We start from the raw sequence: 56071 nt of genomic DNA, 5'->3' as shown, positions 1-56071 counted from the left end.
TCCACCAGCACCAGCGCCACCCGCTGCTCCTCGGGGAGCGTGGCCAGCGCCGAGGCCAGCGCCAGGCGCAGGTCGGTGGTGGCGATGTCGTCGGTCGCGGCCGGCCGCGCGCTCTCGGTCTCCACCTCGGGCAGCGGCACCGTGGGCCGGCTGTTGCGCCGCCGGATCCGGTCCAGGCAGGCGTTCACCACCACCCGGTGCAGCCAGGTCGTGACCGCGGAGTCGCCGCGGAACGAGCCGGCCGCCCGATAGGCCGAGAGCATCGCGTCCTGCAGCGCGTCGGCGGCCTCCTCGGGGTCGCCGAGGGTGCGCAGCGCGACCGACCAGAGCCGGTCGCGGTGCCGCCGGAACAGCTCCCCGAAGGCCTCGCCGTCGCCGGCGGCGTGCCGGGCCAGCAGGTCCCGGTCGTCCAGGACGCCGAGGTCGACGCGTGGTGCGGCCATGGCGGGGTCAGGAGCCGCCGTTGAACTTCACCTCGGCGATGCCGTCACCGAAGCAGGTTCCCTTGCCGCCGCAATGGGTGTCGCCCCACTGCGGGACCTGGGTGAACCACACCAGGACGAAGCGGGTCTTCATCGGCGAGGACGGGGTGAGGGTGAACGTCGCCGGGGCGGCGTCCTGGGAGCCGGTCTGGGTGAAGCCGTCCGGGGTGGAGTCGCCCTTGCTGCCGTCCTTCACCGCCGGGAAGTCGGTGACCGATTCCGCGGCGGCGAACATCTGGACGGTGGCGCCCGGTGCGGTCAGCGTGACGTCGACCGACTTCACGGTCTGGACCGAGCCCAGGTCGAAGATCACGCCGGAGCCGTGTCGGAATATCTTCGCGTCCTGGTAGGACGCGGAGTTCCAGGCGGTGCTCGGGTTGCCGTCGTAGGCGTTGCCGACCGTCGCGTCCGCGTTGTCTCCCGGCTTGCTCGTGTAGGCCATGGCCTTGGAGACCGGCAGACCGGCGCCGGGCGCGGCGGAGGCGCTGGCGCTCTCGGAAGTCGAGACGTGCGTCGACGAGCCGGTGGCGCCCCCGGCGTTCGGGCCGCCCTTGCCCTTGCTGCCGCTGAACATCGAGTAGGCCAGCAGCGAGATCGCCGCCACCACGGCCACCACCCCGATGATGATCATCATGGAGCTGCTCCGGCCGCCGGAGCCGCCGGAGGAGCGCGAGCCGCGGGGCGGGCGGTCGTCGTCGTAGGCCGGCCGGCGGGTGCCGCCGTGCGCGCCGTGGCCGCCCTGGCCGCCGTGCGCGACCGGGCGCTGGGGCGCGGTCTGGTAGCTCGGCGCCGCCGGGGGCATCGTGGGCAGGGCGGCGGTCTGGGCCTGCCGGAGGGCGGGGGCGGCCGGCATGACCGTGGTCTGCTGGTGGCGCAGCGGGGCGGTCTGCGGGGTCGAGGGCAGCGGCGCCTCGTAGCGCGGGCGCGGCAGCTGGGCCAGGGCGTCGGCGACCTCGGTCGGGGTCTGGAACGCCGGGCCGGCGGTCTCGTCGCCGAGGATCCGCAGCACCACCTCGTCGAGCTGCGGGGTGACCTCCGGGCGCAGTTCGCTCGGGGGCAGCGGCTGGGGCTGCGGACGCTTGCCGGTGAGCAGCGCGTAGGCCAGCTCGCCGATGGCGGTCAGGTCGGTGCCCAGCGGGTCCCGGGAGACCGTGCCGGTCAGCGCCGCGGCCAGGCACAGGTCGAGGATCTTCACCTCGCCGGTGTCGGTGCGCAGCACGGTCTTCGGGGACAGCCGCAGGTGCGCCAGGCCCTGGTCGTGCGCCTCGGTCATGGCCCGGGCCAGCTCGGTGGTGATCCGCACCGCCTCGTGGATCGGCACCGGTCCGCCGGACAGCACCTCGCCGAGGGTGTGGCCGTCGTGCAGCCACTCGGTGATGACGTAGTAGAGCCCGTCGTCCGGGACTGCGTCGAGGACCTGCACGAAGTGGTTGTCGGCCATCGCCGCCGCGGCCCGCGCGGCGGCCATGAAGGCCTCGGCGCGGGGCTGGTCCGAGCGCAGCAGGTGGATCCGGCTGGGGCGGTTCAGCTTCTCGTCGGCGGCGAGCCAGGTGACGGCCGGGCCGGTGGTGTGCAGGACGCGCTCCAGGCGGTACCGGCCGTCGAGCCGGTCGCCCACGGAAACGCCGAGCGACCGGATCAGCGCCTCGGCGTCCGCGCCGACGCCGCCGTCCGGATCGGTGGTCTGGTCCGCGGCTGCCACATGACTCCCTGGTCCGTGCATGCTCTGTGGCATGGTCTGGTCATCCCCGCCTCATGCTATTAGGTTTCGTGCCGTCCCCGTGGTGCGTTGCCCGACCCTCATCTGTGCAGACGGTCCAGACTCCCGGTCGGTTGCCCGGGCGTCGGTCTCGAATCGGCCAACACTTCCCAACGATTCAGGCGGCTAGCGCCCCAACTTGGCGCGTACCGAACCGAGGAGCTGCTCGACCTCCTCCACGCGCATCAGGCGGGAGCACACCAGGAACAGGGTTCCGAGTATGGTCCCTCCGGCCAGGAGCGCGGCGGTCGAGCCCAGCCAACTCTGACCGACCATACGGTTCACGTACAAAGCGACGATGAAGGCCGCTCCGGCCGCCACCGCCGAGGCCGCGATCAGGCGCACGTAGGTCTGGGTGATGCGCTTGCCGTCCAGGCCGTGCAGCCGGCGCTTCAGCTTCTGCGCGGTGATCGCCAGGCCGATGCAGTAGGACACGCCGTACACGAAGCACATCGCGACCACCGCCCAGCGCTCCTTGTCCGAGCCGCGCAGGCTGTAGAACACCGCCGAGCTCAGCGCCACGTTCGCCGCCGAGATCCAGATGTTGATCGTGAACGGGCTCTTGGTGTCCTCGAACGCGTAGAAGCCGCGCAGCATCAGGAACTGCGCCGAGAACGGGATCAGGCCCAGTCCGAAGGCGGACAGCATGTAGCCGATGATGTGCGCGTTGTCGATGTTCATCCCGCCGTGCTTGAACAGCACCACGGCGATCTGCGGGCCCAGGACCAGGAACGCGAACGCCGCCGGGACGATCGCGACGCCGGTGACCCGCAGGCCGTAGGAGATGTCGTCGCGCACCGAGGCCAGGTCGTTGTCCACCGCGGCCCGGCTCATCCGGGGCAGCAGCGCGGTGATCACCGAGACCGTGATCAGCGCCTGCGGCAGGCCCCAGATCATGTAGGCGTTGTTGTACGCCGCCACGCCCCAGTGCTCGTACCCGGCGTTGCCGACGTCCGAGGCGTAGCGCATCACGACGGCCAGGCCGACCTGGTTCACCAGCACGAACAGCAGCGTCCACTTGGCCAGCGTGATGGCGTGGCCCAGGCCCGCGCCGCGCCAGTCGAAGCGCAGCGTCAGCCGGATCCCGGCGGCCTTCAGGTACGGCAGCAGGGTCAGCGCCTGCACCGCGATGCCCAGGGTCACGCCCAGGCCCAGCAGCCGGACGTCGGACGCCGGGATGGTGGAGGCCGTCAGGTCCTTGTCGTGGTTGAGGTACCAGTAGGCGCTGGTGGAGGCGATGACGACCACGTTGGTCAGCACCGGGGTCCACATCATCGGCCCGAACTTGCCCTTGGCGTTCAGGATCTGGCCCAGCACCACGAACAGGCCCAGGAAGAAGATCTGCGGCATGAACATCCGGCCCAGGTCGATGGCCAGCTGCCGGTTCACGCCCTTGAAGTTGGAGAACAGGTCCACCAGCTGCGGGGTGAACAGCTCGGTGAGCACGGTCAGGGTCAGCACCCCGGTCAGGATCAGGGTGAGCAGCCGGCTGGCGTAGGCCGTGCCGCCGTCCCGGTCCCGGTGCATCGAGCGCACCAGCTGCGGCACGAACACCGCGTTCAGCGCGCCGCCGATGATCAGGATGTAGAGCATGTTCGGCAGGTTCAGGCCGATGGTGTAGGCGTTGCCGATGCCGGCCGTGCCGATCGCGGCGACCAGCAGGAACTGCCGCACCAGGCCGGTGGTGCGGGAGGCCAGCGTGCCCAGCGCCATCAGCCGCGAGGCGCGGCCCACGCTGGGTTCGGCCGGCGCCTGCGCCGGACGCGGCTCGGTGACCGTGCGGTCCCGGGTGCCCAGCTCCCCCGCGACGCCGTCGCGGGTGCCGGGCCCGGAGCCGGCCGGGCCGCCGGGGCGGCGGGTGGCCGGACCCTGCACGCGGCCGCGGCGTGGTGGTATGAGCGCTTCGAGGTTGCTCGGGTTCGCGCGCCGCGGGGCGACGGTGAGCGAGGGGATCGGCGAGAGGTCCCAGCGCGTGGCGCTGACCGCGTCCTCGTACTCGTCGCGCCAGTCACGCTCGTGCGGCGCCTCGGCGGCCTCGGGCGCGTACGGCTCCTGGGGCGGCGCCTGCCAGGACGGCGATTCGCCGCCCCGCTGGTCGCCGTTGCGGCCCGGGACCTCGTCGCGGAACAGCGCGCGGTGGTCGTCGACCGGACGGCGTCCGTGACTCGGGGGCTGCTGGCCGCCGGGCTGGGCGCGCCGGGGGTCGTGGAACTGCTCCGGGGGAGCCTGGTGCGGATCGGGGCTCCGGCCGGGCGACGGGGCGCCGGGGCCGCCGGGCGCTCCGGCGAACTGGCCGTGGCGCGGATCAGGATGCTGTCCGTGGGACGGGGGGGCGCCGGCGCCGGGACGCTGCTCACCGTAGGGCGGCTGGCCCGGCTGGTGGCTCGGCGGCTGGCCAGGCTGCTGGCCGGACTGCGGCCGGGCACCGTGCCGGGGGTCGACGAACTGCTCGCGGCGGCGCGGATCCTGCTGCCCGGCGTACTGTTCCCGGACGCCGGGGTTCCCGGCGCCCTGCTGCCCGCCGCGCGGATCGAAGGAGGGCATGCCCTGCTGCGGCTGCTGAAAACTCTGAGGATGTTGCTGCGCGGGATGGCCCTGGCCGGCGCGCGGGTCGCCGCCCAGCGGGCGGCCGGTCTGCGGATCGAAACGGGGCTCGGGGGCCGGGGTCCACGGTTGCTGCGGCTGCTGGTGCGGCGGCTGCGGCGGCGGGTTGTGACGAGGATCACCGCCGTCGGGGCGCGCGGGGCCGCCCTGCGGAGCCCGGCGGGGGCGCGGTTCCGCGTCCTCGAGCGGCTGTTCCGGACGCCACAGATCGCCGCCGTCGCTCGTCATATCTCCAGCGCTCCCCGCGTCCGTGGGTCCGTCGTCCGATCAGTGTCGGTGTTTCAACTTGCCATTGTGTCCTGTGCGGAGGCGTGTTGGGCGCGCTTGGCGCGGTAAACGCGCAATCCGATCAACGCGACCAGCAGCACCCCCGACCCGATCATCAGACCGAGGGCGATGATGCCGATGCGGCTGACCTTCACCGGGATGATCACCTGACCCACGGGACCGAGGTGGCCCTTCTCCGGCTTGAGCTCCGTGAACAGACCACTTGGATAGTACGTGCAGCCCGAACTGAAGTCCGAACACGTGTAGAGGGTGGCGACCAGCTCGATCTTCTGACCGTTGCCCTCACCCTCGACATGGATGCGGACGGTCGCGGACTGGCCACGGGCCACGGTCTGCAGACCCTGGTTCTCGGCGACCTTGAGCTGCATGCTCTGTTTGGAGTGCGCCTGCAGGTAGATGTGGATCGCCGAGTTCGTGTTGTTGACGATGGTGACGGGCACCGACCCGGACTTCCCGGACAGGGTCAGCGTCTGTTGCTGCCCGCCGATCGCCACCAGGCCGTGTTCCTTGACGACGGTGTTGTAGACGGTCGAGGAGAAGCCTGTGTCGCCGTCGTGGTCGCGCCACCAGGTGGCCACCGGTCGGTAGGGGACCGCGCTGTCACTGTCGTGGCTGCCGTCCATGACCGAGTGCAGCGCCCGGTACAGCTTCGCGCTGTCCGAGGTGGAGGTCACCACCGGCGCCGGCAGGTTCGGCGTGTCGGTCTTGGCGGCCAGCAGGGGCGCGGGGGCCGGGGCCGGCTTGCCCTCCAGCGCCTTGTCGAGGCTGTCCAGGCCCACCCACTGGTCGTTCGCACCCAGCTTCTCCGTCGCGGAGATGGCCGAGGCCAGCGGCGCCGTCGGCGTGAAGTCCCGCGGCGGCGCCACCACCAGCACCCGGTCCGTGTAGTCCGCGGCCAGCAGGGCGGTCTGTGCCAGCCACTGCTGTCCGGCCAGCACGCCGGGCTTGTTCAGCGAGGGCTGCCCGGGCGTCGTCGCCTCGTCGTTGAAGACGCCTGACAGATACGTGTCGTAGGCGACGGTGTCGGGGCTCTGCGGCAGGGAGACGTGCGCCGACTTCCAGGACGACACCACATTCGAGGCCAGCAGCGTCACCTGGCCGGGCACGTTCGCGGCCTGCACGGCCTTCAGCGTCGTGGCGTCCGCCTGGCCGCCGGCGGGCCACAGGAGGGTCTGCGGGCGGTGGCAGGCCCCGGTGGTGGCGGGCGCGTGCAGCTTCAGGGCGTCGCCGAGCAGGTCCCGGCCGGGCTTGGTGCGGGACAGCGTGGTCAGGTCGGGGTCGGCGTAGGGCAGGTTCCAGCAGTTCTGGGCCTGCAGCGAGAACAGGTCGTGCGCGGCGTCGTACCAGTCCTTGGCCTCGCCGGCGTCGGCCCCCGGGGTCTTCGCGCCCCCGTCGGCGGCGACGAAGTAGCCGCCGGCCAGCTGGTTCGCGGTGTACAGCACGTCGGGGTCGAGCACCCAGTTGACCGTGAACTGCTGGCCGAGCTGCAGGATCTGGTCCAGCCGCCCGCCGGGCCGGAACTGCTGCGCGGCCTGCGGGTCGGAGACGATCGGCGCGGCCGCGTTGTCCGGCGTCTTCTGCCCGGTCAGTCCGGGCTGACCGACCACCGGCCAGAGCAGGGCGACCCGGGCCTTCTTGGTGCCGCTCTCCGAAAGCGGCTTCCACACCACGTAGGTGCGCTGGCCGCCGAGGAAGTCGCCGTCGGTGTCCCGGACGTCGACGTCGATCGCGTAGACGCCGGGCCGGGGGTTCTTGGTGCCGAACAGCTCGGCCTCGCTCGGGGTGAGCTTCCAGTCGACGGTGGCACCGGGCGCGACCTCTTGGGACTTCGGTGCGGTCTTGCCCTGGACCAGGTAGCCGTTACCGGTGGCCGAGCCCATCTCCGAGCGCGCCTCGACGAGCGAGCGCCGCAGCTCGACCACCACTTTCACGCTCGTGGACTTGGTGTTCTGCAGCCGCCCCGAGAAGGTCATCTGCTTCGCCGTGTCGGTGAAGTCCGGAATCTGGGGCAGGACCGAGTCGATGCCCACCAGCACCGACGGCTTGGCCGGCGCGTCGTCGGCGCGCGCGCTGTCCAGCAGCAGGCCTCCGGCACCCAGGAACAGCACGAGGGCTAGGAGCGCGCGGCAGGCTCGGCTGGTCACCCGACGAATGGTAGTCGGGCCCGGCGCGGCGCCCCGACACGTAAACTTCGACACCATGCACACCGACCAGCAGCGACGCCCGGAACCGCATCTTGACCAGGCACAGCGGGCCGCGGTAACAGAACTGCTACGAGTCGTGCCCGTGGTCGGCGAGCTGGCCGGGCGCTTCGCGGCGGCCGGGCACACCTTGGCGCTGGTGGGCGGTCCGGTGCGGGACGCGCTGCTGGGCCGGCTCAGCGACGACTTGGACTTCACCACCGACGCGCGCCCCGAGCAGGTGCTGAAGCTGGTGCAGGGCTGGGCCGAGGCGGTGTGGGACGTCGGCATCGCCTTCGGGACGGTCGGCGCCCAGAAGGACGGCGCGAAGCTGGAGATCACCACCTTCCGGTCCGAGGCCTACGACCGCGACTCGCGCAAGCCCGAGGTGGCCTACGGCGACTCGATCGAGGACGACCTGTTCCGCCGCGACTTCACGGTGAACGCCATGGCGGTGCGGCTGAGCGCCGACCTCGCCGACTTCGAGTTCGTCGACCCGTACGGCGGTCTGCGAGACCTCGACGAAGGGGTGTTGCGCACTCCGGGCACCCCGGAGATGTCGTTCTCCGACGACCCGCTGCGCATGATGCGGGCCGCGCGTTTCGCCGCGCAGCTGGGCCTGGACGTCGCCCCGGAGGTGCGGCGGGCGATGACGGAGATGGCCGAGCGGCTGTCCATCGTCAGCGCCGAGCGGGTGCAGGTCGAGCTGTCGAAGCTGGTGACGGCGCCCCGGCCGCGGTTGGGCCTGACGCTCATGGTCGACACCGGCCTGGCCGACCATGTGCTGCCCGAACTCCCCAAGCTGCGCCTGGAGATCGACGAGCACCACCGCCACAAGGACGTCTACGAGCACACGCTGATCGTGCTGGAGCAGGCGATCGCCCTGGAGACCGACGGCCCGGACCTGATCCTGCGGCTGGCGGCGCTGCTGCACGACATCGGCAAGCCCAAGACCCGCCGCTTCGAACCCGGCGGCGGCGTGTCCTTCCACCACCACGAGGTCGTGGGCGCGCACATGACGGCGGCGCGGCTGCGCAAGCTGAAGTACAGCAAGGAGATCATCGAGGACACCGCGCGGCTGGTGGAGCTGCACCTGCGGTTCCACGGCTACGGCGAGGCGGAGTGGACCGACAGCGCGGTGCGCCGCTACGTCCGCGACGCCGGGCCCCTGCTGGAGCGCCTGCACAAGCTGACCCGCTCGGACTGCACGACCCGCAACCGGCGCCGCGCCCTGATGCTCGAGCACGCCTACGACGACCTGGAGCGCCGCATCGCCGAGCTGCGCGAGCAGGAGGAGCTCGACGCGATCCGCCCGGACCTGGACGGCAACGAGATCATGGCCACCCTCGGCATCAAGCCGGGGCCGGAGGTCGGCGCCGCGTACAAGTTCCTGCTGGAGCTGCGCATGGAGCGCGGCCCGCTGGATCACGATACGGCGGTGGCCGAGCTCCGGTCCTGGTGGGCGGGGCGCGAAGCCGCGCAGAACCAGGCGTAGGCGAAGCCGCCGCCGAGGTACACGGCGACGGTTCCGAACAGCAGCGTGACGGACTTCCCCGAAGCGGGCAGTGTCGCGGCGGCCACTGTCGCCGCCGCGACGAAGGCCCCGTTGAAGAGCATGTCGTAGAGCGAGAAGACTCGTCCTCTATAACCGTCCTCCACATAGCGCTGCACGGTGGTGTCGGTGCAGATCTTCTGCCCCTGGGCGAAGAACCCGGCGATCAGCGCGCCGGCCAGCAGGGGGAGGACCCGGAACCAGGCGGCCGAGGCTGCGAGCGCGGCCCCCGAACCGACCATGCAGACCGTGATCCAGGTCGGCAGACCGACGCGGCGCAGGATGACGGGGGTGGCGACCGCGGACAGGAAGAAGCCCGCGCCGGAGACCGCGACCGCGAGTCCGAAGCCGCGCAGTCCGGCGTTGGTGTCGTGGGAGTCGTTGAAGGTGTTGCGGAACAACAGGAGGACCATGATGGTCGTCAGGCCGTAGCAGAACCGGTTGGCGGTGATCGCCATCAGGGCGGCGGCCGCGGGCTTGCGTTCCCTGAGATGCTCCAGGCCCTCCCAGAGGCCGCGGGCCACGATTTTCACCTCGCTCCAGGTGGAGGTCTCGGGACGTTCGTCGGGGCCGAGGGAATCCCGCGGCATGGTGCGGGCTACGAGGGAAGCCGTCGTATAGAGGAGGGCGGCGACGGCGAGGATGAGCGCGTTCGCACCGTCCCCGGCGCCGACGAGGGCGCGGACCAGGACGCCGACCGAACCGCCGAGGGTCGCGGCGAGTGTTCCGGCGGTGGGGGACACGGCGTTGGCGACGACGAGCCGGTCGTTGTCCACAGCCTGTGGAAGAGCTGCCGACAGTCCGGCGAGGATGAAGCGGTTGCAGCTGAGGACCGCCAACGCGGAGGCGTAGAACAGCAGTCCGCCGTCGTCGGCGAGGACCTGGGTCGCCACGACCAGCACGACGGCGGCGCGCAGCAGGTTCGCGTACAGCAGCACCTGGCGGCGGCGCCAGCGGTCGAGGAACACACCGGCGAAGGGGCCGATGACGGTGAACGGGATCAGCAGCAGGGCGAAGGCCTCGGCCACGTCGGCGGCCGTCGCCTCCTTCTCCGGCGAGAACACGACGAAGGCCGCGAGGGCCACCTGGAACACGCCGTCGCCGAACTGGCCGACCAGGCGCGTCCCGAACAGCCGCCGGAAGAGCCCGGACCGCAGCAACTCCCGGAGATCGCTCATCTTCGCAGCGTAGTGCCAGGACGGCCGGGCCGGCCCGCAGCGACCGGCGCGTCAGGCGCGGTCGGCGGGACTATTTGGCACTGCCGAGGCACAGGGTCTTGGTGCGGTTCTTGTCGACCACGGACATGATCACGTTGGGATAGGCGTCACAGCCGTTGCTGTCGCCGTCGCCCAGGACCGCGGCCACCTTGAACGCCGCGTCGCCGGAGTCGCAGCCGACCTTCTTGAAGCTGCCCTTCGCCGGGGCCGTGATGCAGTCGCCGGCCTTGGCCGTCGAGGGGCCGGGGCGGTTGGCGAACCAGAGCGCGCCGCCGAGCAGCGCGACGACGACGATGGCCACGGTGATCGAGGCCGAACGGCCCCTCACTCGTCGAGGTCCAGCACGCGCGCGTGCAGAACCGTGCGCTGCTGGAGTGCGGCACGCACCGCCCGGTGCAGGCCGTCCTCCAGGTAGTAGCCGCCCTGCCAGTGCACGACGTGGGCGAACAGGTCGCCGTAGAAGGTGGAGTCCTGGGACAGCAGCGCGTCCAGGTCCAGGTGGCGCTTGGTGGTGATGAGCTGGTCCAGGCGGATCTGGCGCGGGGCGACCTCGGCCCACTCCTTGAAGGAGCGTCCGTGGTCGGGGTATGGCCGCCCTTCGCCGATGCGCTTGAAGATCACGGCACCAGGGTAACCGGCGCGCCCGGGGAAGACGGTCGCTGGTCGGCAAAGAGGACACAAAATCGTGACCGTATGGGGCCGGACCGTGATCTGGACGCCGCCGGGCCCGCCCGGAAAGATCTTGGGCGTCGCTACGAACCCGGCCGGCGAACGTATGAGTCGACAGGGATGTGAGATTCTCCCGCCCGTCACCCACCACCCGTTATGGAGACGCTACGCGTCAGAGAGCTAATACCGGGAGCCGTGCGGCGGACCATCCCGACCCCCGGGAGGAGTTCCGCGAGTTCGCGGTGGCGAGCCAGGGCCACCTGCGGCGCTCGGCCTACCTGCTCTGCGGTGACTGGCACTTCGCAGAGGACCTCGTCCAGATGGCATTCGACCGGATCTACCGGCACTGGCACCGCGTCCGTTCGGCGGACAACCCCGGCGCCTACAGCCGACAGGTGGTCTACCGCTGCTACCTGGACTCCAGGAAGAAGCACCTCGACGTGCTGCCCCTGGAACACCTCCCCGAACCGGCGTCGCCGGCGGATCCGACCGACACGCGCCTCGCGGTCCTGGCCGCGCTCGGCCTCCTTCCCCCGCGTACCCGTGCCGTCGTGGTGCTGCGGTACTGGGAGGACCTGAGCGTGGAACAGACCGCGGGGATCCTCGGCATCTCCGAGGGCACCGTGAAGAGCATGTCCAGCCGCGGGCTGGCGCTCTTGCGGGAGCGGCTGGCCGACTTCGCCGAGCTGCCCGGCCGACCGTGAACAGAAGTGAGGAAGCGACTGGTGGAGACATGATCATCGAAGAGCACGAAGACGGCGCGGTGCGCGGTCTGCTCGGCACGGCGTTCGGCGCCGCCGAGCCGCCGTTGCGCGACCTCGCGAGCGGGTCCATCGCCCGCGGGGACGCCGCCCGCCGCCGGAACCGGTGGTACGCGACAGGGGGCGCCGTGCTGAGCGTGGTGGCGGCGGTCGGGACGTTCGCGGCGGTGGCGGGGTCCGGTGGGGTGGCGGGGAAGCCGGCGCCGGCCGCGGCGACGACGGCGAAGCCCACCCCGACGAAGCCGAAGCCGAGCGCTTCGGACAAACAGCAGCCGCACGGGGCGCTGGTGGACGCCACCGTGAAGTCCCAGGACATCAGGACGCGACTGCCCGGACTCCTGCAGCCGATGCTGCCCGCCGGAGTCACCATCCAGCTGGCGCCGTCGGACTACACGCCTCTGAGCCAGGACGACTTCCTGCTGACCGGGCCCAGCGGAACGACGGTGATGACCGCGTCGGGCGGCAGACTGGAGTGGTCGCCCGGCGAGGACCGGAAGCTCGGCTGTCTCCAGAAGGGCAGCTGCGACGTCCACAAGGTCGCCGGCGGCACCGTCTATGTGAATGCCGACAACTACACCGCCTCCGATCAGATGGGCGACACCAAAGGCGCGCTGAAGCCGGGCAGCGAGAAGATGATCGTGGGCCAGGACGTCTGGATGACGTTCGTCCCCGACGACCGGAACGCGCAGTACCTCCAGATCCGCGAGGCCACGACCGTCGCCGCGATGCCCTACGCGGACAAGGCGCCGGCCGGATGGACGGGGACGTGGCCGCCCTCGCTGGTGGGCTTCGGGACGAAGAACGGCGCCGATCCCCACGGTGTCCAGCTGTCCGCCGACGACTTCGCCGCGCTGGCCCGTCACGCCGGGATCGACGAGGTCGAGACGTTGCTCGATCCGAGGACGACTCCTTCTGCGGACGCCGTGAAGGCCCAGGACGACCGCAACGCGAAGATCGAGGGACTGCTCGCACAGGTGCTGCCGGCCGGGGTGAAGGCCACCCTCACCAGGACCGTCGTGGGGTCGGACCTCATCCTCACCGGACCGTCCGGTCAGCGGAACCTGCTCCGGATCGCGACGTTGCAGCGGAACCTGTCCCCCTTCTCGGGGTCTATGGGGTGCGGGGCGATGGCCGTCTGCCAGCGGCGGACCGTGCCCGGCGGGCAGGTCCTCATGTGGGGGCAGGTACCGACGGACTCGAAGCTGCATCCGTTGTCCGACAAGCCGAACAGCTTCGACTACTGGTACCTGCCGGACGACACCTCCCAGCCCGCGGTGCAGTTCTCCCTCACGACGAACTACATGTCGCAGACCGTCGAGGATGTTCAGCTCACGACCGACCAGTTCGCGGCGGCGGCGGCGAACCCCCACCTGTCCGACATCGCCGACCAGGTCGTGGCGCTGCTGAAGCAGTAGCCGCGGTCGCGGAGGCGAAGGGTCCTGGACCGGTGCCGGTCCAGGACCCGCCCGCGATACCCTCCGCGCCTGATCGATGCGGCACTGGCTGTGGCGCTCGCCGGTGGCCGTATAGGGGAAATCCGCTTTACCGAGCCGATCGAGCGGGGTTAGCTCGATCTCATGCGCCCCGCGACCGAAGACGAGATCCGCGCCAGCTTCGCCAACTGCTCTCAGGGCGAGGCCAAGCGGCTCCCGATGCCCCGCGACCTGCCTGCCGTCTCCTGGCCGGACCTGGACTTCCTCGGATGGCGCGACCTCGGTGCCCCCGACCGCGCCTACCTGGTGGTACCGCGTGGCGCCGATCTGGTCGGCATCACTCTCCGCACCGCCACCACTCGCAAGGACTTCCTGCGGCGCAACCTGTGCTCGCTGTGTTTCACCACACATCAGGGCGGCGGGGTTGCCCTGATGACGGGGCGCAAAGCCGGCGACGCCGGTCGCCAGGGCAACTCCGCCGGCCTGTATCTCTGCACGGACCTTTCCTGCTCGCTCTACATCCGCGGCGTGAAATCCCCCGCAACCGGTGGCCGTATGGAGGAGACGTTGACCGTCGACCAGCAGGTCGAGCGGATGATGGGCAAGCTGGAGGACTTCCTCGGGCGCCTCGCGGTCTGAGCGTCAGGTCGGCCGAGAGTCGGGCCGCCTGAGCGTCGGGCCGCCTGAGAGTCGGGCTGGCCGAGCGTCGGGCCGGCCGAGCTCGGGCCGGCCGAGCGTCAGGCCGCCTGGCCGACCGAGCCGGTCGGCAGGCCGAGCCCGGCACGGACGGCTTGCATGTCCACCAGGTCGAAGGCGTCGTGGGCCTGGGCGGCGTCGTCGCCGAAAGCCGCGGTGTCCTCGTCCTCCGCGGCCCGGATCCAGAGCTGGGCCGCGTGCAGGTGCTTGGCGGCGAGGGCGTTGACGGCCGCCTGCATGGCGTCCGGCCACGGTTCCGCCGTCAGCGCGGCGGCCTCGTTCTGTGCCGCGGCGGCGATGTTGCTCGCGCGCAGTTGCAGGGTGGTCAGGGGCGCCGTCTGTGGTGTCGCGCTCAGCTGGCTGACGGCGTCGTCCAGCGGCCGGGTGGCCTTGAGGTAGCGCTGCTGGTCGGCGGTGTAGCTCGCCAGGTCGCGATACACCGACCGGGTCATCGTGGCGGCGGGGAACTGGACGAAGCACATCACCTTCTGCGTGTGCGCCCAAGCCTCCTCGTTCGGGTAGATGAACTGGACGTGGCTGCCGCCTGGCAGGGACTCCACGTCGGGGACGTACGTGCCGAGCACCGTGAGACACCGGGAGGTGCTTTCTGTGCGCAGGGCGTCCACGCCGGGGAAAGCGCTCTCGTCAGCGGTGAAGGACCCGACGGCCTCGCTGTCGTGGGGCGAAGTACACGGGACGACCGTGAGAGCCCTGAGGCCGCCGTCGGTGGAGCCGATCATGCCCGCCGGAACGGTGAAGCAGTCCTTCGGATGCAGATCGAAGACCGACACCGTGCCCTTGCCGACGACGGTGCCGTCCGCGCCCCGACGAGCGGGATCCGGCGTGGTGATGACGGCGACCGTGATCAGCGTGGCGAACAGGGCGATCCACAGACCCGACAGGACGATTCCGGTGATCGCCATGCCCTTGCCGCGCTGTCCGGACCCCTTGATCGTCGAGAGCGCGACGAGGCCGAGGATCAGCCCGACGATCGGCGTGACGAAGAAGAACCCACAGATGCCCAGCACGAGCGCGGCGACCGCCATCCCGTTGGTACCGGTGGGCGGCTGCGCAGGGATGCCATAGCCGTAGCCGTACTGCGGGTAGCCGTAGCCGGGGTACTGCTGCGGCGGAGGAGTGGACGCGAACGGGGCGGCCGGATCCACCGGAGCGAAGGGCGCGGCCGGATCCACCGGAGCGAAGGGCGTGCCGTCGGCGCCGGTCCCGGCCGGACGTGACGCTTCGCCAGTCTCGGGACCTATCTCGGATTCCATCCCCGTTCCTCTCCTCGCCGGTCACCCGCGGACCGGCTCGGGGAGCATACCTGCGCCGGAGACGAAACAAGCTCCGAGCAGCGATTCTGCTGCTCGGAGCTCGTCCGATAAGCGGAGGATACGAGATTTGAACTCGTGAGGGGTTGCCCCCAACACGCTTTCCAAGCGTGCGCCCTAGGCCTCTAGGCGAATCCTCCGCCGAGAAGCATACCCGACGCGCGGGGTACTCCCGCACTCCTATATGCTTGTCCCCGGACTCCCATGCGGCGTCACCACACTCAACTCCCCCAGGGCTTGACGGCAGCAAGGGTCGGTGTGCTCTGGCGGGTGCATGGGAGTTCCTTTTTTGTCCGGATGTCGGTGGTAGCCGATACCTTGGCTACGTGTCTCTCGCGCTCTATCGCCGCTATCGGCCCGAGACCTTCGAGGAGGTCGTCGGCCAGGAGCACGTCACCCTGCCCTTGCAGCAGGCTCTCCGGAACGGTCGGGTGAACCACGCTTATCTGTTCAGTGGGCCGCGGGGGTGCGGCAAGACCACCAGCGCGCGGATCCTCGCGCGGTGCCTGAACTGTGAGCAAGGTCCCACGCCGACGCCGTGCGGGGCGTGCCGGTCGTGCGTGGAGCTGGCCAACGGGGGGCCGGGGTCGATCGACGTGATCGAGATCGACGCCGCGTCGCACGGCGGGGTGGACGACGCGCGGGATCTGCGGGAGCGGGCGTTCTTCGCGCCGGCCGCGTCGCGGTTCAAGATCTACATCATCGACGAGGCGCACATGGTGACCTCGGCCGGCTTCAACGCGCTGCTGAAGGTGGTGGAGGAGCCGCCGCCGCACCTGAAGTTCATCTTCGCCACGACCGAGCCCGAGAAGGTGATCGGGACCATCCGGTCGCGGACCCACCACTACCCGTTCCGGCTGATTCCGCCGGCCGTGCTGCGCGAACACCTGGCGGACATCACCGGCCGTGAGGGCATCAAGGTGGAGCCGGAGGTGCTGCCGCTGGTGGTGCGGGCCGGTGCCGGCTCGGCGCGGGACGCCATGTCGGTGCTGGACCAGCTGCTGGCCGGGGCCGACGAGTCCGGGGTCACCTACGCCATGGCCACCGGGCTGCTCGGCTACACCGACGCCGCGCTGCTGGACCAGCTCGTCGACGCCTTCGCCGGGCACGACGGCGCGGCCGTGTTCCGCATGGTCGACCAGGTGGTGGAGAGCGGCCACGACCCCCGGCGGTTCCTGGCCGACCTGTTGGAGCGCTTCCGCGATCTGGTGATCCTGAACGCGGTCACGGACGCCGCCGCCGCCCGCGCGCTGATCGACGTCCCGGACGACCAGTTCGAGCGGATGAGTAGCCAGGCCCGCGCGTTCGGGGCGGCCGAGCTGTCGCGCGCGGCGGACCTGGTGAACACCGGCCTGACCGAGATGCGCGGCGCCACCGCGCCCCGGCTGCTGCTGGAGCTGGTGTGCGCGCGGGTGCTGCTGCCCGGCGCCGACTCGGGCGAGCAGGGGCTGGCGGCCCGTCTGGACCGCCTGGAGCGGCGCGGTGTGGTGATGGGTGCCGGGGCGCCGGCTCCGATGGCGCCGATGAGCGCCGCGGGCGGTGGCGGGCCGCGGGTGGTCGAGGACGAGTTCGACGAGGCGCCGCCGATGGCGCGGCGGGCGCCGATGCCGGCGCAGGTTCAGGCTCCGGCTCAGTCTGCTCAGGCCCCGGCCCACGCTCAGGCCCAAGCTCAGCCCCCGGCGCAGGCGCCGGGCGGTTCGCTCGGAACGCCGCCGTGGGAAGGGCAGCAGACCGGCGCACCGGCCCAGGAGGCCCAGGCGGGCCAGCCCCGGAACGGATCGGGCGGTTCGCTCGGCGCACCGCCGTGGGCCCAGGACTCAGGCCCGGCGGGCGACCCGGCGCAGGCGCGCGGTTCCGCCGGCGGACCGGCCGGCCCCGACGCGGGGGGCGCGCTCGGAGCTCCGCCGTGGGCGCAGAACGACCCGTCCTCCGCTGGCGGCGGTCCGGGCCCGGCCGCGGCCGAAGCTCCGCCGTGGGCCGCCGAGGAACCGGCCCCCGTCGCGGCACCGCCGGCTCCGGAGCCCGCGAACCGGCCTTCACAGCCCGCTCCCGCCGCGCCCTCCCGCGCCGCCGGGGGCGTCGACATCCGCGGTATGTGGCCGGACCTCCTCGAAGAGGTCAAGCGCCGTGACGGCCGCGTCAGCTGGATGCTGCTCAGCCAGAACGCGCAGGTGCTCGGCGTCGACGGCGACCGCCTGCAGGTGGCCTTCGTCAACGCCGGCGCGCGCGACCGGTTCGTCGGCCGGGGGACCTCCGAGACCCTGCGCCAGGCGGCGCACGACCTGTTCGGGTTCTCGTGGCAGGTGGACGCCATCGTCGACCCGTCGCAGAACCCTGGTACGGCGGTCGCGCCGGGCGTCTCCATGACGCCGCCGCCCCCGGCGCAGATGCCGCCACCGCCGAGCGCGTATCAGGCCCCGCAGGCGGCGCCGCCGTCGGCGCGCGAGCCCGAGCCCGCGCCGCAAGCCGCTCAGAGCGCTCCGCCCGCGCCGCCGTCCCAGCAGGCCCAGCCCTCGCAGCCTGCGCAGCAGACACAGACGCAGCCGGCGCCGCAGCCGCCGGCCCAGCGCCCGGCGCCCCAGGCGCCGCCGGCGCCGCCGCCGCCCGCGGCCCCGGCGGTCCGCCCCGAGGACGACGTCGTCTCCGACGACGACGAAGTCCTCGCCGAGGACAACGCGACCGCGCATGAACTCGTGATCCGCGAGCTCGGCGCGCAACGGCTCGACGCCGAGGAATAGCGCGGACCCGGAACCCCCTGCGGCCTCCCGGCCGTTCTCGACGCCGACCGTTCCCGGCCGGGACCCGCGGTATTGGCCGCCCCAGTCCCGGAGCGCGTATGGTCGAGTACGACTTCACATAGCGGCACGAATAGCGGCACGAACAGGAGCGCGCACAGTGGCTTTCCCGGACGCGACCGGCCCCGGCGGCGGCATGCCCGACCTCGGCGGCATGGACCTGCAGGGCATGCTCGGCCAGGCCATGCAGATGCAGCAGCGCATGATGGAGGCGCAGCAGGAGCTGGAGAACACCATCGTCAGCGGCAGCGCCGGCGGCGGGCTCGTGACCGCGAAGGTGACCGGCACCGGCGACCTGGTCGGCCTGGACATCAAGCCCGAGGCGGCCGATCCGGAGGACACCGAGACGCTGGCCGACCTGGTGATCGCCGCGGTGCGGGACGCCCGCGCGGCCGCCGACCGGCTGGCCGCCGACAAGATGGGCCCGCTGGCCGGCGGCGGCATGCCCGACCTGGGCGACCTCGGCAACCTGTTCGGCTAGGGCGGGTCGGGGCAGAGGGCATGTACGAGGGTGTGGTCCAGGACCTGATCGATGAGCTCGGGCACCTGCCGAACATCGGGCCCAAGTCGGCGCAGCGCATCGCCTTCCACCTGCTGCAGGCCGATCCGGCCGACGTCCGGCGGCTGGCCGACGTCCTGGTCCGCGCCAAGGAGCAGGTGCGGTTCTGTGTGATCTGCGGCAACGTGGCCGAGGCCGAGCAGTGCCGGATCTGCCGCGATCCGCGCCGCGACCCGGCCAGCATCTGCGTGGTCGAGGAGTCCAAGGACGTCGTCGCCATCGAGAAGACCCGGGAGTTCCGGGGCCGCTACCACGTGCTGGGCGGCGCGATCTCGCCGATCGACGGGGTGGGGCCGGACGACCTGCGGGTCCGCGAACTGCTCAAACGCCTGGCCGACGGCACCGTGACCGAGGTGATCCTGGCCACCGACCCGAACCTGGAGGGGGAGGCCACCGCCACGTACCTGGCGCGGCTGATCAAGCCCATGGGACTGAGGGTGACCCGGCTGGCATCGGGCCTGCCGGTGGGTGGGGATCTGGAATACGCCGACGAGGTCACCCTCGGCCGGGCGTTCGAGGGGAGAAGGCAGCTCGATGTCTGAACCGATGACCTCCGAGGACCTGTCGGACTTCGCGATCGAGATCCACGACCAGGTCACGTCGTTCTTGCTGTCGGTGCGTGCGGTGGCCCGCGGCGACGCCCCCGAGAGCAGCGTGCCGATCCTGCTGCTGGAGACCTCGCAGCTGCTGCTGGCCGGCGGCCGGCTGGGCGCGATCCGGGACGTGGTCCCGGACGAGCGCTTCGAGACCGACGCCGGGCCCGACCCGGACCTGGACGAGCTGCGCGAGAAGCTGGCCGGGCTGCTCAAGCCGGTGAACACCTACAAGGAGGTGTTCGACCCGCTGGCGCCCAAGTCCGAGATCGAGACCCGGCGCATCTCCGACGACCTGGCGCTGGTCTGCGCCGACCTGGCGCACGGCCTGGCGCACTACAAGGCGGACCGGGTCACCGAGGCGCTGTGGTGGTGGCAGTTCTCCTACCTGTCCAGCTGGGGTCCGGCGGCCTCGGCGGTGCAGCGGGCGCTGCTGTCCGTGGTGGCCCGCTCCCGGCTCGGTGCCGCGACGGTCTGACCTGGGCGGGCGGCGGATCCCACATGGTGAGAGCCCAGGGTCGTCTCAGCGCCTCTGATTAGACTCGAACGCGGCGGGCCGCGCTCAAGCGGCCCACCGCCGTGCCCCAAGCCGCACCAGAGGAGACACCGCGTGGGCCTCATCGTCCAGAAGTACGGGGGCAGCTCCGTTGCCGACGCCGAGAGCATCAAGCGGGTCGCCAAACGCATCATGGAGACCCGGCGGGCCGGGCACGAGGTGTGCGTGGTGGTGTCGGCCATGGGCGACACCACCGACGAGCTGATCGACCTGGCCAAGCAGGTCTCGCCGATCCTGGAGGGCCGCGAGTACGACATGCTGCTCACGGCCGGCGAGCGGATCTCGATGTCGCTGGTGGCCATGGCCATCAACTCGATGGGCGGCGACGCGCGCAGCTTCACCGGCTCGCAGGCCGGCGTGATCACCGACCAGTCCTTCAACAAGGCCCGGATCACCTCGGTCACGCCGGGCCGGATCCGCACCGCGCTGGACGAGGGCGCGATCGCCATCGTCGCCGGCTTCCAGGGCGTGTCGGAGACCACCAAGGACATCACCACGCTGGGCCGCGGCGGCTCGGACACCACCGCGGTGGCGCTGGCCGCCGCCCTGGGCGCCGACGTCTGCGAGATCTACACCGACGTGGACGGCGTCTTCTCGGCCGATCCGCGGCTGGTGCCCCGAGCCCGCAAACTGCACCGGGTGCAGTACGAGGAGATGCTGGAGCTGGCCGCCTCGGGCGCCAAGATCCTGCACCTGCGCAGCGTCGAGTACGCTCGCCGGTTCAACGTCCCGATCCATGTCCGTTCTTCGTTCTCGCAGCACGAGGGCACCTGGATCCGCGCAGCAGCAGAAGGAGAAGCCGTGGAGCAGGCCATCATCGCCGGGGTCGCGCACGACACCAGCGAGGCGAAGGTCACGGTGGTCGGCGTCCCGGACAAGCCGGGCGTGGCCGCGCAGATCTTCCGCACCATCGCCGACGCCGAGCTGAACATCGACATGGTGGTGCAGAACATCTCGGCGGCGGCCACCGGCCGCACCGACATCTCCTTCACCCTGCCGGTCGGCGACGGCCGCAAGGCGATCACCGCGCTGCAGAAGGTGCAGGACGCCATCGGCTTCGAGTCGCTGCTGTTCGACGACCAGATCGCCAAGGTCTCCCTCGTCGGCGCCGGCATGAAGTCGCACCCCGGCGTCACCGCGGTGTTCTTCGAGGCGCTGTCCAACGTCGGGGTGAACGCCGAAATGATCTCGACCTCGGAGATCCGCATCTCCGTGGTCTGCCGCGCCGACGTCGTCAAGGACGCCGTCGCCGCCCTGCACACCGCTTTCGGCCTCGACGCCGAGAGCACCGAAGCCGTGGTTTACGGAGGCACCGGCCGATGACCAGTAAGAAGCCCACCCTCGCCGTCGTCGGGGCCACCGGCGCGGTCGGCACCGTCATGCTGGACCTGCTGTCCACGCGTGAGGACGTCTGGGGCGAGATCCGCCTGATCGCCTCGGCCCGCAGCGCCGGCCGCAAGCTGGTGTGCCGAGGGCGGGAGATCGAGGTCGTCGCGCTGTCCGAGGAGGCCTTCGACGGCGTCGACGTCGCGATGTTCGACGTGCCGGACGAGGTCTCGGCCCAGTGGGCGCCGATCGCGGCGGCCAAGGGCGCGGTCGCGGTGGACAACTCCGGCGCCTTCCGGATGGACCCGGACGTGCCGCTGGTGGTGCCGGAGGTGAACGCCGCCGCGGCCCGCAACCGCCCCAAGGGCATCATCGCCAACCCGAACTGCACCACGCTGACGATGGTCGTGGTGCTCGGCGCGCTGCACCAACGCTACGGTCTGAGCTCGCTGGTGGCCTCCTCCTACCAGGCCGCCTCCGGCGCCGGCCAGCCCGGCATCGACACGCTGCGCGCCCAGGTGGCGAAGGTGGCCGGCACCAACCTCGGCACGCACCCGGGCGACCTGCGCGGGGTGGTCGGCGACCTCGGCCCGTTCCCGGCGCCGCTGGCGCTGAACGTGGTGCCGTGGGCCGGCTCGCTCAAGGACGACGGCTGGTCCTCGGAGGAACTGAAGATCCGCAACGAGTCGCGCAAGATCCTGGGCCTGCCGAACCTGCCGGTCTCGGCGACCTGTGTGCGGGTCCCGGTCGTCACCACGCACTCGGTGGCGGTGCACGCCACCTTCGAGAACGAGGTCACGGTCGCCGGCGCGCACGAGATACTGCGGGCCGCGCCGGGCGTCGTCGTGCTCGACGACCCGGCGGCCGGGGAGTTCCCGACCCCGGCGGACGTGGTCGGCACCGACCCCACCTGGGTCGGGCGGATCCGGCGCTCGATGGACGATCCGCGGTCGCTGGAGCTGTTCGTGTGCGGTGACAACCTGCGCAAGGGCGCCGCGCTGAACACCGCGCAGATCGCCGAGGTGGTCGCGGCCGAGCTCACCGGGAAGATCTGAGAAAGACCCTGAGATAGGCCAAGAGGTCTGCACGGCTCGGGACCATACGGTACGAATAGACGCATGCGCCTGTCGGAGCACCCTCGTAGGGAGTACAACTCTACGGGGGTGTTCCGTGTCTAACCTTCGTGACCGCCGGAGTCCTGGAGCTGCCGCCACCACCGCGCACAGGGGTGGCGGTGACCGCTGACCACGGGGCCGGCGACGTCAGTGTGGACCTGCTCACCCAGACGTACCGCGATCACTACTCCTCCCTGCTGAAGCTGGCCGCGCTGCTGCTGGATGACGCGGCCTCCTGCGAGGACGTGGTGCAGGAGGCGTTCATCCGGGTGCACAGCGCGCGGACCCGGGTCCGGGAGCCGGAGAAGCTGCTGGCCTATCTGCGCCAGACCGTGGTGAACCTCTCGCGCTCCACCCTCCGCAGGAGGCTGATCGGGCTGCGGCTGGCGCCCAAGCCGATGCCGGACATGGCCAGCGCCGAGGAGGGCGCGTACGAGCTCCTGGAGAAGGACGCCCTGATCCAGGCGCTGCGGGGGATCCAGCGGCGCCAGCGCGAGGTGCTGGTGCTGCGCTATTTCGCCGATCTGACCGAGGCGCAGGTGGCGACTCTGCTGGGGATCTCGATCGGGTCGGTCAAGGCATACGGGTCTCGGGGGATCGAGGCCCTTCGGGTACGGATGGAGGCGTTCCGGTGAGCGCGCCGCACGAGGATGACAGGGTGCCGGGGCCGCCGGGCGGCGCTCGTGACGCCGACGGCGGGTCCGGCGGGCTCGACCGCGAGTCCGGCGAGTCCGGCGAGTCCGGCGAGTCCGGCGAGTTCGGCGAGTTCGGCGGGCTCGGCGGGCTCAGCGGGCTCGACGGCGACGCCGTCGACGCGCTCGGCGCGGTACTGCGGGAACGCATGCGGCAGGCGGTGGCGGGGCTGGAGCCCCCGCCGGGGACCCTCGAGTTGCTGCGCCGAGCGGTGCCGGCCCGGCGCCGGCGGCGGAACGTCGCACTGGCCACGACCGCGGTGACGCTGCTCACGGTCGGCACCGGGGCCGCGCTGGCCGCCCGCGGTTCGCTGTCCTCCCCCGAGCCGACCCGGGCGGGCGGTGCCGACGTCGGCACCGTGCTGAGCACCGGCTCGAACGGCGTGCCCGGCGGCGGTTCGGGGCACGGCCCGGGGCCGGTGGGCGGCGGCCAGGTGCTGGGCGATCCGCCGTCGGTGCTCACCAGCGCGGCCTCCTCGGCGACCGCGCCGTCGCAGACCTCGAAGGCACCGCCGCCGTCGAGCGCGCCGGCCACGCCCGCGTCCGGCGCCCCGGCGCCGTCGACGTGTCAGGACTCTTCCGTGCTCACCGTGGCCGGGACGCAGAGCGCGCCGAGCGGTGGCGTCACCTACGAGACCGTGATCGGGACGGTGAAGGCGGCGTGCACGCTGGCTGGGACGCCGACGCTGATGGTGTCGGACGCCGGCGGCGGTACGGGCCGCGTGCCCCAGTACCGGCCCGACCCGGCCGTGGCGCCGCGGCTGGCGGGTACCCCGGCCGGCCAGACCCTGACGCTACAGCCGGGGGACCGGTTCGAGTTCCAGTTCGCGTGGGTGCCCGCGGTGTGCCCGACCCAGCCGCCGCCGACATCCGCGGCGAGTTCGGCGACGGGTCCCGCGGGGAGTCCGACGGTTCCGCCGACGACTCCAGCGTCGCCCGGAGGCGGGACTTCGGGCCCGACCGGCTCGAGCGCGCCGACCCCGACCCAGCCGACGCCGACCGGCGGCGCCCCGTCGTCGCCCGCGAGCCAGACCTCTTATACAGTGGCGTTCGCGGTGTCCGGGAAGCAGGCACAGCAGACCGCGAGCTTCACCGCGGCGTGTGGCGCGGCTCTTTACGTCACCGACTACTTCCAGCCGGACGGACAGTCCGTGAAACACGGCGGGCTCGCTCCCACGGCGACGGTCTCCTCGGCGCGCTAACGGGATCTTTACGCAGTGGCTGTGAGCCTCGCTGCATGAAGCTCACCAAGAAGAGCGGTGGCGTGGTCGCCGCCGTCGTCATGGCCGGCGGTCTGACCGCCGCGAGCGCGACTTCCGCCTTCGCCGACGCCCCGGCGCACTCCTCGAAGAGCGTTCCGGCGGCCAAGACCCACAAGGGACTCCACCACCGGCTGGGGATGCACGGCGAGCGGACTGTGAAGGGCAAGGACGGCAAGACGGTCGTCCACGAGTGGCAGGCTGGGGTGGTGACCGCGGTCAGCGGCGACACCGTGACGGTCAAGAGCACCGACGGGTTCACGCTGACGTGGACCCTCGACTCCACCACGAAGGTCCACGCCGGTACGCAGGGCGCCAAGGCCAAGGTCGGCGACAAGGTCCTCGTGGAGGGAGTGAAGTCCGGCTCCGCCAACCAGGCGCGCGTTCTCATCGACCGCACGGACAAGCACGCGAAGAAGGCCCCGGGTGGCAAGCACCGCAAGCCGACGGCGCCGCACGGCCACGACAGGAAGACTTCGGCGCACGACGCCTGATCTCGTCGGCTCACATCGCTTTCAGGTAGACCCAGCTTCCGCCTTCCCGGACGAAGGAACTGTTTTCGCGCAGGGTATCGGCGTGGCCGGACTCCGTGTAGTGCGCGATGAACTCGACGGTGCCATCGGCGTTGAACGCCGTTCCGCCGGTGGTGCCGACGATCTCCAGACCGGTCCAGCGGGTCCGCGGATCCAGCTCCAGCCGCGCCGGGCGCGTCGAAGAGTGCCAGGACCGCAACAGGTAGGCGGCGTCGTTCACCGCGAAGGCGCTGTAGCGGGAGCGCATGAGTTGCTCCGCCGTGGCCGCCGTCGTGCGGCCTTCGTGGAGCGCGCCACAGCAGTCCGCGTAGGGCTCTCCGGTGCCGCAGGGACACACGGTCGGAGCTTGCGGTTTCGCCGGAGCACTGCGGGAGCCGCGGCGGCGGTCAGTGCGCGGCACTCGTGGCCTGCCCGCGGACTTCGAGGTGGTCGAGCAGGTCCTGGGTGGCGGCGGCCACGGCGGCCACCGCGCGGTCGAAGGCCTCGGTGTTGGCCTTGCTGGGTGCGCGGAAACCACTGATCTTGCGGACGTACTGGAGCGCGGCGGCGCGCACGTCCTCTTCGGTGGCGTCCTCGGTATAGGGCTCGCGGAGGGTCTTGATCGAGCGGCACATGTCTTCAGGCTAAACCGGGCCGCCGACGCTCGCGGTCCCCGTCGGCGGCGGCCGGTCAGCGGTGCGTGCTGTGCAGGTGCGCAACGTGCCAGGCGGCGCGCGCGGTGTCGAAGAAGTCCTCGGTCTCGCGGGCGGAGTCGATCGAGGCCCAGACCGTGGCCGCGATGGCGACGCCGACGACGACCGCCAGGACGCGGCGCCGGGGCGGCGGCGGGGCCATCAGCGCGCGGACGCGGGCGCCGACGTGCGCCTGGGCCATGGCCGGGACGGTGCGGGGCGGGCCCGGCAGGTTGGACAGCGCGGCCCGGCCCAGCGCCCGGGCCAGGACCTCGCGGTCGCCGACCGCCGCCGCGGCGTCCTCGTCGGCCCAGCGCTCGGTGGCCTCGGTGACGGCGTCGGGCAGGCGCCACAGTAGCGGGTTCGCGACCGCCGCGACGTTGGTGAGCAACAGATACAGGTGGTGGCGGCGGCGCAGGTGCGCCTGCTCGTGGGCGAACATGGCGCGGCGCTGGGCGTCGTCCAGGGTGCGCAGCAGGGCGTCGGTCGCCACGATGCGGGTCGGGATCGCGGCGTGGCCGGGCAGCGACGGGATCCCGGGCACGGCGAAGGCCTGCGCGCGCGGGTCGTGGATGATCGCGATGCTCGCCGGATGCGCCGAGAAGGCTTTGGCCAGCCGGTAGGTGCGCGCGGATTCGCGCCACAGGCGGACCCCGGCGCGGGCCGCGAACGGCAGGAGCACCAGCAGGGCCAGACCGGCGACGGCACCGGTCAGCGGACTGGTCGGGCCGTGGTTCAGAACGGCGTCGGACAGCCGGCCCTCGGCGGCGACGCGGGGCACCCGCAGCAGCGCGAGCACGGCCAGCAGGGCCAGGGAGACCAGCGAGGTCGAAGCGGTGGCCAGCGCGGCGGCCGTGAGCAGGACGGTGGCGACGGCCGGAGGGAGGCGGCGGCCCAGGGACGGACCCGCGGAGCCGAGGACGAGGGCGGCGAGCAGCGGGAGATAGAGGTTGACGGTCATCGGTCGGCCCCTGCGGCCGGGGAGGGTTCCCGAGCAGCCGGCGGAGCACCGCCGAGTTCGCGCCGAGGAGCTTCGGCGGCACCGCCGGCGCGCGTGCTCACGGCAGGTCCCCGAGCAGTTCCCGGATCACCGCCGCGTCGTCCGCCGAGATCTCGCCGAGGAACTTCGACAGCACCGCGGGCCGGTCGCTGCTGCCTTCCAGCGCCGCGCGCATCGCCTCGGCCGCCAGATCGGCCTGGGCCACGACGGGGGAGTAGGCGTAGGCCTTGCCCTCGCGGACGCGGGTGAGCATCCCCTTGTCGTGCAGCCGGTCCAGGATCGTCTTCACCGTCGTGTAGGCCAGGCCGTCGCCGAGGTGCTCCTGCACCGCCGCGGGTGTCAGCGGGCGCGGCGACGCCCACAGCGCGGCCAGGACTTCCTGCTCCAGCGCGCCGGCGGGTCTGCGTCCGGTGGCCATCAGACGGTCTCCTCCCTCATCCGGGGCGTGTTCGGCGGTGTCGCCCGCATAGATGCTACAGCGTGTAGTAGATTGCGGGGCGGGAACCTCCCGTTCATCGGGCGTTCACCAGCTTCCTCCGCACAGCCCATGGGCCGCATCCCCCGATCGTAGGAGTATCCGCGATGCCGAAGGTACGCCACTGGTTCGTGATCCCGCTGGCCCTGTTCACCACGGCCGTGGTCATCGGGCTGGTGGCCGTCCACACCTCGGCGACCCGCGGTACGGAACTGGCGTGGAACGCCCGCATTCAGGAGCTGCGGACCGGCTGGCTGAACCGGGCGATGCTGGACGTCGCGAACCTGGCCTCGCCGATCGCCGGGCTGGTGGTGCTGACGTTGCTCGCGGCGTTCTTCCTGGGGCGGCGCGATCCCGTGCAGGCGGTGGCCACGTTCCTGGTCGTCGCGGTGGGCTGGACCAGCTCGGAGGTCGCGAAGGTGATCGTGGCGCGGAACCGGCCGCCGGTGGCCGACTCGCTGGCGCCGGAGACCGGGTCCAACTCGTTCCCGTCCGGGCACACGGCCTTCGCCGTGTCGCTCGCCATCGCGATCTGTCTGCTGGCCGCGGGCACCCGCTGGTTCCGGCCCGCGGTCGTGCTCGGCGCGCTGTGGACGCTGCTGATCGGGTTCAGCCGGCTCTACATCGGGGCGCACTACCCGCTGGACGTGCTCGGCTCGGTGGTGGTCAGCAGCGCGGCGATCATCTTCCTGACCGGGCTGTGGCACGGCTGGATCGTCGGCAACCTCCACCGCGTGCCGCTGCTGGCGCGGTTCGGGCCGGTCCCGGGGCCGGCGACGGTGCCGGTCCCCGAGACGATGCCCGTGACGGGTGAGGGCCGGAGGTAGGACCCGGCGGCTAGAACGACGTCGACTCGCCGGGCTGGAGCAGCCGCAACCGGTCGCTCAGCCCGGCCGCCGCGAACGCCGCCCGCAGCGCCTCGGCGCCCTCGCTGAAGTGCGCCCACTGCTCGAAGTGGAGCGGCACCACGGCGCCGGCCCGCAGGACGGCGGCGGCCTCGGCGGCCGCGGCGCTGTTCAGCGTGAGGTACGCGTCGCCCAGCAGCGGCGTGCGGGCGCCGCCGGCGAACAGCAGGGCCACGTCGACCGGGGCGTAGCGCTCGGCGATCTCGCGGACCCGGTCCAGCGAGGCGTTGTCGCCGCTGATGTAGACCGTCGGCAGGCCGGAGCCGGTCAGCACGAAGCCGGTGACCTCGCCGACGACCGGCTCGCTGCCCTCCGGGCCGTGCAAGGCCGGGACGCCCGTGACCAGGACGGTGCCGCCTTCGGGCCGGTCGAACTCCTGACTGACCCAGTTCGGCAGGCCCAGGACCGCGCCGCCGAGCCGCTCCTCGGCCGATCGGGTGCTCAGGACCAGCCGGGCGGTGTCGACGTAGTCGCGGCCGCCGCGGTCGAGGTTGTCCGGGTGCTGATCGTGCGACAGCAGCACCACGTCCACGGCGCCGACCTCGTCGGGGCCGAGGGCGGGCCCGGCGGTCTTGGTCAGGACCCGGTTCCCGATCGGGTAGTCGCCCGGAGGGTCGAAGGTCGGATCCACCAAGATCGTGACGCCGCCGTAGCTGAGCAGGGCCGACGGGCCGCCGAGGGAGCGGACGGTGAAGGAGGGTTCCGGAGTCGCCATGGACCAACCCTAGGACGATCATGCCGGGAACGCCGATGGCCGCGGCGTCGGTCGTCGTGCTCTGCGACCGACGCCGCGGCCATCGCGGCGGTCTTGCGTGGGGCGTCCCCGGGGGAACGCGGTGCTCAGGCCAGTGCGGCCTTCACCGCGGCGGCGACCCGGCCGCCCTCGGCGCGCCCGGCGATCTTCGGGTTCAGCGCCTTCATGACCAGGCCCATGCCCTTGGGGCCCTCGGCCCCGGTCTCGGCGATGGCCTGGGCGACCAGCGCGTTCAGCTCCTCGTCGCTGAGCTGGGCGGGCAGGTAGCGGGCCAGCACCTCGCCCTCGGCCTTCTCCCGCTCGGCCTGCTCCGGACGGCCGCCGTCGGCGAACGCCTCGGCCGCCTCGCGGCGCTTCTTGGCCTCGCGCGTGAGCACCTGGACGACCTCGGCGTCGGACAGCTCACGCGCCTCCTTGCCGGCCACCTCTTCGTTGCCGATGGCGGTCAGGGCCATCCGCAGGGTGGCGGTCACCAGCTCGTCGCGGCCCTTCATGGCGGCGGTGAGGTCGGTGCGGAGCTTTTCCTTCAGCTCGGTCATGATCATCCCTTCTCATCTGCACCCCAGTCTGTCACCAACTCCCCCGGTCCGGCCGCGTCATTTCCCGCGGTGCCGATAATGGAGGACATGCGCAAGCTCGTGACCCTCCCCCTGACCCTCGCCGGCGCCGCCGCGGCGGGACTCGCCTACGCCCACAAGGTCGAGCCCAACATGTTCCGCCTGCGCCGTTACGAGGTGCCGGTGCTGCCCCGCGGGGTCCGGCCGCTGCGCATCCTGCAGGTGTCGGACATCCACATGATCCCCGAGCAGTACCGCAAGGTGCGCTGGCTGCGCTCGCTGGCCGCGCTGGAGCCGGACTTCGTCGTCAACACCGGCGACAACCTGTCGCACCCGGACGGCATCGGCTCGGTGCTGGACGCGCTGGAGCCGCTGATGGAGCTGCCGGGCGTGTTCGTCATGGGCTCCAACGACTACCTGGCGGCCAAGCCGCTGAACCCGACGAAGTACCTGCGCGGCGGCGACCCGAGCAAGCGCACCCGCGGCCAGGGCCCGATGAACGACTGGCGGAAGCTGCGCGACGGCTTCCTCAAGGCCGGCTGGCTGGACCTCACCAACCGCTCCGACCGCCTCACCCTCCCCGGCGCCTCCGGCCCGACGATCGGCCTGGTCGGCGTGGACGACCCGCACATCCGCCGCGACGACTACGCCGCGGCCGCCGCCGACCTGGTCGAGGCCCCGGCCCCCGCCGCCGGCGCCCCCGGCGCGGCCCGCACCCTCCCCGACACCGACCTCACCCTCGGCGTGGTCCACGCCCCCTACCGCCGCGTCCTGGACGCGATGTCGGCCGACGGCCTCCCGCTGATCCTGGCCGGCCACACCCACGGCGGCCAGCTCCGCCTCCCCCTGTTCGGCGCCCTGGTCACCAACTGCGACCTCGACCGCCGCCGCGCCTCCGGCCTGTCCACCTACGCCGAATCCCACCTCCACGTCTCGGCCGGCTGCGGCACGAGCCGCTTCGCCCAGGTGCGTTTCTGCTGCCCCCCGGAAGCCACCCTGCTCACCCTGACGCCCCGCTCATGAGGCTCTGACCTGCTGGGATAAGTCGTTTTCATATCCGGGGCGGATTTGGGTAGACTGTGCGGGCAGCACCGGGGTGTGGCGCAGCTTGGTAGCGCGCTACGTTCGGGACGTAGAGGCCGCAGGTTCAAATCCTGTCACCCCGACGCCTTAACAACAGGTCAGGGGCTCGTTTCTCGAAAGAGAATCGGGCCCCTGACCTGTTTCAGATTGCGGGTAAGCGCCCTACCGGCAGTACTTCCCAGTAGGTCAGCGAGTCGCGCCCGCCGGACGAGTGGAGCGCGCGGCGCCTGCTCAGGTGAGCCACGCCGGTGTGGCCGCGGTCATCAGCTGCCGTGCGAACGCATCGACCGCCGGGCGCTCGGCTGCGCTGTCGCGCGTCGCCAGCGCGATGCCGGATTCGATGGTCGGCTGGGTTAACTGCACGGCGCTGAGACCGGGCGCGGTCGCGATGCCCGGGACCACCGCCGGGTGTCCGGCGGCCTGGGTGAAGGCCAGCACGCGGGCGGGGTCGCTGGCCTCGAAAACGATGCGTGGCTCAAGGTGCAGTGTTGTGAAGGCGAGGTCCAGTGCGGTGCGGGTCGCGGTGCCCGGCGGCAGGGTGGCGAAGTCCAGCCCGGCCAGACGGCGCAGACTCAGGGCCCGTGTGCCGGCGAACCTGTGGTGCAGGGGCAGGTGGATGTGGAGGCGGCTGCGGGTCAGCGTTGTGAAGCGGACGCCGGTCGGCGGGTCCGCCGGCAAGGCGATGATCGCAGCGTCGAGGGTGCCGACAGCCACCTGCCGGGTCAGATCCGCGATGGAACCTTCGGTCAGCCGCATCGCCAACTTCGGATGTTCGGCGGTCAAGGCGGCCAGGGCGCGGGGCAGGTCGAGGGTCGTCACCGAGGGGATGCTCCCGAGCCGCAGCGTGCCGGTGAGTTCGAGGCCGAAGGCGTCCAGGGCGTGGCGGGCTCGCTCCAGGGCGGCAAGGACCTCCCGGGCGGCCGGGAGCAACTCGCGGCCAGCGGCGCTGGGGACCGCGCCGTGCACGGAACGGTCGAGGAGACGATGGCCGACGACGTGTTCCAGGCGGCGGATCTGTGCGCTGACCGCCGGCTGGGTCAGGTGCAGGGCATCGGCGGCTTTGGTGAACGTGCCCTGGTCGACGATCGTGACGAAGCACTCCAGCGCATGAGCATCCATAAGTTCACTGTATGGCACATGCAAGAAGTATTCATTGGATGTATCAGTGTCGGTGGACGCACGCTGAATGCATGGCAACCTCAGCGAACGCAACAAGAGCGATGAACCCGCATCGACAGGCGATGCGCACCGCACCGACGACAGCACCCACCACCACGAAAGAATCCCCTCGCGCCTGGTGTGCCCTGGGCGCCGTCGCCGGCGGCCTCTTCGCCGCGGTTATGTCCACGACCGTGGTCAGTGTCGCGCTCCCGCAGATCGGCACCCGCTTGTCCGCCTCGCCCACCGGGCTGCAGTGGGTCGTCGACGCGTATGTCCTGGTCTACGCGGCCCTCCTCGTCCCCGGCGGCACGCTCGGCGACCGGCTCGGGCGCAAACGCACCTACCTGGCCGGCGTCCTGATCTTCGGGGCCGGCGCGTTGACATGCGCGCTCGCCTCGAACCTGCCGGTGCTCCTGGCGGGCCGTGCGCTCCAGGGCGTCGGGCCGGCGCTTCTGGTGCCGGGCAGCCTGACCATCGTCCGGAGCCTCTTCCACGACGAGCGCCGTCGGGCCCATGCCATCGGTCTGTGGTCGACCGCGTCGGGCCTGGCCATGGCCGTGGGGCCGGCGCTGGGCGGCGTGATCGTCGCCCAGTGGGGATGGCGCACGGTGTTCTGGATCAATGTGCCGCTGGCCGCCGTGCTCGCGACGACCGCTTGGTACGCCGTGCCCGACGTGCCCGGCACCGGCCGCCAGTCCGGTGAGCGTGACGGCGACGCCCGCCGCACCGGCCTGCTGGCCGATCTCGATATCCCCGGCGCCGTACTGATCACCGCCGGCCTGGCCGCCTCCACCTACGCGACCGTCGTCGGCCAGTCCGCGGGCTGGGGTTCGGCGGTGTTCTTCGTCAGTACTTCGATCACGGTCCTCGCGGTCGGCTTGTTCGTCCGCCGTGAGCGCCGTCACCGCGAGCCCCTTGTCGACCTGAACCTGTTCCTCCGCCGCGACTTCCTCGCCGCCAACCTGGCCGGACTGGCCGTGTTCTTCGCCTTCGTCGGCGCGATCGTCTACTTCAGCATCTACTTCCAGCACGTCCGTCACCAGGGTCCGATCGCCGCCGGCCTCAGCGTCGCGGCCATCGGCGCGGCCTTCGCCGTCGCCGCCCCGATCAGCGGCCGCCTCACCCACCGCTTCGGACCGCTCCCGCCGTTGACCGGCGGCCTGCTGCTGGCCGCTGCGGCCTTCCTGTCGCTGACCCCGATCGGCGCGCACAGCGGCATGGTCCTGATCATCGCCCGTTTCGTAGCCCTCGGCGCCGGCGTCGGACTGGCCCTGACACCGATGACCCAGATCGCCGTGCAAGCCGTCCCCGACGGCCGCGCCGGCATGGCTTCGGCGGTCCACAACGCGCTACGCCAACAGGGCCAGGTCTTCGGCGTGGCGGTGCTGGGCGCGATCGTGTACGCCCACCAGGACTACCTCACCGGCTTCCGCATCGCCCTACTCACCAGCGGATTGGTCTTGCTCGCGGCCGCCATCACCACCTTGCTGCTGCCGACGCGACGGCCTCGACCTGCCAGCGGCAGGTCGAGGCATCAGTAGCGGGCCCAGGCCCGCCGCCAAGCGGCGGGCCGTCGCCGGGACCAGACCGCGCTCAGACCGGCCATCGGCAGCTTCCGGAGCCGGTGTCGCGAATCCTGTTTGCCCCCGCGTCCCGTGCGGCCATAGCTTCTCCTCCGAACCCCCACGGACAGGAGTCAGATCACTTATGACGTCCCGACGCAGCCTCCTGCGGTCCGCCGCCGTGGTCGGCGGCCTGACCACCGTGGCATCGACGGCGACCGGGGTCGGCGTCGCGGCTGCCGCCACCGTGGGTGTCGACTGGGTGCTGGCGACTTCCTACGGAGCCGACCCCACCGGTGCCGCCGATTCCACTTCGGCCATCAACGCGGCACTGGCGGCGACGCCGGTCGGCGGTGTCTGTTACCTGCCGGCCGGGACGTACGCGACTTCCGCACCCATCGTCATCCCGCCGTCGGTGACGTTGCGGGGTTCGCACGGCGCCCACCTCGACACGATCGGCTGCGCGATCAAGCCCTCAGCCGGGTTCGCCGGCCTGGCGGTCGCCGCCTCCGCCACTGATCCGGCCACCACATACTCAGCCGTCGTCCTGCTGCTCGACCAGACGTCGGGCGGCTACTCCGTGGTGTCCAACGAGCAGCGGATCATAGACCTGACCCTCGACTGCTCGCACCTACCCACCAGCAACCCGGTCAACGGCATCCAGGCCGTGGGCCTGGTGCACGGGGTGAGTGTCGACAACGTCGCGATCCTCGACCCCAGTGCGCGCGGCGTGTGCGGAGCGATCCGCAATGGACGCAACCCCTACAGCTGGCGGATGACGCGCGTGACGGTCAACGGCGCCCGGGGACCCTACGGGTTCAACGTCGCCGAGATCACCGACTCGACGTTCGTGGACTGCGAAGCGATCGGCTCTTCGGGATCCGGCTGGTACATCGCCGACGACGGTAACGGCCACTTCACGAACTGTCGCGCGGAGTGGTCCGGGAGGCACGGTTTCGAGGTGCATTCCGGCGGCGTCTCGAGCTGCACGTTCACCGCTTGTTCCACGGACCGCAACGGCTACCACGGAATGCTCATCGAGGACTCCGGCGGCGTCGGCCCGATCGTCCTGACCGGCTGTATGTTCAACCGGGACGGTCGCAACAACGGAGCGGGCGGGGCCTACGCCGGACTGGCGGTCACCGGAAGCTCCTCCCCGATCCTGGTCGCCAACTGCATCACCGCCGTGCATGCCGACGACGACGGTACCGGGGTGCAAAGTCCCCAGTACGGCATCAGCGTCACCGGGTCCACCTATGTCGCGGTCGACGGGGGCTTCTACTGGGGCACCGTCGCCGGCTGGCATGACGGCGGATCCAACACCTATCTGCGCCGCGGTCCCAACGTCGGCGAGGCGACTGGTCCGGTCACCGGCCCGACGCTCGCGCTCGCGAACAGCTGGGGCACATCCGGCGGTCCGACCGTCACCATCCCGCTGGCCGACGCCGACCAGACCGGCCTCGTGGTCGCCAACGCGGCCGGCAACTCCAACGTCAACCAGCCCCTCGTGCTGCTCACGTCCGGCTTGTCCGGTGCGGACGCGCTCATCAAGGCGCGCGTGGCCGGCGACTCGTCCAGCAGGGTGATCCTCTCGGCGGCCGGCCAGCTCAGCCTCGGTCCCGGTACCGGCGGCCAGGACACCAGCTGGGGGCGGCTGGGGCCCGCGCAGATCGGCAGCACCGATTCCGACCTCGTCGTCGGACTGGCCGGCAAGGGCCTGAAGATCAAGGAAGGCGCGAACGCCAAGATGGGCGTGCTCACGCTCAAAGGCGCCACCGCGGTCACCGTCCCGACGACAGAGGTCACGGCGAACAGCCGGATCTTCCTGACCGTCCAGCAGGCCGCGGGCACAGTCGGTCCCGTCTACGTCAGCGGTCGAGTACCCGGCTCCTCGTTCTCGGTGCAGGGGCAGGCCGGCGACACCTCGACGGTGGCCTGGATGATCGTCGAACCCGCGTGACAGCCGCTTGCCTTCCGCACCGCCGCAAGGTTCGTCTCGGGCAGGAGGACCTGCACCTGGACCTCGGGCCCTGGCAGGGCACCCGCACGGTTCGCCGACGAGGCATGCTTCCCCGCAGTGCCGTGGGTGTGTATTACGCCGACCGCACTCAGCTTGGCCGCTCAGCCGCCGATGCCGACCCACCACCAGTCGGTTCTGCTGGCTGTAAGCGATGTTCTCCCAGTCGCTCCAGACAGGTCCGCCGGAGCAGTCCGAGCTGATGTACCCATAGATGCTCGCAGACGTCCACCACCAGCCGCCGTCGGGGCCGATCAGGGCGTGGGCGACGGGGAAGCACTGCGCGACCATCGACGTACACAGCGAGCGAACTCGCGGTCATCATCGACTACCTGAGCGGCAGCACCCGGCTGCACAACGAGCACCTTGAACGCGTGCGCAAGATCGGCGAAGAGCGTGGATGAGGTGGCCGATCACCCGGCCCGTGGCCTCGTCGAGGCTCAGAATCAAGGACTCGGTGACACGCGAGGGCGGCAGGTTTGAGACCGGGCTATACGCGGGGGCGCTTATTTTGGGCTATGGGCGCTGTGATGCCCGTCAGCGGTTCGGTTGGGATGGGAGAGTGACGGTTGGCGAGATCGCGGCGCCGGCCCGGGCCCCCTGCGCTCGGTGGAGACCGAGACGGCGCGGCTGCACGCGTTGCTGGACGGCATGGTGGTGCAGTTGCTGGCGCGACCGCCGCGACTGAGCCCGCTGGCAGCACACGAGGTGCTGACCGCGCATCTGCGGGCCGTTGTCTCAAGGAAGCAGCCTGACCCCCTCCAGACTTCTGAGGGACATCATGGGGGCGTCACGAGCCGGTGCCACCTTCAGTCCCGCTGAGCGTCTGTGCCGCGATACCGGGCTTGGGCAGTCTGAGAACTGCGGCGATCAGTCCGGAGGCGGCGAGGCACAGTGCTCCGTCGGTGAGGATCGAGGCCTGGATGCCGGGCAGCAGTCCGTCAGAGGCCTGGCTGACGATGATCGCTGACAACACCGGGGTGCCGAGTGCGATTCCGACCTGCTGGCTCATCGTGACCAGACCTGTCGCCAGGCCCTGCTGGTGGTTCGGGAGGCCAGAGGTGGCGGTGACCACATAGCCGACGATCGCCACGAGGTTCGCGACTCCGCCGAGGAATGTGAGGAGCAGCAGCGGGACGATCCAGGACTTGTCGTTGCCGAGGAACGCCAGTGGGATCGTCGTGGCGGCCTGGACGACGAATCCGGCGACGATCGCCTTCTTGGCGTCGGTGCGGGCGATGAACCTGGCGGCGAGCAGCCCGCCGAGTACCGTGCCGACGCCGAGCACCCCGAACGACAGACCGGCCGCCGCCGGGGAAAGGCCGAGAACATCCTGGAGGTACAAGGTCAGCGGGAACACCAGGGACGTCTCGGTGGCGAACGCCACCAGCCCGGCGATGTTCCCCCATGCGACGTTCCGTCGGCGGAGCACCTCCAAGGACACCAGCGGCTGGGACGTCTTCCGCTCCAGGCCCCAGAAGGCGGCCAGCGCGGCGGCCGCGACGGCGAAGCTGTACCACACGGCCGGACTGCTCCACCCATGCTGACCGGCAGCGGTCGCGCCGTACACGATCCCGACCAGCCCGAGCGTGGCGGTCAGGGCCCCGGGGAGGTCGAGCTTCGGGCGGTGGTCGGCGCGGCTCTCGCCGAGCACCGCCGGGGCCACCGACAGCACCGAGGCGGCGACGGCGACGTTGATGAAGAACGCCCACCGCCAACTCACGACGTCGGTCAGGACGCCGCCGAGGACCGCTCCGGTCGTGAACCCGGCGGCCATCAGCGCCCCGTTCAGCCCCAGCGCGCGGTCACGGGCCGGTCCCTCCGGGAAGCTCGTCGTCAGCAACGACAACGCCGCCGGGGTGACCATCGCCGTCGCGGTGCCCTGCGCGACCCGGGCGGCGAACAGCATGAGCGGATCGACGGCGAGTCCGCCGCACAGCGATGAGACGCCGAGGAGAGTCATGCCGATCAGGAAAAGCCGTTTACGGCCGATGAGATCGGACACCCGCCCGAACAGGAGCGTGAAGCCGGCGGCGCACAGCGCGTACAAGGTGGCGATCCATTGCAGCCGGTCGGTGCCGATCCCGACGTCGCGGCCGATCTTCGGCAGCGCGACGTTCAGGATCGAGAAGTCCACGGCCAGAGTGAAACTCGCGGTCAGCAGGACGACGAGCGCCGCTCGCTCGCGGCCTTCAAGCCGGGTGGGCCGCAAAGCGGGCCCGGAGGCGGTGGATATCACATCAGCAGGCATCGGATTCCTTCGATGATGGGGACCATCTTTCGGGAGTCCAAGATGTCGACGCCTCGTATTGACAGCCAGGCCCCAGTCGTTCCTACCAATGGCAGGGTCAGGCACGACCCGCTGTTCTGCGCCACAATCGAACTCATGTCCGGTACCGCGATGACGACCCGCGAGCTGGGGGATTTCCTGCGCTCCCGCCGCGACGCCCTGACTCCCGAGCAGGCGGGGATCGACAGCTATGGGATGCGCCGCGTTCCCGGGCTGCGCCGCGAGGAACTGGCACAGCTCGCCGGAGTCTCCGTGGCCTACTACACCCGTCTGGAACAAGGGCAGTCGACCGGCGCTTCAGACTCGATCATCGACGCACTGGCCCGCGCCCTCCAGCTCCACGACGACGAGCGCACGCACTTGTTCGCGCTTGCGCGTCCCCGTCCCGCTCCCAGACGGCGTCAGCCCCGCCCGGAGCACCCGACCCCCGGCGGCCTGCGACTCGTGGAAGCGATGACCGGCGTCTCGGCTATATTGCTCGGTCGCCGCAACGACGTGTTGGCCTGGAATCCGCTCGCCCACGCGCTGTTCGCCGGGCATCTGCCTCTCGACGCGCCGCAGGACACGGAGCGGCGCCCGAACCTGGTCCGCATGCTGTTCCTCGACGCGCACACCCGCGAGCTCTACCGGGATTGGGACGACGAGGCCGCGTTGCTCGTCGCCTCCCTGCGTTTCGTAGCCGGTCGCGATCCCGACGACCGTGCCCTGGCCGAACTGATCGGGGAGCTGTCCGTGAGGAGCAGCACCTTCGCGAGTCTGTGGGCCAAGCACAGTGTGCGGCTGTGTTCGAGCGGAACCAAGCACCTCCACCACCCCGAGGTCGGCGACCTCGACCTCGACTACGAAGCCGTGCACTTCCCCGACGCCGACGGACAACGCCTCGTCCTGCACACCGCCGCCCCCGGTAGCCACACCGCCGACGCACTCACCCTCCTCGCGCGCTGACCACCCCGCATCGGCGAACGCACGAGAGCGGCCGATCAACCGAACCGCGAGACGCCTCGATGCCCTCCGAATGAATATGACTTTCACTCTCTTGCCGGGGGAATCGCCGATGCCGGCGGCCGCTGGCGGGATTATCTCGGGCTCTGCTGCTGTGGGCGAGGACGGCCGCCGGGTCGAACGAACGCCACTGTCACCCCGACGCCTTCGTTTCCGACAGGCCGGACGAGGTCAAACTGTTTACATGGGGGACGACCGGAGGGCGGGCGCGGAGGGGTCCTGGTGCGAGGCGCTCTTCCACCAGGCGTGGTTGCCGATGGCCCGGGTCGATCCGCGCGGGCGGATCGTCGACGGGAATGCGGCGCTGGGACGGCTGCTCGGACGCGGGCTTCCGGAGCTGCGCGGGTTGAGCGGTCGGTGCGTGGTCGCGCCGGGGGCGGGACTGGCGTTGGCCGAGCAGTGGCGGGAGTTGCTGGCCGGGCGGCGGAGCCGGTGCCGGGGGCGGGTGCTCGTGGTGCGGACGGACCAGCGGCTCGTCTGCGTGGATGTGGTCGCGTGGGCGGTGCGCACCGGTGACAGGCGGCCGGGACAGGTGCTCTGTTCACTCAATCCGGTGAGGGGAGTGGACGGTGAGCACGGGGCGTCGGGGGATGTCGCGGAGCTTCTTCAGGTGCCGAGCGGGATTCGCTTGTCCGGGCCTGAGGCTCGAGCCCTGGAAGGTGTGGCGGAGGGCTTGGACAACGCAGCCTTGGGGGCTCGGCTCTATCTGAGCCGGACGGGCGTCGACTACTACCTGGGCCGACTACGGCGGAAGTTCCGGGTGCAGAGCCGGTGCGGTCTGGTGGCGCGGGCCTATGCGCTCGGCGTTCTTGTCGGTGCGGTGTGGCCGCCGCGGGTCGATTCCGCTTATGTGGAGGCGCCGTCAGAGGACGCGTGAGCGCCACTGTCCTGGGCCAGGCGTCGGCGAAGCGGGTCCAGGAAGGGCTTCAGCTGCCGCAGCAGTTCGCGGCTGATCCGGTCGCCCGCGTCGTGGGCGAGCACCGTCTTGAGTTCCGCGGCCAGTCGTGGCGGCAGGTCCTGGTCGATCCAGGCGCGGACGGCCTGCCGGGCCGCTCGGCGCTCGAAGTGGACGGCCGGATCGTCGTCGACGACACTCGCGGATCCGAGGAGCGTCTCGGGGTCTCGTGCGGTCGCGGACGTGCCGAGGAGAACAGGCGCGGCCTGGGCATGCGGGCTGAGTGCGATGGCGAGACTGAGGCGTTCGGCAGGTGTCGGTGTGCGGCGGAGGCGGTGTGTCAGTTCCTCTTCCGCCGCGAGGAATGCCCGGCGCGCGCCACGCTGTCCACGACTGAGCGGGTCCTCGGCACGGGCTGCGGCGGACCACGCGTTGCGGAGCCGGCTCCGGAGCAGCGCGGGCCACGTCCGGTAACGGTCCCAGTCGATGCGGCGCGTGGCTTGGAAGACCTCCAGCAGGACTTCGCCGCGCAAGGCGTCCCTGTCGGCTCCGGGTGGCAGTCGTCGTGCCATCTGCTCGGCCGTTCGGACCGCCCATGGCCACAGCTGCGTGAGCAGCTCATCGCCGAGTCGCGCAGGGGATTCGCCGCTGTGCGCGCGGTCGGCCAATGGACGCAGCCCGGTCTCCGTCCAGTCCGGAGCGAACGGGTTCACCGGGTCCGGACCCGCCCGGCTGCGTGCCTTCACAGCAGCAGGATCACATCGCGGCCGACTACCTGGAGTGGTCGTTTAGTGAGTATTTGCCCGGTTTGAACCAGCCATCCTCGGATCCGCCCCGTCTTCCGCCTACTGGAGGTGTCAGCGGACGAAGACCGGCCGGATCGTCCGACCACATAGGAAACCCTCGGAAAGGATGGTTCACACCATGGCGGGGATTTGGGACGACGACCGGATCTACAACATCACGGTCTACGACATCACCGATCGGTCCGACCTCGAGGAACTCGCGAGCGGGCCCAGCGGTTTCACCGACGGCCACGTGGTGGCCTGCCGGCTGCCCAACGGCTACCAGAACGTCCAGGTGGGCGGCGGCCGCCGCGGCGGGTACCTGCTGATGTTCCAGGCGACGGTGAACGGCGTCCGCGTCTCGGAGGCGTGGATGGCCAGCTGCACCTGGCAGGCGGAGTACCAGGACGGCGTGTTCGAGTTCGTGCTGGACGGCCCGTTCACGACCGGCTACGCGGCCCAGTAGGCCACGGGTGGTGAAGTAGCCCGGCCGTGGCGCACCTGACGGGTGCGCCACGGCTGTCCTGGCGGGGCCGCTGGACGGCCTCGTCGCCGGTGGCCGACAGCGAGCCGGTCGTCGGCCAGTGGAGATGCGGATGGCGCCTGATAAGCCGACAAGCATGCCGCTCCTCGTTCTTCGGCCCAGATCGGCTCGACGACCCAGGCGCGCAGCGCGGGCAGTTCTTCATCTCGGTCCGCGTTTTTCCGGAGAAATCGGGCAAACCATTTCAAACATTCGCCGACGAAATCCATCGCGGGTCCGGGGGCCGCCTGATGCGGATATGCATGCGCCCGCGGGCCGATCAGAGCGGCGTCCCCGCCATCCGCCGGAACCACTCCTCGCGCCGCTCCGCGCCGACGACGTCAGGGTCCGGAGGCCGCGCGTCGGAGCAGAGCAGGGCGGGCCTCGGACGCGACGAGCGAGCCGCCGGTGGCAATGCATTGCATCGCGACCACGGCGGTGTTCGCCCAGCTCGGCTCCTTCGGGGGCTGATCCGAGGAGACGCTCGGTGTTTGCGGCCTGATCGTGCCGTACTGGGGGGTGACGTTTGTTGCGATCTGCGGCTTCCCGGCGCTCGGGGCGGCCGTCGGCTGACCGATTCCGGCGTCTTGTCCCTCACTCCGGAGGGATAGTCGCCGTTGCTCGGGTACCGTACCGTCCATGCTCGATCTCTGGTATGGCACTGACGGGGCCGACCGCTTCGACCTGACCGCGCTGCCCTGGTGGCGGGTCTGCCGTGTGGACGCCGTCGCTCCCGGTGAGGGGCCGGTTCCGGCCTTCCTCGAGGACCTGTGCAAGGCGTTCGCGGACCAGGGGCACGAGGTGGGCCGTCCGGCCTCCGTCGCGGGGGCGGGCCGGCGCGTGGAGCTGGACGTGCTGCTGGTCCACATCGCGGTGCCGCCCGGACCCGGGACGCTGCTGGACCGGGTGCAGGAGCAGTACCCGCCGTTGATGGTGAACCTGCGCCGCACCGGCGACGTGCGCGGCGGTGTGCGCAACCTGGTCGGCGTGTTCGAGGTCGACGAGCCGCTGGCCGGGGCCGAGCACCTGGAGGTGGTGCAGCTGGCCAGGGTGCTGATGGCTCGTGTCGGCGCGCCCAAGACGCTTTTCCTGTACCCGGATCCCGAGACCGGGCAGATCCTCGAAGCCACGCTGTGCACCATGGAGGGCGGGCACCCGTCGGTCACCCGGGACATCGTCCGCGACATCCGCGACCGGCTGGTGGCGGTCGCCTGTGCCACCGAGGTCAACGACCGCCTGGACCAGGTCCCCGCCGCGGTGCAGCCGGCCAGTTTCGACGCCGCGCGCTCGCCGCGGGTGCTGGCCGCCGCCGGCCGCCGGATGGGCCGGCTCGGCCTGCTGCCGCCGCCGCACCGGGTCTCGGACTACGTCTCGGTCGGCATGGCCGCCGCCTACCAGCGCTACCTCGGGATCAAGGGGTTCAGCGAGGGCATGATGTTCGTCTACGACCCCGACCTGCAGGCGCTGGTGGTCACCGCGTCCGGCAGCTTCGAGGTCGACAAGCGGGACCTGAAGCCCGAGGACGTCGTCGTGGTCGACCACCAGCTGGACGGCGGCCGGCTGCGGGTGCTGTCGGTGGCCGGCGCCGCCGTCAAGGGACCGTCGGTCGAGGCCTGGGAGGTCTGCTCCCTGATGGCCGCCGCCCCGAAGATCCGGGTGAGCAAGGACGCCGGCGGCGTATGGCGGCCGGACCCGGAGGGGACCGTCGAGGTGCCCGCGGTCCGCGGCGGGCTGCACGCGCACGTCGGCGTCGACGAGGCCGACGAGACGCTGATCGAGAGCATAGCCCCGGACCGCGCCGCCTATCCGTACGGATTCGGGTGCGGGACCGACCTGATGGTGGACGTCGCCGCCGCGACCGTGCGGCGCTCGCAGGCCATCAACGACGCCGAGGACAAGCGCTCCTATGTCCGGTGGCCGATGCTGTACCACGGCGAGATGGCGCTTGAGCTGTGGACTCCCGAGGTTCCGGACGAGCCGTTGACCGGTCTGCTGGACCTCTTCGACCCGGCCGGGCGCGCAGCGATAGCGTTCCGGACCGACAACGTGGACCAACCGGTGTAGGCGATGAAGCAGTCGTACAGCAGGGCCTTGGTGACCGGAGCCTCCTCGGGCTTCGGGGAACAGTTCGCGCGGCAGCTGTCCGCGCGCGGAACGGCGCTGGTCCTGGTGGCCCGGCGTGGCGAACGGCTGGAGAAGCTGGCCGCGGAGCTCGGCACCGAGGTCGAGGTGCTGCCCGCCGACCTGACCGATCCGGCCGGGCTGGCCGCGGTCGAGGACCGCCTGCGGGACACCGGGAATCCGGTCGACCTGCTCGTGAACAACGCGGGCGTCGGCACCACCGGCTCCTTCACGAAGCTCTCGGCACAGAACGAGACCGACAAGGTCGCGCTCAACGTCACCGCCCTGATGCGCCTGACGCATGCCGCGCTGCCGCGGATGGTCGAGGCCGGGCACGGGGGGATCCTCAACATCTCCTCGATCGCCGCGACGACGCCCGTGCCGTGGGCCACAACCTACGGCGCCACCAAGGCGTTCGTGATGGCGTTCAGCGAGAACCTGAACCGCGAGGTGCGGCGGACCGGCGTGCACGTCACCGCTCTGCTGCCGGGACCGTCGGTGACCCCGCTGACCGAGGACGGCTTCGACAACCGTCTGCCTCGCCTGTTCTGGCAGTCGCCGGAGGCGATCGTGACGCGCGGCCTCGCGGCGGTCGCGGCCGGGAAGCCGGTGTGCATCACGAGCCGGGTGCTGGCGTTCGCCACCGTGACCGGCGGGCGGATGCCGCGTTCGCTCCAGTATCTGATCGGGGACCGGCTGATCGGGCGCGGCTAGCGCTGTCCCGTGAGGCCCACCAGCGGGTCGACCTCGGCGAGGAGCTCTCGGCCTCCGTCGAACAAACGCGGCGGGCTGCCCGGGACCGTGAGGACCACGGTGCCGCAGCCGGTCGCGCGCACGTCGGCCTGCGCGTGGCCCGGCAGGGTGATGAGCACGTGGGTCCCGTCGTCCATCGGGCAGCTGTGGAAGCCGCCGATCGGTGGCGTCAGGGCGTTGAGCAGCTGGGTCACCCGCTGAACCTTCGCCGGGTCGGTACTCGTCGCCGAACGGGATCCGGTGCTCACGGTGACCGAGGCGGCGCCGCCGGGAACGAACGAATCAGGGTTCCGCGACGGGGTCCAGATCACCTCGGCGTCCAGCCGGATCACCGTGCGGCCGTGGGCGCCGGTCTCCGGCGTGACGATCAGCGAACTGTGCGGCGTCGAGTACTGGAAGATCTCGAAGGCCGGCCCGGTCGAGGCGGCGCCCGACCCCGCGGGGGTCGATCCCGTCGGCGGATGCGTGTCCAGCCAGCTGAGCACCTCGGCCGGGGTGGCCGAGGTGGAGTACCAGGCGGTCGAGGTCGCCCGGGTCGACGCGGCGGTCCGCTCCGGCGGCCCGTTCAGATCCGGGGGCAGCGGATCCGGTCGGCTCGCGGCCTTCGTCGATCCCGGTGGCGGTACGAAGGTGGTCAGGATGCGGTCTGCTTCGTCCTGCGCCGCAGTCCCCTGCGGATCGGCCTGCGCCGACGCCGCGTGCGCGCCGAACGCCGCACCCGCCACCACCACCGCTGCGGCCAGGCCGGTACCGAGCCAGCCCTGTGCCGTCCGCCGCATCGTCCCGAGCGACCTCATGCAACGTTCGACGGGGCGCGGACCCTTTCGGTTCCGCGCCCCGCCGAGATTCCTCCGCCGCCGGCTCCCGCCGGCCGTCGCTATTGCTGTCCGCCGATGAAGCCGCCGCCGATGAAGCCGCCCGGACCACCGCCGGGGCCGCCGGTGGTCTGGCCGGGCGGGGGGTTGTTCTGGATCGGCGCCGGCAGGTCGCCGGAGGTCTCGGGCACCGTGAACTCCTGGAGTGTGGTGCCGGCCAGCGCGCCGTTCATCGCCTGGCCCCAGATCGGCGCGGCCAGGCAGCCACCGCAGACCTTGTCGTAGCTGGTGCCGTGGATCTTCACGTTCACCAGGCCCTTGTCGTTGGGCTTGGGCGAGACGATGCCGACCCACACCGCGGCGGCCAGGTTCGGGGTGTAGCCGTCGAACCAGGTCATCAGCCGGCTGTCGTTGGTCCCGGTCTTGCCGGCCGCCTGGCCCTTGTAGTAGTCGCCGACCTTGGTCGCGGTGCCGTGGTCGACCACGCCCCGCAGCATCCCGGTCAGCTGGTCGGTCAGCGACGGGTCGATGGTCTGGTGGCAGTCCGGGGCGGTCACCGGGTACTGCTTGCCGGAGGTGTCGGTGATCGCGGTGATCGCGGTCGGCTTGCAGTACATGCCGTGCGCGGCGAAGGTGGCGTAGGCGTTGGCCATCGCGATCGGCGTCACCTGGTTGGTGCCCAGGGTGAACGAACCGAGCTGCTGCAGCGGCTTGCCGTTGCCGTTGTCGCTGTCGATGGTCAGGCCGGCCGCCGCGGCCAGCCGGGCCGGCTCGCACAGCCCGGTCAGCTCCTGGAGCTTGATGAAGTAGTTGTTGACCGAGTTCCACAGCGCGCTGGTCATGGTCTGCGGACCGGCCTCGCCCTGGGTCTCGTCGGTGGGCTGCCACTTCGGGTCACGGGTGAAGCCGGCCGGGTTGTCGCAGACCGTGAACTTGGTCTGGGTCTCGTCGATCTTGTAGTCCAGCTGCTGCACGTAGTCCGGGGTCAGGCCCTTCTCCAGGCCGGCCATCGCCACGAACGACTTGAAGGTGGACCCGGCCTGGTAGCCGTTGCCGCCGCCGTGTGTCGGGTCGGCGGCCAGGTTCAGGTAGGTCTGGCCCTCGCCGGTGCCCATGTCCCGGCTCTGCGCCATGGCCTTGATCCGGCCGGTGCCGGGCTCGATCATCGCGATCGCCGCGCCCGGGATGTCGGTGGCGGCGACGTTGTTCTTGATCGCGCTCTCGGCCGCCTTCTCCATCTTCGGGTCCATGGTGGTCCTGATGGTCAGGCCGCCGCGGTTGAAGAAGGCCGCGCGGTCGGCCTTGGTCTTGCCGTAGATCGGGTTGTTCAGGATCTCCTGCTCGATGTACTCGCAGAAGAACGCCGCGCTGCCGGCTGCGTAGATGCAGCCGGAGTGCTGCGGCTGCACGTTCAGGCCCAGCGGCTGCTTCTTGAAGTCGTCGGCCTGCTGCTGGGTGATGTAGTGCACGGTCGGGTCGGCCATCCGGTCCAGCACCGTGTTGCGCCGGTCCGTGGCCGCCTGCGGGTGCTTGTACGGGTCGTAGGCGACCGGGTTCTTCAACATCCCGATCAGGGTGGCGGCCTGCGTCACGGTCAGCTGGCTGGCGTGCACCCCGAACCAGCGGTCGGCGGCGGCCTCGATGCCCGAGACGTTCTCGGCGAACGGCACCAGGTTCAGGTACCGCTCCAGGATCTCGTCCTTGGAGAACTTCTTCTCCACCGCGATCGCGTACTTCAGCTCGCGGATCTTGCGGGCCAGCGAGTCGCCGGTGGCGTCGGCGTACTTGGCCTTGTCGTTGCCGGCCTGCAGCACCAGCACGTTCTTCACGTACTGCTGGGAGATCGACGAGCCGCCCTGGTTGGCGCCGGCCGCGTCGGCGAAGAACGCGCGGAAGGTGCCCTTGAGGTCGATGCCGCCGTGTTCGAAGAACCGGGAGTCCTCGGTGGCCACCAGCGCCTGCCAGACGTTCGGGCTGATGGCGTCGAAGGGCACGATGACCCGGTTGCCGAAGTCGCCCCAGACGGTGGCGATCACCGAGCCGTCGGCGGCCAGGATCTGCGAGCGCTGCGGCAGGTCCGGTGTCTTCAGGTCGTCCGGGATGTCCTCGAAGTGGTCCGAGGCGCTCTTGGCGGCCAGGCCCGCGGTGCCGACGAAGGGCAGGGCCATCCCGGCCACCAGCACGCCGGCCAGAGCGCTGATCAACAGCAGGCCGAACAGGGCGCGCAGGGGGCCGCTGCCGCGGAATTGCCGGGGCGGGTGCGAAGCCATGGGGGACAGACTACGGCGTGATCCTGTGACTGCGTGGCCGGGTCGCGCGACCACCCCGCGGGGGGGTCGGTCGTCGGGGCACCGCATCTCTGGCGATCTAGTCACAAAGGACCATAGGAATTGAGTACATCGGGGACTGTTGCGTCCCCTGGATCTTCCGTATTGTGCTGTTTGGCTGCCGAGATCGTTCCTTCCACCAGGGCGGACGCCCCTATCGGGCGCCGTCCGACGAGCAAGCCGGGCAGCCCGGGTCCGGTCCGGGTCCGCGGGCAGACCGGTGGGGGGAAGGGCCGCTGTCGGCTCCGCCGTTGGGGGAGCTCGATCTTTGCGAGAGGACGGCACCGGCGATGAGCTGGGTTGAGGACTGGACCGTTGTGGCGGCGTGCCGCGGCATGGATCCGGATGAGCTGTTCGTGCAGGGAGCGGCTCAGAACCGGGCCAAGACCGTGTGCTCCGGATGCCCGGTGCGTACGGAGTGCCTCGCCGACGCCCTGGACAACCGCGTGGAGTACGGCGTGTGGGGCGGGATGACCGAGCGGGAGCGGCGGGCGCTGCTGCGCCGCCGCCCGGAGGTGCGCTCGTGGCGGCAGTTCCTGGAGTCCGCCAAGGAGAAGTACGAGCGCGGTGGCGAGGTCGTCTGCGAGCCCCGGTTCGCCGCCGCCGCCCAGACCGCGCAGGCCACCATCCCGCGGCAGCGGGACGAGGCCGGATCGTTCGGGAGGGCGTGACCGGGTCCTGATCCGGTCCCGTCGGCGAGGGTGTCGGCCCGGTCCGCGCGAAGCTCAAGCCTCCGCGTCGAGGTAGTCCAGCTGCGCGCGCACCGACATCTCGGCGGCGAACCGCACCGCCGGGTCCACGTCCGCGTACACCCGGTCCACGACCTCGGCGGCCGTCCGGTCCCCGGCCGCCACCGCCGCCCGGACCTGGGCCAGCCGCTGTTCGCGGTGCGCGAGGTAGAACGCGACGATGGCGGCCGCGTCGGCCGGCACCGGGCCGTGTCCGGGCAGGACCGCCGTGACCTCCTCGCGCTCGGTGAGCCCGTGCAGCCGGTGCAGGGTGTCGAGGTAGTCCCCCAGCCGTCCGTCCGGGTGCGCCACCACCGTGGTGCCGCGGCCGAGGATGGTGTCCCCGGTCAGCACCGCGCGGTCGGCCGGCAGCACGAAGCAGAGCGAGTCGCCGCTGTGCCCCGGCGTGGCGACCACGTCCAGCCGCAGCCCGTCCACCTCCACCACGTCCCCGCCGGCCAGCCCCTCGGAGCCGAGCCGGTACCGCGGGTCCAGGGCCCGCACCGGCGCGCCGGTCAGCTCGGCCAGGCGCGGCGCGCCCTCGGAGTGGTCGAAGTGCCCGTGGGTGAGCAGGATCTGCGCGATCCGCAGGTCCCGCTCCTCGGCGGCCCGCAGCACGGTCCGCAGGTGCCCCTCGTCCAGCGGACCCGGGTCGACCACGACCGCGCGCCGGGCCCCGGGCTCGGCCAGCAGCCAGGTGTTGGTGCCGTCGAGCGTCATCGGGTTCGCGTTCGGGGCGAGCACCAGCGTGGCCCGAGCGGTCCCGGCTTCGGGCCGGACCCCGGGCGTCATCGGGGGAGGATTCATCGCCGCCGCCCCGTCACAGTTCCCACTCCAGGTGCCAGGAGCCGTCCGGCCGCTGGTCGACGGTGGCCATGATCGGCTTGAGGGGGCGTCCGGCCGCGGCCCGCACGGCGTCCGCGGCGGTGTCGTACGCGCACAGGTCGCGCAGCGTGGTGATGGTCGGGGGCAACATCAGGGCGCTGCCGGCGATGTGGTCGTCGACGGCCTGGCGCGGCGCCATCCAGGCGGTGGTCTCGGACTCCCCCGAGACGTCCCGGGTGCGCTGGCCGGCCGGCAGCGCCGCGACGAAGAACGCGGTGTCGTAGCGCCGGGGCTCGAACTCCGGGGTGATCCACCGGGCCCAGGCGCCGAGCAGGTCGGTGCGCAGCACCAGGGAACGGGCCGCGAGGAACCCGGCGAGCGATGTTTCCCGTGAAACCAGCGCCCGGCGGTCCGTCTCCCAGTCCTCGCCGGTGGTGTCGGCGACCACCGAGTGCTCGTCGGGCCCGGCGAACAGCACCCCGGACTCCTCGAACGTCTCGCGCACCGCCGCGCACAGCAGCGCCCGGGCCTCGGCCTCGTCGCTGCCGAACCGGGCGGCCCACGCCGCGGCCGGCGGTCCGGCCCAGGCGATCTCGGCGTCGGCGTCGCGCGGGTCGACCCGGCCGCCGGGGAAGGCGTAGAACCCGCCGGCGAAGGCCATCGTCGAGGCCCGCTTGAGCAGGTAGACCTCCGGCGGGGCGGCGTCGCGGTCGCGCAGCAGTACCACTGTGGCCGCGTGTCTGGGCGGCACCGGCGTGAACTCACCGCGCTGGTACGCCGCGATCTGGTCGGCCCAGCCCTCCGGCACCTGCGCGCTGAGTCGGCTGCCGGCCGGGGCTATGTACTCGCCGCCTTGCTGCGACATGCCTCCCCTTCCTCTCCTGGGTGCGGTCCGCCGGCCGGCGGGTGCGGGCCGGCGGGTGCGGGATCAGACCTCGACGATGAGCTCGACCTCGACCGGGGCGTCCAGCGGCAGCACCGCCACTCCGACCGCCGACCGGGCGTGCCGCCCGGCCTCGCCGAAGACCGCGCCGAGCAGCTCCGAGGCGCCGTTGACGACCGCCGGCTGGCCGGTGAAGTCGGGGGCGCTGGCGACGAAGCCGACCACCTTCACCACCCGCTTGACCAACGCCAGGTCGCCGATCTCGGACTTGATCGCGGCCAGCGCGTTCAGCGCGCAGCGCTGCGCCAGGGCCTTGGCGTCCTCCGGGCCGACCTCGGCCCCGACCTTGCCGACCATCGGCAGCGCGCCGTCCACCATCGGCAGCTGGCCGGAGGTGTAGACGAGGTTGCCGCTGCGCACCACCGGGATGTAGGCCGCGACCGGCGGGACGACCTCGGGAAGCTTCAGGCCGAGCTCGGTCAGCTTCTCTTCGGGATGGCTCATTTCGCGGACTCCGTCGCCTTCGGGCGCTTCAGGTAGGCGACCAGCTGGTCCGGGTTCGGCCCGGGCACGACCTGGACGAGCTCCCAGCCGTCTTCGCCCCAGGTGTCGAGGATCTGCTTGGTCGCGTGCACGAGGAGGGGCACCGTCGCGTATTCCCATTGATTCTGATTCGGACGCAGCGTCATGGGCCAAGCCTACGGTGAGGGGTCTACTGGCTCACATCGCCCGGGAGTTGCTGCCCTGGCGTGTTCCACATGACGCAGCGCAGGGTGCGGTCGGCCTTCCAGTCCTTCGGCAGCTCCGGAGCGCCGTTCCAGAGGTCCTCGCTGGGGATGAGCGCGGCGTAGACGTAGTGGCTGCCGGCGGGGTTCGCCGACGGCTCGATCAGCCGGTCGGCCCAGCACAGCCGTTGGGCCACCTTCGTCAGCTCGGCGGCGCCCGGGTAGGGGATGGGGCCGGTGCCGTCCGTGCCGTACTTGCTGAAGTCGGTGTCGACCATTTGGGTCGCGTAGTACATCTCCAGATCGTGCGGCTTGGAACACTCCACGCCCTGGTACGCCGGCTGGCCGGGGCTGAAGGGCGGGCCGCTCAGACACTTGTCGTAGCCGCTGAAGCCCAGGGTGGGGAACTGTGCGTGCGGGCCGCCGACCGTGTAGACCTGGACCGCGTCCGAGGGCTGGGCGTCGGCGGCCGCCTGGTGCTTCTTGCCGGCGTCATAGCCCTGGGACCGGAAGAGGAAGCCCGAGACGGCCAGTGCCGTGAGGGTCAGCCCCGCCGCGATCACCGGGCGGAGCCACCCGCGGCGCGGCCGGACCGGAGCCTGGTTGATCTCGCTGAGCTGGGTCGGGTCGCCGCCGGCCGGTATCAGCGCGGTGTCGCCGTGGTACCCGGTCTGCTGCGGCGGCAGGAGCTGGGTCCCGTCCGAGCCCACGGCCCCGAGCAGACTCCGGATCTGCGGTCCGGCCAGGCGGCCCTCGGGCGCGGCGGCCAGCATGCCGGACACGGCGGCCGCCAGCGGCCCCTGGACCCGGGTGAGGTACGGCACGTGGTTCAGGACCGCGCCCAGCGTCGCGGCCGTGGTGTCGCGTTCGAACGCGGCGCGGCCCTCGATCGCGAAGTACAGCACCGCGCCCAGCGACCAGATGTCCGAGGCCGGCGACGCCTCCTGCCCGGCCAGCCGCTCCGGCGCCAGGTAGGCCGGGGAGCCGATGACCGCGCCGGTCTTGGTCAGCGTCGGGTCGTCGGCGGCCTGCGCGATCCCGAAGTCGGTGAGCTTGGCCCGGCCGTTGCCGCCGAGCATGATGTTCGACGGCTTCACGTCGCGGTGCACGATCCCGGCGGCGTGCGCGGCCTCCAGCGCGGTCAGCACCTGCCGCCCGAGCTCGGCGACCGCCGCCGGCGGCAGCGGGCCCGAGCGCCTCACCACGTCGGACAGCGTCGGCGCCTCGACCAGCTCCATCACGATGTAGATGGACCCGTTGTCGTGCACGACGTCGAAGACGGTCACCACCGCCGGGTCGTTCAGCCGGCCGGCGGTGCGCGCCTCGCGCAGGATGCGCTGCTCGAACTCGGCCCGCTCGGCGGCGGTCACGCCCTCCCCGAGCCGCATCTCCTTCACGGCCACCGGCCGCCCGATCACCCGGTCCTCGCCGCGCCACACCACGCCCATGCCGCCGCGCCCGAGCTCGCCGCGCAGCACGTAGCGGCCGGCGACCACCCGCTCCCCCGGCGCCAGGCGCTCGGTGTCCACCTCGCCGCTCATCTCCGCCCGCCCCCCACTCGCCAGATTCCTGATAACGCCGAGCTGTGCGGTTCCCTACAGTAGTGCCAGAGGCGGCCCGTTCCGGGGCCGAGTTACCGACGGTTAGTCTGGAACCATGAGCCGACCCTGGCCGCCGGAAAGCCGCCTGCACATCGTCACCGGGAAGGGCGGCACCGGGAAGACCACGGCGGCGGCCGCGCTGGCCCTGGCCCTGGCCGAGGGCGGGGGCCGGGTGCTGCTGGTCGAGGTCGAGGGGCGGCAGGGGATCGCGCAGCTCTTCGACACCGCGCCGCTGCCCTACGAGGAGCGCAGCATCGCCATCGCGCCCGGCGGCGGCGAGGTGTTCGCGCTGGCCATCGACCCGGAGCAGGCGCTGCTGGAGTACCTCGACATGTTCTACAAGCTCGGCCGGGCCGGGAAGGCGCTGAAGAGGTTCGGCGCCATCGACTTCGCGACGACCGTGGCCCCCGGGATGCGCGACGTGCTGCTCACCGGCAAGGCGTGCGAGGCGGTGCGGCGCACCGCGACCGACCGGCCGGGCCGGGCGTTCGCGTACGACGCCGTGGTCATGGACGCGCCGCCGACCGGGCGCATCACCCGGTTCCTCAACGTGAACACCGAGGTCGCCGGGCTGGCGCGGGTCGGGCCGGTGAAGAACCAGGCCGAGGCGGTGATGCGGGTGCTGACGTCGCCGCAGACCGCGGTGCACCTGACCACCGTGCTGGAGGACATGCCGGTGCAGGAGACGCTGGACGGGATCGAGGACCTGCGGGCCGCGGGGCTGCCGGTCGGGGCGGTGCTGGTGAACATGGTCCGCACCGCGCACCTGGCCATCGGCAAGCGGGCCGCGGTCAGCGCCGCCGCGGAGAAGCGGGTCGCGGCGCTGCTGAAGCCCTACGGCATCGACGCCGCCGAGACCGGCTCGCTGGCCGTGCTGGGGCGGGAGCACGCCGAGCGGCTCACGCTGGAGGAGAACGAGCGGCGCGCGCTGGACGAGGCCGGGCGACCGGTCGTGGAACTGCCGCTGATCGGCGACGGCATCGACCTCGGGGGACTCTACGAGCTGGCCGCGGTGCTGAGCGCGGCCTCGGGAGGCTCTGACGCATGACGGTCACCGCGAAGCATCTGGACGTGGACGGCCTGTTGACGGACCCGGCCACGTCGATCATCGTCTGCTGCGGTTCCGGCGGCGTCGGCAAGACCACCACCGCCGCGGCCCTGGGCCTGCGGGCCGCCGAGCAGGGACGCAGCGTCGTGGTGCTGACCATCGACCCGGCCCGCCGGCTGGCCCAGTCCCTGGGACTGACTGAGCTGGACAACAGCCCCCGCGAGATCGAGGGCATCGCGGGCTCCGGCCGGCTGTTCGCCATGATGCTGGACATGCAGCGGACGTTCGACGAAATCGTCGAGAAGCACGCCGATCCCGACCGCGTCGAGCAGATCCTGACCAATCCCTTCTACCAGTCCCTGTCGGCCGGCTTCTCGGGCACGCAGGAGTACATGGCGATGGAGAAGCTCGGCCAGCTCCGCCGGACCGGCGAGGAGACCGGCAGCTGGGACCTGATCGTGGTCGACACCCCGCCCAGCCGCTCGGCCCTGGACTTCCTCGACGCCCCCAACCGCCTGGGCAGCTTCCTGGACGGCCGTCTGATCAAGGTCTTGATGGCGCCGGCCAAGGCCGGCGGCGGGATCGCCCTGAAGGTGTTGGCGTCCGGCTTCTCCATCGCCACGATCGCCCTGAACAAGCTGCTCGGGTCGGGGTTGCTGCACGACGTGCAGACCTTCGTCGGGTCCCTGGAGTCGATGTTCGGCGGCTTCCGCCAGCGGGCCGAGGAGACCTACCGCCTCCTCCAGGCCGAGGGCACCGCGTTCCTGGTGGTCGCCTCGCCCGAGCCGGACGCGCTGCGCGAGGCCGCCTACTTCACGGAGCGGCTGGCGGCGGAGAACATGCCGCTGGCGGGGCTGATCCTGAACCGGGTGCATCCGGTGGCGGTCCCCGAACTGTCGGCCGAGAAGGCCCTGGCGGCGGCGGAGGAGCTGGACGGCGACTCGGCCGACGAGCGGCTGGCGGCCGGACTGCTGAGGCTGCACGCCGAGCGGGTGCGGCTGGCCGCGCGGGAGCGGCGGCTGGCCGAGCGGTTCACGACGTCGCATCCGGGCGTCGCGGTGGCCGAGATCCCGGCGCAGCCCGGGGACATCCACGACCTGGAAGGGCTGCGGGCGGCCGGGGATCTGCTGGCGGGGTGAGGTGACGACCCCGCCCTGCTCCGGGCCTACCGGGAACGCTGGCTGAGCCGCTCCACGTTCGTCAGCACCACGGCTCGCGCCTCCAGGCGCAGCCAGCCGCGGCCGGCGAAGTCGGCCAGGGCCTTGTTCACCGTCTCGCGGGAGGCGCCGACCAGCTGGGCCAGCTCCTCCTGGGTCATGTCGTGGGCGACGTGGATACCGTCCTCGGCGGGGGTGCCGAAGCGGGCGGACAGGTCCAGCAGGGCCTTGGCGACACGGCCGGGGACATCCGAGAAGACCAGGTCGGACATGGAGTCGTTGGTCCGGCGCAGCCGGCGGGCGATGGCGCGCAGCAGGGCGCGGGCCACGTCCGGGCGGGTGGCGAGCCAAGGGGTGAGCTCGTCGGAGCTCAGGCCGAGCAGCGTGGAGTCCACCAGCGCGGTCGCGCCGGCCGAGCGGGGGCCCGGGTCGAACAGGGACAGTTCGCCGAACATCTCGCCGGGGCCGAGGACGGCCACCAGGTTCTCGCGGCCGTCGCCGCTGGTGCGACCGAGTTTGATCTTCCCTCGCAGCACCACGTACAGCGAGTCGCCGGGGTCGCCCTCGTGGAACAGGAGTTCACCTCGGGCCAGCTCGATCTCGTTCATGGAGGCGCGCAGCGAGGCGGCGGCGTCCTGGTCGAGGGTGGCGAAGAGGGGCGTACGGCGCAGTACGTCGTCCACGGGTTTCTCCTCTTAATGGCAGTGCTGTTCCGAGACCAGTGTGACGCAGGGAGCGCCTGCGCAGCACGCCGGGTCGGGCTATCGTGCGATGTCCATTAGACCGTATGAGTAGTCAACTCCACGAAAGCGTCCGAACCAGAGCGTCGAGTGCGCGGGGGTAGGCCGCCTCGTTCGGGGAGCCGAAACCGACCACGATGCCCTGGGGCCGGTCGGCGGAGGCCTTCGCCCCGGCGTCCCACAGGCCGCCGAGGCCTTCCAGCTCCAGGCCGAATCCGGCGGCCCTGGCCACCACCTCGGACTCGCTCATCTCGGCCGGCTCCAGCCGGACCAGTGCGTGCAGGCCGGCGGCGATGCCGCCGAGGGTGAATCCGGCCGCCGGGCGTCCGGCTTTGGTGCGCAGCCGCTCGGCCAGGAGGTCGCGGCGCCGGCGGTAGCGCAGACGGGAGGCGCGGACGTGGCGGTCGTAGTCGTGGGAGGTGATGAACTCCGCGAGGGTCATCTGGCCCAGAGTCTCCGACTGGTGGTCGGCGTGGCGCTTGGCCTCGGTGATCGGTGCGAGCAGGGGTTCGGGGAGCACCATCCACGCCAGGCGGACGCCGGGGCCGAGGGTCTTGGAGGCGGTGCCGATGTAGACGGTGTGGTCCGGGAGCACGCTCTGAAGCGCGCCGACGGGCTGCCGGTCGTAGCGGAACTCGCCGTCGTAGTCGTCCTCGACGACGTAGCGCCCGGCCCGGGCCCACTCCACGAGGGCCTGGCGCCGTGCCGGGTGGAGCGTGGAGCCGATCGGGTACTGGTGGCTCGGGGTCACGATCACGGTGCCGACGTCGCGGAACCGGCGGCCGGGCAACAGATCGACCCGCGCGCCGTCGTCGTCCACCGGCAGGGGGACGACCTCGGCGCCGGCGGCCCGGACCGCTTGGCGGAACAGCGGTATGTACGGATCTTCCATGGCCACCCCGCCGCCGAGCACCTGGCCGAGCAGCGCCAGTCCCTGCAGCGCGCCGGAGACGACGACGATGTGCTCGGGGTCGGTCAGCACGCCGCGGGTCCGGCCGAGATACTCGGCCAGGGCCCGGCGCAGCTCGACCCGGCCGCGGGGGTCGCCGTAGCCGAACACGTCGTTCGGGGCCCCGTTCACCGCCCGCCGGGCTGCCCGCAGCCAAGCCTCGCGGGGGAACCGCGACAGGTCCGGGGTGCCGGGGCGGAGGTCGTGGGGGAGGCGTCGCGGGCGGCCGGTGGGCGGGGTGGCCGATCGGCCGGAGTCCCGGACGTTCGACGGTGCCTGGCCGGGCGCCCCGGCCAGCGCGGCCACCCGCGTCCCGGACCCCCGCACCGCGACCAGGTGGCCTTCGGCGACCAGCTGGTCGTATGCCGCCGACACCGTCCCGCGAGCCAGGCCGAGCTCGACGGCGAGCGTGCGGGTGGAGGGCAGCCGGACCCCGGCGGCCAGGCGGCCGTCGCGGATCGCCTCGCGCAGGGCGTGCTCCAGCCCGACCCGGCGCCCGGAGGCCGGGTCGACCGCCAGGTGCAGGTCGACGTCCAAAGTGGACCAATATTCAGCCATCGGATTGGATCCTAGCAGCGGTCCACATCCGGGATACCGTCATCATCATGACAACGAACACGGAGACCACCGCATACGTGAAGCCCACCGTCCGCCTCGCGGTCGACGACCTGGCGCCGAAGATCGCCAAGGCCATGAACGGCCTGGAGCGCGCCGCCACCGAGGGCATCCTGGAGAAGCCGCTGCGCGAGATCGTGAAGCTGCGCGCGTCGCAGATCAACGGCTGTGTGTACTGCGTCGACATGCACTCCCGGGACGCCGTGGCCGGCGGGGACGCCTGGCGCCGGATGAACCTCGTCGCGGTCTGGCGCGAGGCTCCCTACTTCACCGCCCGGGAGCGCGCCGCGCTGGCGCTGACCGAGGCCGTGACCCGCCTGGCCGACCGCGAGGTGCCGGACACGGTCTGGAACGAGGCCGCGGCCCAGTTCAGCGAGGAGGAGCTGGCCGAGCTGGTGTGGCAGATCGGCATCATCAACCTGTGGAACCGGCTGGGCGCGACGGCGCGGCCGTGGGGGCTGTCCGGCGGCACCGAGGACTGACGGTCGCCGAGGCCGGCGAGACCGCTCGGGACTCCGGTCCGGCAGGGGACGCTGCCGGGCCGGACCGGCCGTTCGACGATCCGAAGGCCGACGATCCGAAGGCCGATGAGCCGGGTCCGACGCGTGAGGGGGCGCGCCGGACCCGGCTCACGTGTTCCGCGCCGGCCGCCGGACCCGGCTCACGTGTTCCGCGCCGGCCGCCGGACCCGGCTCACGTGTTCC

53 protein-coding genes, 2 tRNA genes and 1 other RNA gene (1 of these 56 only partly in view) are annotated in these 56071 nt (G+C 71.6%); 29 read left to right on the top strand and 27 right to left on the bottom strand.

The window, feature by feature from the left end; all coding sequences use genetic code 11:
* The 4 genes from sigM to ABD466_RS06780 form a co-directional block, all read right to left on the bottom strand.
* On the bottom strand, positions 1-443 hold the 5' portion of the coding sequence (sigM, locus tag ABD466_RS06795) for an RNA polymerase sigma factor SigM (protein ID WP_344656080.1). The gene continues 217 nt to the left of window position 1, outside the view; the window shows 443 of its 660 coding nt (coding positions 1-443); it begins with the start codon at positions 441-443; its stop codon lies beyond the left edge, outside the window.
* 7 nt (positions 444-450) lie between these two features.
* A complete protein-coding gene (locus ABD466_RS06790; RefSeq protein WP_344656079.1) occupies positions 451-2184 on the bottom strand; it encodes a protein kinase in 1734 nt (577 codons plus the stop codon).
* Between the two features lie 183 nt (positions 2185-2367).
* A complete protein-coding gene (murJ, locus tag ABD466_RS06785) occupies positions 2368-5073 on the bottom strand; it encodes a murein biosynthesis integral membrane protein MurJ (protein WP_344656078.1) in 2706 nt (901 codons plus the stop codon).
* 53 nt (positions 5074-5126) lie between these two features.
* The gene (locus ABD466_RS06780; RefSeq protein WP_344656077.1) at positions 5127-7277 is read right to left on the bottom strand and encodes a hypothetical protein; all 2151 of its coding nucleotides are present in this window, start codon (positions 7275-7277) and stop codon (positions 5127-5129) included.
* 55 nt (positions 7278-7332) lie between these two features.
* Between ABD466_RS06780 and ABD466_RS06775 the strand changes: the two genes are divergently transcribed.
* Positions 7333-8808, top strand: coding sequence for a CCA tRNA nucleotidyltransferase (locus ABD466_RS06775; protein ID WP_344656076.1), 1476 nt, complete (start codon positions 7333-7335; stop codon positions 8806-8808).
* On the opposite strand, the gene ABD466_RS06770 is transcribed toward ABD466_RS06775, so the two are convergent.
* The 3 genes from ABD466_RS06770 to ABD466_RS06760 form a co-directional block, all read right to left on the bottom strand.
* Positions 8739-10043 carry an MFS transporter gene (locus ABD466_RS06770; RefSeq protein WP_344656075.1) on the bottom strand — a complete coding sequence of 435 codons (1305 nt, stop codon included), beginning with the start codon at positions 10041-10043 and terminating at the stop codon, positions 8739-8741. The two genes, ABD466_RS06775 and ABD466_RS06770, sit on opposite strands and share 70 nt — an antisense overlap.
* 70 nt (positions 10044-10113) lie before the next feature.
* The gene (locus ABD466_RS06765; protein WP_344656074.1) at positions 10114-10410 is read right to left on the bottom strand and encodes an LppU/SCO3897 family protein; all 297 of its coding nucleotides are present in this window, start codon (positions 10408-10410) and stop codon (positions 10114-10116) included.
* Positions 10407-10703: a type II toxin-antitoxin system VapB family antitoxin gene (locus ABD466_RS06760; RefSeq protein ID WP_344656073.1), complete on the bottom strand. Its 297-nt coding sequence runs from the start codon at positions 10701-10703 to the stop codon at positions 10407-10409. Before ABD466_RS06760 ends, ABD466_RS06765 begins: the two co-directional genes overlap by 4 nt.
* A gap of 290 nt (positions 10704-10993) precedes the next feature.
* Between ABD466_RS06760 and ABD466_RS06755 the strand changes: the two genes are divergently transcribed.
* From ABD466_RS06755 to ABD466_RS06745, 3 genes are all read left to right on the top strand, one after another.
* Positions 10994-11455 carry a SigE family RNA polymerase sigma factor gene (locus ABD466_RS06755; protein ID WP_425558564.1) on the top strand — a complete coding sequence of 154 codons (462 nt, stop codon included), beginning with the start codon at positions 10994-10996 and terminating at the stop codon, positions 11453-11455.
* 29 nt (positions 11456-11484) lie between these two features.
* A complete protein-coding gene (locus ABD466_RS06750) occupies positions 11485-12927 on the top strand; it encodes a hypothetical protein (RefSeq protein WP_344656072.1) in 1443 nt (480 codons plus the stop codon).
* A gap of 162 nt (positions 12928-13089) precedes the next feature.
* Positions 13090-13584 (top strand): FBP domain-containing protein, encoded by a 495-nt coding sequence (locus ABD466_RS06745; RefSeq protein WP_344656071.1) that lies wholly within the window; start codon positions 13090-13092, stop codon positions 13582-13584.
* Between the two features lie 98 nt (positions 13585-13682).
* On the opposite strand, the gene ABD466_RS06740 is transcribed toward ABD466_RS06745, so the two are convergent.
* Both ABD466_RS06740 and ABD466_RS06735 read right to left on the bottom strand, forming a co-directional pair.
* Entirely contained in the window at positions 13683-14915 is a 1233-nt protein-coding gene (locus tag ABD466_RS06740; protein WP_344656070.1) for a DUF4190 domain-containing protein, read from the bottom strand.
* Positions 14916-15027: 112 nt separating this feature from the next.
* Positions 15028-15112, bottom strand: a tRNA-Ser gene (locus ABD466_RS06735).
* A 53-nt stretch (positions 15113-15165) separates the two neighbouring features.
* Here ABD466_RS06735 and ffs point away from each other — a divergent pair.
* From ffs to ABD466_RS06685, 10 genes are all read left to right on the top strand, one after another.
* Positions 15166-15262: signal recognition particle sRNA small type (ffs, locus tag ABD466_RS06730), an RNA gene on the top strand.
* Between the two features lie 36 nt (positions 15263-15298).
* The gene (locus ABD466_RS06725) at positions 15299-17710 is read left to right on the top strand and encodes a DNA polymerase III subunit gamma and tau (RefSeq protein ID WP_344656069.1); all 2412 of its coding nucleotides are present in this window, start codon (positions 15299-15301) and stop codon (positions 17708-17710) included.
* 193 nt (positions 17711-17903) lie between these two features.
* On the top strand, positions 17904-18248 hold the full coding sequence (locus ABD466_RS06720; RefSeq protein WP_344656181.1) for a YbaB/EbfC family nucleoid-associated protein: 345 nt from the start codon (positions 17904-17906) through the stop codon (positions 18246-18248).
* A gap of 20 nt (positions 18249-18268) precedes the next feature.
* Complete coding sequence (recR, locus tag ABD466_RS06715) at positions 18269-18868, top strand: recombination mediator RecR (protein ID WP_344656068.1); 600 nt, start codon at positions 18269-18271, stop codon at positions 18866-18868.
* A complete protein-coding gene (locus ABD466_RS06710) occupies positions 18861-19397 on the top strand; it encodes a DUF5063 domain-containing protein (RefSeq protein ID WP_344656067.1) in 537 nt (178 codons plus the stop codon). Before recR ends, ABD466_RS06710 begins: the two co-directional genes overlap by 8 nt.
* A 132-nt stretch (positions 19398-19529) precedes the next feature.
* Positions 19530-20798: an aspartate kinase gene (locus ABD466_RS06705; protein ID WP_344656066.1), complete on the top strand. Its 1269-nt coding sequence runs from the start codon at positions 19530-19532 to the stop codon at positions 20796-20798.
* Positions 20795-21856 (top strand): aspartate-semialdehyde dehydrogenase, encoded by a 1062-nt coding sequence (locus ABD466_RS06700; protein ID WP_344656065.1) that lies wholly within the window; start codon positions 20795-20797, stop codon positions 21854-21856. Before ABD466_RS06705 ends, ABD466_RS06700 begins: the two co-directional genes overlap by 4 nt.
* Before the next feature lie 179 nt (positions 21857-22035).
* Positions 22036-22551, top strand: a complete 516-nt coding sequence (locus ABD466_RS06695; protein WP_344656064.1) for a SigE family RNA polymerase sigma factor — start codon at positions 22036-22038, stop codon at positions 22549-22551.
* Positions 22548-23810, top strand: a complete 1263-nt coding sequence (locus tag ABD466_RS06690; protein WP_344656063.1) for a hypothetical protein — start codon at positions 22548-22550, stop codon at positions 23808-23810. Before ABD466_RS06695 ends, ABD466_RS06690 begins: the two co-directional genes overlap by 4 nt.
* 35 nt (positions 23811-23845) lie before the next feature.
* Positions 23846-24361, top strand: coding sequence for a hypothetical protein (locus tag ABD466_RS06685; RefSeq protein WP_344656062.1), 516 nt, complete (start codon positions 23846-23848; stop codon positions 24359-24361).
* 10 nt (positions 24362-24371) lie between these two features.
* Here ABD466_RS06685 and ABD466_RS06680 read toward each other — a convergent pair whose 3' ends face one another.
* From ABD466_RS06680 to ABD466_RS06665, 4 genes are all read right to left on the bottom strand, one after another.
* Entirely contained in the window at positions 24372-24800 is a 429-nt protein-coding gene (locus tag ABD466_RS06680; protein ID WP_425558561.1) for a YchJ family protein, read from the bottom strand.
* On the bottom strand, positions 24787-25014 hold the full coding sequence (locus tag ABD466_RS06675; RefSeq protein WP_344656060.1) for a DUF2277 domain-containing protein: 228 nt from the start codon (positions 25012-25014) through the stop codon (positions 24787-24789). Before ABD466_RS06675 ends, ABD466_RS06680 begins: the two co-directional genes overlap by 14 nt.
* Before the next feature lie 55 nt (positions 25015-25069).
* Positions 25070-26032, bottom strand: coding sequence for a M56 family metallopeptidase (locus tag ABD466_RS06670; protein WP_344656059.1), 963 nt, complete (start codon positions 26030-26032; stop codon positions 25070-25072).
* Positions 26033-26129: 97 nt separating this feature from the next.
* The gene (locus ABD466_RS06665) at positions 26130-26489 is read right to left on the bottom strand and encodes a BlaI/MecI/CopY family transcriptional regulator (RefSeq protein WP_344656058.1); all 360 of its coding nucleotides are present in this window, start codon (positions 26487-26489) and stop codon (positions 26130-26132) included.
* Positions 26490-26653: 164 nt separating this feature from the next.
* Between ABD466_RS06665 and ABD466_RS06660 the strand changes: the two genes are divergently transcribed.
* Positions 26654-27373, top strand: a complete 720-nt coding sequence (locus tag ABD466_RS06660; protein ID WP_344656057.1) for a phosphatase PAP2 family protein — start codon at positions 26654-26656, stop codon at positions 27371-27373.
* A 10-nt stretch (positions 27374-27383) separates the two neighbouring features.
* On the opposite strand, the gene ABD466_RS06655 is transcribed toward ABD466_RS06660, so the two are convergent.
* Both ABD466_RS06655 and ABD466_RS06650 read right to left on the bottom strand, forming a co-directional pair.
* A complete protein-coding gene (locus ABD466_RS06655) occupies positions 27384-28166 on the bottom strand; it encodes an MBL fold metallo-hydrolase (RefSeq protein ID WP_344656056.1) in 783 nt (260 codons plus the stop codon).
* 125 nt (positions 28167-28291) lie between these two features.
* On the bottom strand, positions 28292-28744 hold the full coding sequence (locus tag ABD466_RS06650) for a GatB/YqeY domain-containing protein (protein ID WP_344656055.1): 453 nt from the start codon (positions 28742-28744) through the stop codon (positions 28292-28294).
* An 87-nt stretch (positions 28745-28831) separates the two neighbouring features.
* On the opposite strand from ABD466_RS06650, the gene ABD466_RS06645 reads away from it, so the two are divergent.
* Both ABD466_RS06645 and ABD466_RS06640 read left to right on the top strand, forming a co-directional pair.
* Entirely contained in the window at positions 28832-29785 is a 954-nt protein-coding gene (locus ABD466_RS06645; RefSeq protein WP_344656054.1) for a metallophosphoesterase, read from the top strand.
* A 69-nt stretch (positions 29786-29854) separates the two neighbouring features.
* Positions 29855-29928, top strand: a tRNA-Pro gene (locus ABD466_RS06640).
* Positions 29929-30076: 148 nt separating this feature from the next.
* Here the strand turns inward: ABD466_RS06640 and ABD466_RS06635 are convergent.
* A complete protein-coding gene (locus ABD466_RS06635; RefSeq protein WP_344656053.1) occupies positions 30077-30964 on the bottom strand; it encodes a LysR family transcriptional regulator in 888 nt (295 codons plus the stop codon).
* Between the two features lie 11 nt (positions 30965-30975).
* Between ABD466_RS06635 and ABD466_RS06630 the strand changes: the two genes are divergently transcribed.
* From ABD466_RS06630 to ABD466_RS44385, 3 genes are all read left to right on the top strand, one after another.
* Positions 30976-32547 (top strand): MFS transporter, encoded by a 1572-nt coding sequence (locus tag ABD466_RS06630; protein WP_344656052.1) that lies wholly within the window; start codon positions 30976-30978, stop codon positions 32545-32547.
* Positions 32548-32713: 166 nt separating this feature from the next.
* Positions 32714-34528 (top strand): right-handed parallel beta-helix repeat-containing protein, encoded by a 1815-nt coding sequence (locus ABD466_RS06625; protein WP_344656051.1) that lies wholly within the window; start codon positions 32714-32716, stop codon positions 34526-34528.
* 666 nt (positions 34529-35194) lie between these two features.
* Positions 35195-35407 (top strand): TetR family transcriptional regulator C-terminal domain-containing protein, encoded by a 213-nt coding sequence (locus ABD466_RS44385; RefSeq protein WP_425558558.1) that lies wholly within the window; start codon positions 35195-35197, stop codon positions 35405-35407.
* Here ABD466_RS44385 and ABD466_RS06620 read toward each other — a convergent pair.
* A complete protein-coding gene (locus ABD466_RS06620) occupies positions 35376-36836 on the bottom strand; it encodes an MFS transporter (RefSeq protein ID WP_344656050.1) in 1461 nt (486 codons plus the stop codon). The two genes, ABD466_RS44385 and ABD466_RS06620, sit on opposite strands and share 32 nt — an antisense overlap.
* 135 nt (positions 36837-36971) lie before the next feature.
* Here ABD466_RS06620 and ABD466_RS06615 point away from each other — a divergent pair, with 135 nt between their 5' ends.
* Together ABD466_RS06615 and ABD466_RS06610 are read left to right on the top strand one after the other, a co-directional pair.
* Positions 36972-37820 (top strand): helix-turn-helix transcriptional regulator, encoded by an 849-nt coding sequence (locus ABD466_RS06615; RefSeq protein WP_344656049.1) that lies wholly within the window; start codon positions 36972-36974, stop codon positions 37818-37820.
* Positions 37821-38061: 241 nt separating this feature from the next.
* Positions 38062-38754 carry a PAS domain-containing protein gene (locus ABD466_RS06610; protein WP_344656048.1) on the top strand — a complete coding sequence of 231 codons (693 nt, stop codon included), beginning with the start codon at positions 38062-38064 and terminating at the stop codon, positions 38752-38754.
* Here the strand turns inward: ABD466_RS06610 and ABD466_RS06605 are convergent.
* Positions 38724-39518 carry a hypothetical protein gene (locus ABD466_RS06605; protein WP_344656047.1) on the bottom strand — a complete coding sequence of 265 codons (795 nt, stop codon included), beginning with the start codon at positions 39516-39518 and terminating at the stop codon, positions 38724-38726. The genes ABD466_RS06610 and ABD466_RS06605 overlap by 31 nt on opposite strands.
* Positions 39519-39696: 178 nt before the next feature.
* Between ABD466_RS06605 and ABD466_RS06600 the strand changes: the two genes are divergently transcribed.
* From ABD466_RS06600 to ABD466_RS06590, 3 genes are all read left to right on the top strand, one after another.
* Complete coding sequence (locus tag ABD466_RS06600) at positions 39697-40023, top strand: hypothetical protein (protein WP_344656046.1); 327 nt, start codon at positions 39697-39699, stop codon at positions 40021-40023.
* A gap of 696 nt (positions 40024-40719) precedes the next feature.
* Complete coding sequence (locus tag ABD466_RS06595) at positions 40720-42144, top strand: hypothetical protein (protein WP_344656045.1); 1425 nt, start codon at positions 40720-40722, stop codon at positions 42142-42144.
* Positions 42145-42147: 3 nt separating this feature from the next.
* Positions 42148-42915 (top strand): SDR family NAD(P)-dependent oxidoreductase, encoded by a 768-nt coding sequence (locus ABD466_RS06590; RefSeq protein ID WP_344656044.1) that lies wholly within the window; start codon positions 42148-42150, stop codon positions 42913-42915.
* Here the strand turns inward: ABD466_RS06590 and ABD466_RS06585 are convergent.
* Positions 42912-43751: a hypothetical protein gene (locus ABD466_RS06585; protein ID WP_344656043.1), complete on the bottom strand. Its 840-nt coding sequence runs from the start codon at positions 43749-43751 to the stop codon at positions 42912-42914. The genes ABD466_RS06590 and ABD466_RS06585 overlap by 4 nt on opposite strands.
* Before the next feature lie 80 nt (positions 43752-43831).
* Positions 43832-46039, bottom strand: coding sequence for a transglycosylase domain-containing protein (locus ABD466_RS06580; protein WP_344656042.1), 2208 nt, complete (start codon positions 46037-46039; stop codon positions 43832-43834).
* 293 nt (positions 46040-46332) lie between these two features.
* Between ABD466_RS06580 and ABD466_RS06575 the strand changes: the two genes are divergently transcribed.
* Positions 46333-46767, top strand: coding sequence for a WhiB family transcriptional regulator (locus ABD466_RS06575; RefSeq protein WP_425558573.1), 435 nt, complete (start codon positions 46333-46335; stop codon positions 46765-46767).
* A 54-nt stretch (positions 46768-46821) separates the two neighbouring features.
* Here the strand turns inward: ABD466_RS06575 and ABD466_RS06570 are convergent, their stop codons facing one another.
* From ABD466_RS06570 to ABD466_RS06550, 5 genes are all read right to left on the bottom strand, one after another.
* Complete coding sequence (locus tag ABD466_RS06570) at positions 46822-47616, bottom strand: MBL fold metallo-hydrolase (RefSeq protein ID WP_344656040.1); 795 nt, start codon at positions 47614-47616, stop codon at positions 46822-46824.
* 28 nt (positions 47617-47644) lie between these two features.
* The gene (locus tag ABD466_RS06565; protein ID WP_344656039.1) at positions 47645-48514 is read right to left on the bottom strand and encodes an NUDIX hydrolase; all 870 of its coding nucleotides are present in this window, start codon (positions 48512-48514) and stop codon (positions 47645-47647) included.
* A gap of 63 nt (positions 48515-48577) precedes the next feature.
* Positions 48578-49036, bottom strand: a complete 459-nt coding sequence (locus ABD466_RS06560; protein ID WP_344656038.1) for a RidA family protein — start codon at positions 49034-49036, stop codon at positions 48578-48580.
* Positions 49033-49221 (bottom strand): Sp36 family protein, encoded by a 189-nt coding sequence (gene sp36 / locus ABD466_RS06555; protein ID WP_344656037.1) that lies wholly within the window; start codon positions 49219-49221, stop codon positions 49033-49035. The genes ABD466_RS06560 and sp36 overlap by 4 nt, the downstream gene beginning before the upstream one ends.
* A gap of 23 nt (positions 49222-49244) precedes the next feature.
* Positions 49245-50798 (bottom strand): serine/threonine-protein kinase, encoded by a 1554-nt coding sequence (locus tag ABD466_RS06550; protein ID WP_344656036.1) that lies wholly within the window; start codon positions 50796-50798, stop codon positions 49245-49247.
* Between the two features lie 115 nt (positions 50799-50913).
* On the opposite strand from ABD466_RS06550, the gene bagA reads away from it, so the two are divergent.
* On the top strand, positions 50914-51906 hold the full coding sequence (bagA, locus tag ABD466_RS06545; protein ID WP_344656035.1) for an ATPase BagA: 993 nt from the start codon (positions 50914-50916) through the stop codon (positions 51904-51906).
* Positions 51903-53045, top strand: a complete 1143-nt coding sequence (bagB, locus tag ABD466_RS06540) for an ArsA family ATPase (RefSeq protein WP_344656034.1) — start codon at positions 51903-51905, stop codon at positions 53043-53045. The genes bagA and bagB overlap by 4 nt, the downstream gene beginning before the upstream one ends.
* Positions 53046-53071: 26 nt before the next feature.
* On the opposite strand, the gene ABD466_RS06535 is transcribed toward bagB, so the two are convergent.
* Positions 53072-53746, bottom strand: coding sequence for a Crp/Fnr family transcriptional regulator (locus tag ABD466_RS06535; protein ID WP_344656033.1), 675 nt, complete (start codon positions 53744-53746; stop codon positions 53072-53074).
* Between the two features lie 112 nt (positions 53747-53858).
* Positions 53859-55310 carry a MocR-like pyridoxine biosynthesis transcription factor PdxR gene (gene pdxR, locus ABD466_RS06530; RefSeq protein WP_344656032.1) on the bottom strand — a complete coding sequence of 484 codons (1452 nt, stop codon included), beginning with the start codon at positions 55308-55310 and terminating at the stop codon, positions 53859-53861.
* A 47-nt stretch (positions 55311-55357) separates the two neighbouring features.
* Between pdxR and ABD466_RS06525 the strand changes: the two genes are divergently transcribed.
* On the top strand, positions 55358-55849 hold the full coding sequence (locus ABD466_RS06525) for a carboxymuconolactone decarboxylase family protein (protein WP_344656031.1): 492 nt from the start codon (positions 55358-55360) through the stop codon (positions 55847-55849).
* Positions 55850-56071: the final 222 nt, after the last annotated feature.

Source organism: Catenulispora subtropica (assembly GCF_039531675.1).
Lineage (GTDB): Bacteria > Actinomycetota > Actinomycetes > Streptomycetales > Catenulisporaceae > Catenulispora > Catenulispora subtropica.
This window is presented reverse-complemented; position numbering and strand designations above follow the sequence as displayed.

Coding starts and splice junctions, on each gene's coding strand:
- murJ (WP_344656078.1), bottom strand. CDS start 5,073: ATGACGAGCGACGGCGGCGATCTGTGGCGTCCGGAACAGCCGCTCGAG.
- ABD466_RS06775 (WP_344656076.1), top strand. CDS start 7,333: ATGCACACCGACCAGCAGCGACGCCCGGAACCGCATCTTGACCAGGCA.
- ABD466_RS06770 (WP_344656075.1), bottom strand. CDS start 10,043: ATGAGCGATCTCCGGGAGTTGCTGCGGTCCGGGCTCTTCCGGCGGCTG.
- ABD466_RS06750 (WP_344656072.1), top strand. CDS start 11,485: ATGATCATCGAAGAGCACGAAGACGGCGCGGTGCGCGGTCTGCTCGGC.
- ABD466_RS06745 (WP_344656071.1), top strand. CDS start 13,090: ATGCGCCCCGCGACCGAAGACGAGATCCGCGCCAGCTTCGCCAACTGC.
- ABD466_RS06740 (WP_344656070.1), bottom strand. CDS start 14,915: ATGGAATCCGAGATAGGTCCCGAGACTGGCGAAGCGTCACGTCCGGCC.
- ABD466_RS06720 (WP_344656181.1), top strand. CDS start 17,904: ATGCCCGACCTCGGCGGCATGGACCTGCAGGGCATGCTCGGCCAGGCC.
- recR (WP_344656068.1), top strand. CDS start 18,269: ATGTACGAGGGTGTGGTCCAGGACCTGATCGATGAGCTCGGGCACCTG.
- ABD466_RS06710 (WP_344656067.1), top strand. CDS start 18,861: ATGTCTGAACCGATGACCTCCGAGGACCTGTCGGACTTCGCGATCGAG.
- ABD466_RS06700 (WP_344656065.1), top strand. CDS start 20,795: ATGACCAGTAAGAAGCCCACCCTCGCCGTCGTCGGGGCCACCGGCGCG.
- ABD466_RS06685 (WP_344656062.1), top strand. CDS start 23,846: ATGAAGCTCACCAAGAAGAGCGGTGGCGTGGTCGCCGCCGTCGTCATG.
- ABD466_RS06675 (WP_344656060.1), bottom strand. CDS start 25,014: ATGTGCCGCTCGATCAAGACCCTCCGCGAGCCCTATACCGAGGACGCC.
- ABD466_RS06670 (WP_344656059.1), bottom strand. CDS start 26,032: ATGACCGTCAACCTCTATCTCCCGCTGCTCGCCGCCCTCGTCCTCGGC.
- ABD466_RS06665 (WP_344656058.1), bottom strand. CDS start 26,489: ATGGCCACCGGACGCAGACCCGCCGGCGCGCTGGAGCAGGAAGTCCTG.
- ABD466_RS06660 (WP_344656057.1), top strand. CDS start 26,654: ATGCCGAAGGTACGCCACTGGTTCGTGATCCCGCTGGCCCTGTTCACC.
- ABD466_RS06655 (WP_344656056.1), bottom strand. CDS start 28,166: ATGGCGACTCCGGAACCCTCCTTCACCGTCCGCTCCCTCGGCGGCCCG.
- ABD466_RS06650 (WP_344656055.1), bottom strand. CDS start 28,744: ATGACCGAGCTGAAGGAAAAGCTCCGCACCGACCTCACCGCCGCCATG.
- ABD466_RS06645 (WP_344656054.1), top strand. CDS start 28,832: ATGCGCAAGCTCGTGACCCTCCCCCTGACCCTCGCCGGCGCCGCCGCG.
- ABD466_RS06635 (WP_344656053.1), bottom strand. CDS start 30,964: ATGGATGCTCATGCGCTGGAGTGCTTCGTCACGATCGTCGACCAGGGC.
- ABD466_RS06630 (WP_344656052.1), top strand. CDS start 30,976: ATGGCACATGCAAGAAGTATTCATTGGATGTATCAGTGTCGGTGGACG.
- ABD466_RS06625 (WP_344656051.1), top strand. CDS start 32,714: ATGACGTCCCGACGCAGCCTCCTGCGGTCCGCCGCCGTGGTCGGCGGC.
- ABD466_RS06620 (WP_344656050.1), bottom strand. CDS start 36,836: ATGCCTGCTGATGTGATATCCACCGCCTCCGGGCCCGCTTTGCGGCCC.
- ABD466_RS06615 (WP_344656049.1), top strand. CDS start 36,972: ATGTCCGGTACCGCGATGACGACCCGCGAGCTGGGGGATTTCCTGCGC.
- ABD466_RS06610 (WP_344656048.1), top strand. CDS start 38,062: ATGGGGGACGACCGGAGGGCGGGCGCGGAGGGGTCCTGGTGCGAGGCG.
- ABD466_RS06600 (WP_344656046.1), top strand. CDS start 39,697: ATGGCGGGGATTTGGGACGACGACCGGATCTACAACATCACGGTCTAC.
- ABD466_RS06595 (WP_344656045.1), top strand. CDS start 40,720: ATGCTCGATCTCTGGTATGGCACTGACGGGGCCGACCGCTTCGACCTG.
- ABD466_RS06590 (WP_344656044.1), top strand. CDS start 42,148: ATGAAGCAGTCGTACAGCAGGGCCTTGGTGACCGGAGCCTCCTCGGGC.
- ABD466_RS06585 (WP_344656043.1), bottom strand. CDS start 43,751: ATGAGGTCGCTCGGGACGATGCGGCGGACGGCACAGGGCTGGCTCGGT.
- ABD466_RS06580 (WP_344656042.1), bottom strand. CDS start 46,039: ATGGCTTCGCACCCGCCCCGGCAATTCCGCGGCAGCGGCCCCCTGCGC.
- ABD466_RS06570 (WP_344656040.1), bottom strand. CDS start 47,616: ATGACGCCCGGGGTCCGGCCCGAAGCCGGGACCGCTCGGGCCACGCTG.
- ABD466_RS06565 (WP_344656039.1), bottom strand. CDS start 48,514: ATGTCGCAGCAAGGCGGCGAGTACATAGCCCCGGCCGGCAGCCGACTC.
- ABD466_RS06560 (WP_344656038.1), bottom strand. CDS start 49,036: ATGAGCCATCCCGAAGAGAAGCTGACCGAGCTCGGCCTGAAGCTTCCC.
- sp36 (WP_344656037.1), bottom strand. CDS start 49,221: ATGACGCTGCGTCCGAATCAGAATCAATGGGAATACGCGACGGTGCCC.
- ABD466_RS06550 (WP_344656036.1), bottom strand. CDS start 50,798: ATGAGCGGCGAGGTGGACACCGAGCGCCTGGCGCCGGGGGAGCGGGTG.
- bagA (WP_344656035.1), top strand. CDS start 50,914: ATGAGCCGACCCTGGCCGCCGGAAAGCCGCCTGCACATCGTCACCGGG.
- bagB (WP_344656034.1), top strand. CDS start 51,903: ATGACGGTCACCGCGAAGCATCTGGACGTGGACGGCCTGTTGACGGAC.
- pdxR (WP_344656032.1), bottom strand. CDS start 55,310: ATGGCTGAATATTGGTCCACTTTGGACGTCGACCTGCACCTGGCGGTC.
- ABD466_RS06525 (WP_344656031.1), top strand. CDS start 55,358: ATGACAACGAACACGGAGACCACCGCATACGTGAAGCCCACCGTCCGC.